This is a genomic window from Paucibacter sp. M5-1 (genome assembly GCF_027498415.2).
Classification (GTDB): Bacteria; Pseudomonadota; Gammaproteobacteria; order Burkholderiales; family Burkholderiaceae_C; genus Roseateles_E.
On record NZ_JAPZLM020000001.1, the window covers coordinates 4,024,771 to 4,081,156 of the forward strand.

Genomic DNA, 56,386 nt, shown 5'->3' on the forward strand with positions numbered 1-56,386 from the left:
TTGGCGTTTGTCGTGGCCTTCAGGCCCTGGCGGGCCGGCGCGACTGACTAGCGAAACCCGATCCCGCGCCGCTGCCTGACCTCCGGCTTGACCCGGTGCTCGGCCTCCAGCTGCGACAGGAACTCGTCGGGCGTGAAGGCCTCGCCAAGGATCTCGACCTGCTGGCGCACGGCGGCGAAATCGCCCGGGGTCAGCTGGTCCAGCGCGGCCAGGCGCTCGCGCTGCTCGGCGTCGAGTTCGGCCACGCCGCCCAAACCCGCTTCATGCGCGAACATGGTCTCGCGCTGCTCGGCGCGCAAGGCCTTGAAGCGGATCTTGAAGGCGAAGCGGCGCAGCGCCGCCTCATCAAGCTCCTCGAACAGATTGGTCGTGCAGATGAAGATGCCGGCAAAGCGCTCCATGCCGGCCAGCATCTCGTTGACCTCGCTGACCTCGTAATTGCGCTCGGCCATGCGCCGGCTGCGCAGAAAGCTGTCGGCCTCGTCGAGCAGCAGCACCGCGTCTTCATTCGTCGCGGCCTCGAACATGCGGGCCATGTTCTGCTCGGTCTCGCCGACGAATTTGCTGGCCAGATCGCTGGCCAGGCGCACCATCAGCGGCCGGCCCAAGGCCTGGGCGATGTGCTCGGCCAGCGCGGTCTTGCCGCTGCCGGGCGGGCCGTAGAAGCACAGATTGCCGCGACCGCGCCGCTGCAAGGCCTCGACGATGCGCGGGATTTCGAAGCGCGATTCAACATTCAGCAGGTCCAGCGCATAGCGGGTCACGACCTCGCGCGGACCCCGCTCATGCGACTGGTGGCCCAGCGCCTTGTCGGCGTTCTGCAACTGGCGCGCGATCAGGCCCTCGGCCTCGTCCGCTGCGCCGGCCAGCTGCGCGAAGCGCACCGCGGTGCGGATCTGCGCCGGGGTCAGGCCGCGCCGCTCGGCCAGCCGGGCCGCGAACTCCGCGCTGACCGCAACATCGGACAGCGCCCGCTGCACCAGGCCCAGGCGGGCGCCGGGCGGCGGCGACTTCAGTTCGAGGTGGTACTGGAAGCGGCGCCTAAAGGCCGGGTCGATCTGCTCGATGCGGTTGGTCACCCAGATCACCGGCACCGGATTGGTCTCGAGAATCTGGTTGACCCAGGCCTTGCCCGACACCGAGCCCGAGGCCGGCGCATCGAGCGCGGCATCGAGCCGGGCCATCAGCTGCACCGTGTCGGTAGACAGCGGCGGGAACACGTCCTCGACCTCGTCGAACAGCAGGGCCACGTTCTGGCTCGCCTTCAGGAACTGCTGGCTGATCTGCAGCGAGCGGTAACGGTCGCGGCCGGACAGCGAGTTGCCGTCGCGGTCGGCATACTCGACCTCATACAGATCGAGGCCGGCGGCCTGGGCCGCGACCTTGGCCAGCTCGGTCTTGCCGGTGCCCGGCGGGCCGTAGAGCAGCACATTGACGCCGGCCTGTTGGCGCGCGACCGCCTGGCGCAGCAGCGTGCCCAGCACGCCCAGATCCTCGGCGACGAACTGGAAGTCGCTCGGCGTCAGCTCGCTCTTGGTGGCCGGGCGGGTGAACACCGCCATCAGATCGCCCGGGGCCGGGTACTCGCGCATCAGCACCGGCGGCAGCTGGTCGCTGACCTTCATCAGATCGGCCAGATCGGTGATGTTGTGCTCCGAGATCAGGTTCTCGACCATGCCGATGCGCTCCAGCCGCGAGCCGGCGCGCAAGGCCTCGGCGACTTCCTGGGCATTGACATCGGCCACCGCCGCAATCGCCGCGAAGGCCTCCTGCGCGGTATTGACCTTGAACTCGACCAGCGCGCCGCGCAGCTCGCGCTGGTAGCGGGCCAGGGTGCCGTAGAGCAGGATGGCGCGCTCGGCCGGATTGAGCTGCAGCAGATTGCCTAAAGCGGCAATGTTCTTCTCGACCAGGGTCGACTCCTGCTTGAGCTGCCGGTCCAGCAGCTCACAGGTGGTGGCCAGCAGGGCCAGCATGTCCTTGGGCGCGTCCTTGATGTACTCGTCGAGGTAGAAGAACAGCGTGGCCTCGGCGAAGGGGCCGTTCCAGACGCCGTGGTGCTCCAGAAACATCTCGTCGCTGAGCGCCTCGTGGCCGGTCCAGAGCTCATTGCCCTGGCAGCGTTTGGCCAGATAGGCGCGCAGCCGGGTCAGCACCCGCACCGGCCAGACCAGATGGCGGCCGGTGAAGGACAGCAGGCCGTTGAAGTCGCGCCGCAGATTGAAGCGGCCGGCATGCTTGACGGTCAGCGTCAGCACGAACTGCGAACACATGCGATCCAGCACCGGGGCCTTGGCCAGTCCGGGGGAGGGCAATACGCGCGTGTCCGACAGACGCTTGACCATGGGGTACTCCTCACCAACCCACGCCAGTCGGCGTGTTGAGCCCCATCTTGGCGCACAGCCGCGCCGAGAACAAGGCCCGGCGGGCGATTGCCGGGCGCTTGGCAGGAATTAGTTAGTGCATCACGACCGGCTGGTGACCCAGGCTGGCATAGGTCTCGATGAAGTCATCGAGGTCCTCTTCGGACGGGTCCTGCCCCATCAGGGTCTCGACCCCTTGCTGGAACTGCTCAGCCAGCGCGCCCTCGATGAAGATCTCCTTGCGGGCGAACTTGTCGACGATCTCGAAACCGCCGCGGCTGAGCTGGAACTCGGGCTCGATCTCATCGGCAGCGCGCAGACCGGCCGCGACCGGCACGTCGAACTGCACGACGATGAAGCTGGGGGAGTTGTAAAGCATGTGCATGAAGTACTCCTGTGCCCGTTAGCTGTGGTCAGACTAAGCCCTTTCAAGCGACTTTCATGCCGACCACGCACAAATAGTCTCAGAAAGTCCCGCGACTCGGGGGATGGGGTCTTCGCGCTTTGTGGTGGAAGCGTCACAAGATCACGGATGGGCGACCCGCTCAAACCCTTGCTCAGAGCACCACAAAGAGCAGCCACACCAGCACCGGCGCCAGCACCGTGACGGCGCCGCCATAGAGCAGCAGCGTGCGGAAGAAGCGTTCCCGGTCCACGCCCTTGGCATTCGCCAGCACCAGCGCCCCATTGGTCGAGAAGGGGCTGACGTCGACGATGGTCGACGAGACCGCCATCGCGGCGATGAAGCCGATCGCCATGCCGCTGTTGTCGCCCTGCAAAAAGGGCACGCCCAGCGGTATCAGCGAGCCCAGCACCGCGGTCGATGACGCGAACGCCGAAATCACTGCGCCGACAAAGCACAGCAGCAGGGCCGCCATCAGCGGCGAGGTCAGCTGGGCCACGCTATTGCCGACGTAGGAGATCGTGCCCATCTTGTCCATCACGCCGATATAGGTGCTGACACCGACGATCAGCATGATCTCGGGCCAGGATACCTGGCCGAGCGCGCTCTTCTGCAGCCGCGGCTGCAGCAGGCTCAGCGCCAGGCCGATGCTGATCGACACAAAGCCGATGTCGAGCTTGTAGACCAGGGTCAGCACGGCCAGCGACAACAGCCCCAGCGCGGTGATGAGCTGGTGGACATTGGTGCTCTGGAAGGTCTGGGTGTTGACCTGGCCGAGCATCGAGGAGCGGCTGCTCGCGACCCGGCGTCCCTCACCGAAGGACTCGGCCTCGGCGCCGCCGAAGACCTGCGGGCCGCCCTGAGCCCGCGCCACCTGGGGAATCGGCGGCAGCTCGCTGTCGGGCCCGTCGGCGTGACGGCGCATCAGCTTCATGCCGCCCAGCATCACGAACAGGCCCAGCGCGACGACGAAGTTGACGCCGAAGCTGGCCAGCATCGTCGTCAGCTCGCTGAGCGGCAGGCCGGCGCGGGCGACGATCTTGTTGGTGATGCCGCCGTAGATGCTGATCGGCGAGAAGCCGCCCGCCTGCGCGCCGTGGATCACCATCAAGCCCATCATCAGCGGGTTGATGCCGTGCTTGGCCGCGAAGCCCAGCGCGATCGGCGCGATGATGGCCACCGCGGCCGGGCTGACGGCGCCGACCGAGGTCAGCACCGCCGCGATGAAGAACATGATCCACGGAATCGCCGCGATCCGGCCGCGCACCGCGCGCACCGCGATCCTGACCAGCCAGTCGATGGTGCCGTTGTTCTGCGCGATCGCGAACAGATAGGTGATGCCGGCCAGCGTCAGAAAGAGGTCGGCGGGGAAGCCGGCGATGATGGCCTTGGCGTCCATGCCCACCACCAAGGTGCCGACGAGAAAGGCGCCGACAAAGGCCAGCACCCCCATATTGATCGGCAGCACGGTGGCGATGACGAACATGGCCGCGAGCGGAAGAATCGACATCCAGTGGATGCTCATGGTTTGTCTCCTGTGGCTGCGGCTGGGCCGCTTTGGTATCGCACGGTATCGGGGGCGCCCGACCGCTTCAATCAAGCCGGGCGACGGACCGTTACGGCTTCAGGAAAGGTCGGGAGCCAAGCTGCAGACGCGCGCGTGCCCCGCTCAGGCGCAGCAGCACTGCGCGACCCAGCGGCTCAGGCCCTGCCGGGTCCTGAACTCGTCGGCGGATCGGGCCGGGATGTCCGGATACCGCTGATTCCACAGGCCGGCCAGCGCCTGGCCGCCGCCGATCTCCAGCACGCAGCGCGGTGCGCGCATCGCCAGCTGGTCCATGCAGTCGTCCCAATGCACCGTGCTGGCGATCTGCCGGGCCAGCGCCTCGCGCGCCGCATCGGCGCGCCAGATCCGCTCTGCCGTGTTGCTGAACAGCGGCCAGCGCGGCGCCTCGAAGCGCACCGGGCGGAGCCGCTCGGCGAAGCCGTCGGCGGCCGGCTGCATCGCTGCGGTGTGCGAGGCCACATCGACCGCCAGCCGGGTGCAGCGGGCGCCATGGCGACCGGCCAGCGGCTCGAAATCATCGAGCGCGCGCTGCGGCCCGCCCAGCACGACGCGGTCCGCGCCATTCGAGATCGCGATGGCTAGCGGTGTATCGCGCAGCAGCGACAAAAGGGCATCGCGCGCGAGGCCGGTCACGCCCATCAGCCCGCCGGGTGTGGCACGGCTGGCCTCATCCATCAGCTCGGCCCGCCGGGCGGCCAGCGCGAGGGCATCGGTGGGAGCCAGCACGCCGGCGGCGCCGAAGGCCGCCAGCTCGCCGACGCTGTAGCCGGCGATGCCCAGCGGCTCGGGCAGCTCGTCCGCCAGCTGCTGCCAGGCGGCCAGCGCCGTTGCGGTGATCAGCTGCTGGGCGTTGCGGTTGCGGCGTGCCCAGGCCGGGTCGGCCAGCGCCGCGCGCCAGTCGGCGACGCCCAGGCGCTCGCACAGTGCCTGGGTCAGCGCGTCGGGCGCCAGCCAGGGCAGCATGCCGGCATGCTGATGCCCCTGGCCGCTGAAGATCAGGGCCAGGCTCATTCAGGCCGCGCCCAGGCGCATCAGCCAGCAGCAGCTCGCCAGCATATCGGCCGCGCCACCGGGCGAGAGCCGTCGTGCGACGAAGGCCGCGCCGATCCGCTGCGCCCGCACCAGCCCGTCGGGCGCTGCGGCGCCGCCCTGCGCGAGGAAGTCGCGCGCCGCGCGCTGCGCGAACGCGAGCCCCTCGGCGCCGCCACGGTGGGCCAGATTGCTGTCGTCCAGCACCGCGATGATGTGGAACAGAGCATCGAGCTGGGCCAGCGGCGGCCTCAGGCCGCGCGCCAGCGCCGTGCGCAGGGCCGGCAGCGCCAGCTCGAAGACCACCGGGAAACCCGCGGCCGCTTCCTCCGAGGCGCTGCGCAGCCCGAGCCGGCGCGCCGCGATGCCGCCAGGCAGGGTCGAAGGCCGCGCTGCGCGCGCGCGCAGCGCGGCACCCCAGTGTTCGATCAGCGTGGCGCGAATCCGCGCGGCGCTCACAGGCGCTCCGGACTGCGAGGCGGCCCCAGCGGCCGCGCACAGCAGGCCGAGCTGGAAGACCGCGCCACGATGGGTGTTGATGCCGCCGGTCGCCGCCAGCATCTGCGCCTCGGCCGCGATGCCGCAGCGCTCCAGCACGGCAAAGGGCGCGAGTTCGCTACCCAGCTGCGCGATCTCGACGAAGTAGCCGCGCAGCGCCAGCAGGCTGCGCATAAAGGTCCGGGCGTCCATATCGCTGTGGCTGCCCGTGCTGCTCAGCGTGACCAGGCCCGGCTTGGGCGACAGCAGCAGCTCATCGCGCAGCGCCAGCGTCGCGGCCCGGCCGATCTGCGCGGGCGAGAGCAGCGGCTCTACATCGAGGCAGGGGCGCGCCAAGGGGCTCACAGCGCGGCCTCCACCGGCGCCTGGCCCAGCAGCTCGTCGAGCGTTCGCAGCAGCCGGCTGCCGCCCAGGGTCTTCACCAGGATGGCGCTGCTGCGCCCGGACCGCCAGGCCGCCCATTCGCGCCAGGAGACCGCGCTGTCGCCCTTGAACAGCAGCTCGCCGTCCAGGCGCAGGCCCTCGGCCGCGAAGTCGTTCAGCAGCGCGGCGATCTCGTCGGCCTGCTGCGGCTCGGCCGCCGGCAGCCACAGGTCGAGGTCGGAGCGGCTGTGCAGATGGCCGGCGCCGCTCAGAAACTGCCAGCCGTAGCTGCCGTAGGCACGCGGGGTCGCGCCCGCCGTGCGCAGCGCGGCGCAGAGCCGCTCCCAGGCGGCGCGTGCGCGGGCCGGCAGCAGGGGCGTGATCTGCGCGCCGGTCGGGAACTCGTCGAAGTACAGCACCTCGGCGCGCGGCACCTGCAGACCGATCCGGCGCCGCTCCCAGCGCAGCGGCGCCGACAGGCCCATCGCGATCACTGGCGCGTTTGTCTCGCTGCCGCAGCGCTGCTGCGTGATCACCAGCGGCAGGCCGGCGTCGGCCCAATGGGCCAGGCAGGCCTGTTCCAGCGCGTCGCGGGCCTGGGCGCGCACGGCCGCCCAACCACCCGGCGTCAGGCGCGCGAGCTGATGTCGATGCAGACGCAGCATCGGTCGCTCCCGCTCAGGCCGCGTCCAGCACGCGCTGGATCACCGCGGCCGCCATCCGCCGTCCGCCGCGTGCGGCGCCGTCTGCGGCCCGCTGGTCCTCGGTCGGCGCGTCCCGCAGCGACTGGCGCAGCGCCTCGGCGAGATCGCCGGTCCAGAGCCGGCGCACGCCGCCCATCGCGACATAGTTCTCGACGCCCGGCGCGAACACCGGGTTGGCGACCGACAGCCGCTCCAGCAGCGCCTCCGGCAGCTTGGTGACGCGCGCCATCGCCGGGATGCGCATCACGCGAATCTCGGCCTCGGGCAGCGCATCGCAGGCATCGGCGATCAGGCCCGAGGTGATGAAGCCGCCGGACAGCGCCTGGTCGTAGACCAGGCCCAGCACCCGGTGGCCACGGCGGCGCGCGAAGTCGATGGCCGTGCCCAGATGGGCCATCGCCCGGTTGATGCCCAGCAGCTCGTCGCGCCGGCGCAGCTGCTGGCCCTGCGTGTCGATCAGCAGCAGGATGCTGCGGCCGGGGTGGCGGGTGAGCGTGTCGAGGATCACGCGCGCCTGGGCCAGGGCCAGGCGCACGCCGATCGGGGCATGGGCCGTGGTGCCGACGATGGTGAGCGGTTCGCCGTCAAAGCTCACCGTGCCGTGCAGGAAGTCGCCCTCCCGTTCGATGCCGTGCTCGGTGCCGAACAGCTGGCCGGCCAAGAGTTGCCAATCCATCGCGATTCCTCAGAGGGTGCGCAGGCCGCGCACGGCGGCCACGTCGAGATCGGGCACCTGGGCCGCCGCAGCGACGCCCAGACGGGTCCATAGCGTGGTGGCTTCGTCAGCGTCAGCGTCCCTGTCTTCGAGCAGGGTCAGGCGCGCGGCCAGCAGTGCATGTTCGGCCTCCAGGCTGGCCAGGCTCACCGGGCTGGGCGTGTCGAGCGCGGCCATCATGGCAATAGCGGCGGCGCGGAATTCGGCGACATCGTCGTCGACCAGCACGTCGCAATCGTCGCTCAGCCAGCGGTGCTTGCCGCCGGTGGTGCGCCAGACCAGCGCGCGGTCGCGGGCATCGAATTCCTCGACCCCGTGCGAAGCCTCGATGACCTCGGGCCCCGACATCGCGAGCCGTCCCCGGTCGCTCATCACCACGCGGTCGGCGCAGCGGGCCACGATGCCCATGCCGCCGAAGCAGCCGTTGGCGCCGCCGATCAGCATGATGACGGGGATGCCGGCCGCCCGCACATCGAGCACCGCGCGCATCAGCTCCGACACCGCGATCAGGCCGGCATTGGCCTCATGCAGGCGCACGCCGCCGGACTCGGCCAGCATCAGCACCGCGTCCGGCCGGTCCCGCAGCGCGCGCTGCAGCAGGCCGACCAGCTTGGCGCCATGCACCTCGCCGACGCCACCGCCCATGAAGCCGCCTTCCTGGGCCGCGACGAAGACCGTCCGCCCGGCCAGCAGTGCCCGGCCGATGGCCACGCCATCGTCGAAGGCCGAGGGCACCCCCAGCTGCGCCAGATGCGGGCTGCTGAGCCGCTCGGTCGGCGGCAGCCATTCATGGAAGCTGCCGGGGTCGAGCAGCTGGGCCAGGCGCTCGCGCGCCGAGCACTCGGCATAGGACAGCGTCGGGCTCATGGCAGCAGCTCCTGCACGGCCTGGTCGAGCCGCAGGCCGACCACGGCGGGCGTCGCGCCCATATCGTTGATCGAGACCCGCAGGCCGGCGAGCTGATGGCGGCGCTGGAAGTCGTCCAGCACCGCCGCCCAGATCGTGCCGAAGCCGCGTGCCGAGGTCTGCACCTGGATCACGCAGTCCGGCCCTGCGACCGGTTCCAGCATCACCTCGAGATTGCCCGAGCCGACCACGCCGACCAGCACCGAGGCGAAGGCCGGCACGCTGCGGCTGCCGCTGAAGCGGAAGTCCAAGGTCTCCAGACCGGGTGGGATGGGGCTCATCGCTGTCTCTCCTGAATGGCTTGGCCGTGCTGCCCGCTCACCAGTTGCGGAAGCGCTTGGGCGGGTTGTAGAGCCCGCCCGAGGCCGTGACGATCTCGCGCATGCTGCGGGCGGCCAGCAGATTGCGGCTGGCCTGGCGCGTGTCGATGCCGAGGTCTTGCGGGCGGCGGATCACGCCGCGGTCGCGCAGGTTCTCGACGGCGCGATGGTCGCGCCCCAGGCCGACCGCGGTATAGCCGGCCACGCCACGGATGGCCTGCTCGCGCTCCTCGTCATTGCGGCACAGCAGCAGGTTGGCGATGCCTTCCTCGGTCAGGATGTGGCTGACATCCTCGCCGTAGATCATGATGGGCGGCAGCGCCATGCCGGCCTGTTGCTGAAGTTCCCAGGCGTCGAGCCGGTCGACGAAGGCGGGCTGCATATGCTCGCGGAAGGTCTCGACCATCTGCACCACCAGCTTCTGGCCACGTGGCGTGGCCGCGGCGCCGCTGAGGTGGCCGCGCGCCTCGCGCCCGGCCTTCAGCCAGGCCGGGCTGGCATGGCGCCGGCCGCGGGCATCGGCGCCCATATTGGGCGCGCCGCCGAAGCCGGCGATCCGGCCCAGCGTCGCGGTCGAGCTATTGCCCTGCAGGTCGATCTGCAAGGTGGAGCCGATGAAGAGGTCGCAGGCGTAGTGGCCGGCGGCCTGGCAGAAGGCGCGGTTGCTGCGCAGGCTGCCGTCGGCGCCGGTGAAGAAGACATCGGAGCGGGCGCGGATGTAGTTCTCCATGCCCAGCTCGGAGCCGAAGGAATGGATGGACTCGACCCAGCCGGCCTCGATGGCCGGGATCAGCGCCGGATGCGGGTTGAGCGCCCAGTGCTGGCAGATTTTGCCCTTGAGCCCCAGCGATTCGCCATAGGTCGGCAGCAGCAGCTCGATGGCCGCGGTGTCGAAGCCGATGCCGTGGTTGAGCCGTTGCACGCCGTACTCGGCGTAGATGCCCTTGATCGCCATCATGGCCATCAGCACCTGGATCTCGCTGATCTGGGCCGGGTCGCGGGTGAACAGCGGCTCGATGAAATTGGGCGTCGGGGCCAGCACGACGAAATCCACCCAGTCGGCCGGCACATCGACGCGCGGCAGCGGCTGGCCGGCGGGCATGATCTCGTTGACCTGGGCGATCACGAGGCCGCCTGAGAAGGCCGTGGCCTCGACGATGGCCGGCGTGTCCTCGGTGTTGGGGCCGGTGTAGAGATTGCCCTGGGCGTCGGCGGCCTGCGCGGCGATCAGCGAGACCTTGGGGGTCAGGTCGATGAAGTAGCGCGCGAACAGCTCCAGATAGGTGTGGATCGCGCCGATATTGATGCGCCCGGCGCTGACCAGCTTGGCCAGCCGCGCGCCCTGCGGGCCGGAGAAACTGAAGTCCAGCGTGCTGGCGATGCCGTTCTCGAAGATGTCCAGATGCTCGGGCAGGGCCAGCACCGACTGCACCATGTGCAGATCGTGCACCCGCTGCGGGTCCAGTTGGACCAGGGCCTTGGCCAGGAAGTCGGCCTGCTTCTGGTTATTGCCCTCCAGGCAGACGCGATCGCCCGCTTCGAGCACCGCTTCCAGCAGCCTGCCGATGGCCGCGCTCGCCACCCGCTTGCCGGTCAGCTCGGTCCCCAGCGCCTCGCCGGCGCGCGCGAGGCGGGCGCTGCGGTTGCGGGCTTTGGTGTCTCGGTTGATGCGGTCCATGGTCACGGACGGTACGGGCTGCGCCGCCGGCGGTCAATCAACCCGGGTGGCGAACGCTTACGGCCAGCGGAATGGTCGGCCGGCGGGTTCAGCTTGCCGGGATGCGCAAGGTGCGGCTGGCGGCCAGCAGGGCCAGCAGGGTCGGATCGCGCTCGCGGCTGCGCAGAAAGCACAGCGCGATGGACTGGCGCATCGCATAGCGCGGGTCCAGCGGGATCAGCCGGACATTGGGCGGCAGCACGCTGCGCACGCGACCGGGCAGCAGCGTGCAGCCGATACCGCCCCCGACCAGGTTCATCAGCGAGAAGATGTCATTGGTCTTCATCACCACCTGCGGCTCGAAACCGGCCAGCCGGAAGGCGTCCATGAAGCGGCTGTAGGTGACGAAGCCCTCCTGCAGGCTGACGAAGCGCTCGTCCGCGCAGTCCTCCAGCGCGATGCTGGCGCGGCCGGCGTAGGCCGAGCCCTCCGGGGCCGCGAAATAGATGTTGTCGTCGAACAGGGCCTGGCTTTCGAGGTCCGTGCAGCCCTCGGGATGGCCGATCACGGCGGCGTCGATGCTGCCCTCGCGCAACTTCTGCAGCAGATCGTTGTTGGAGCCCAGGATCAGCTCCGCCTGCACATCGGGCTTGCGCAGCTTCAGCGCCATGATCAGGGCCGGCACGGTGCCGCTGGTCAGCGAGTACAGCGAGCCGATACGGATGCGCTCCGAGCCATAGCCGGCCAGCGCCCGGGTGGCGCGCACGCCCTCGTCCATGCGCTGCAGGATGTCGCGCGCCACCTCGGCCAGCGCGTGGGCCGCTTCGGTCGGCTGCAGATTGCGGCCTTCGAGCCGGAACAGCGCGCAGCGGGTGCCGGACTCCAGCGAATGCAGCGCGCGATGGACGCTGACCGCGCTGATGCCCAGCCGCTCGGCGGCCCGCGCAAGGCTGCCGCTTTCAAGAAAGCTGATCAGGATCTCGAGCTTGCGAAACGTGATGTCTTCATGGATGCGAGGCAGCATGAGGGCGATGATCGCATGGGCCGCAGCGGCGCCGCTTCAGCAGGCCTGCGCCTCGGAACACAGCCTCAGCAGCCAGGTCCGGCCGTCCGCGCCGGCCTGGCGCAGCTGCACCGGCAGGTGCTGGCGGGCGGGGTCGAGCCAGACATCGAGCGCGGCGTCGTAAGGTCCCAGTGCCTCGCGCTGCAGATGCAGCGCGTTCTCGACCGGGCCGACCGGCAGCTCCAGGTCCTCGCTGCGCTGCACGACAAAGCGCCAGTTCGCGAGATCGCCGCGCAGGCCGGCCACCGGCAGGCTCAGCTCGGTGCCGGGCCGGCGCAGCGCGGGGTTGGCGGCGGTCAGCGCGGCCAGCTGGATCATCCAGGTCAGCCGGTCCTGCACACCGGCCGGCAGCGGCAGCAGCGCGGGGCTGGCCGAGAAGCTGATCAGCCCCTGCGCGCGGCGGAAGTTGGTGGCCTGGCTGTCGCGGCCGCGGCGCTGTTGGGCGAAGCGCTCGGGGGCCAGGCCTTGCGCGTCGAAGCCGCCCTCGCTGCGCCAGCCGGGCAGGGTGCGGTCCGGCAGCTCGCGCTCCAGCCGGGCCTGGTAGTGCAGGCCATCGGGCTGCCAGCTCAGGCGGGCGATCCCGCCGGCCTCGCCCTGGCGCAGCTCATAGTGCCAGAGGAAGGCGGCAGCCGGCGTCGCGGCGATGAGCGGCGCGGCCGGGGCGCTCGGCACGGCGGCTTGTTGTGGCTGTGGCGCTGGCCGCAGTCGTTGGCGTGGCGCAGGAGCTTTAGTCTCAGCCGGCATGACGATCTCGGGCCGCGGTGTCGCGATGACGATCTGCCGCGTCAGCATCGCGGCACTAGCGCCGACTTGGCTGGCCTGGCGGGGCTGCGGGCGCCCGTCGCCGAGCCCGTTCAGCAGCGCCCAGTGCAGGGCCAGAGCGCCGGCGGCGGCCCACAGCAGCGATGGCGGGAGGGCAGGGCGAGACATCGGACAATGCTGCTTCTTGCCTTGCAGCCGACCTATCCCATGAAACTTGCCAGCTATAACGACGGTTCCCGCGACGGCCAGCTGATCGTGGTCTCGCGTGACCTCAGCTCCGCCCACTATGCCAATGGCATTGCCACGCGGCTGCAGCAGGTGCTCGACGACTGGAACTTCCTGTCGCCCCAGCTCGACGAGCTCTACACCCAGCTCAACCACGGCAAGCTGCGCCATGCCTTTGCCTTCGATCCCAAGCTTTGCATGGCGCCGCTGCCGCGCGCCTACCAGTGCATCGAGGCCCTGAGCCCTGACGAGGAGGCGGCCGAGCCGCTGATGCAGCAGGTCGGCAGCGACGACTTCATCGGCGCTTGCGAGACGCTGCGCTTCGGCGCCGAGGCCATGGGCCTGGGCTGCGAGCCGCGGCTGGCGGCGGTCTGCGGCGATGTGGCCCAGGGCGCCGGCCCCGAGCAGGCGCTGGAGGGGGTGCGCCTGCTGGCGCTGGCCGGCAGCTGGCTGTTGCGGCAGCTGGAGCCGGCCGAGCGTGCGCGCGGGGCCGGCCTGCTGCAGAGCCGGCCCGCCACCGCCTTCGCGCCGGTGGCGCTGACGCCCGACGAGCTCGGCGAGGCCTGGCAGGGCGGGCGCGCCCGGCTGACGCTGCAGGTCATGGTGAACGGACGCAAAAGTGGCGGCGCCGGCGGCGAGACGGGGGGGCGCTGGCATCTGGGGCAGCTGATCGCCCATGCGGCCCGGACGCGCCGGCTGCGGGCCGGCAGCCTCGTCGGCAGCGCTCCGCTGGACCTGCAGGCCTTGCCAGCACTGAAATTCGGCGACTCGCTGCGCCTCGAACTCAAGAGCCCGGACGGGCAGAGCCCCTTCGGCGCGATCGACCAGGATGTGGAGGCCTTGGCATGACGACGAACCCGCGCAAGAAGATCATCATCGACACCGACCCGGGTCAGGACGATGCGGTCGCGATCCTGCTGGCGCTGGCCAGCCCGGAGCTGGAGGTGCTGGGCCTGACGACGGTGGCCGGCAATGTGCCGCTGGCCTTGACCAGCCGCAATGCGCTGATGGTCTGCGAGCTGGCCGGACGACGCGACATCCCGGTCTACGCCGGTGCCGACCGGCCGCTGCTCAAACCGCTGGTGACCGCCGAGTTTGTCCATGGCAAGACCGGGCTCGACGGGCCCACGCTGCCGGAGCCGACGCTGGCGCTGGCCGATGGCCATGCGGTGGACTTCCTGATCGACACCTTGATGCGCGAGGACCGCGTCACCCTGTGCCCGCTGGGTCCGCTGACCAATATCGCGCTGGCGCTGGCGCGCGAGCCGCGCATCGCGGCCCGCATCGAGCGCATCGTGCTGATGGGCGGCGGCGGCTTCGAGGGCGGCAACATCACGCCGGCGGCCGAGTTCAATATCTATGTGGACCCGCAGGCCGCCGATCTGGTGTTCCGCTCCGGCGTGCCGATCACGATGGCGCCGCTGGATGTCACGCACCAGGCGCTGACCACGCGAGCGCGCGTCGCCGCGATCCGGGCGCTGGGCACGCCGCTGGGCGAGGCGGTCGCGCTATGGCTGGAGTTCTTCGAGCGCTTCGACGAGCAGAAGTACGGCCAGGAGGGCGGGCCGCTGCACGACCCCTGCGTGATCGCCTGGCTGCTGCGCCCCGAGCTGTTCACCGGCCGCGACTGCCATGTCGCGATCGAGACCGCCAGCCCGCTGACCCAGGGCATGACCGTGATCGACTGGTGGGGCGTGACCGGCAAGCCGGCCAACGCCCATGTGCTGGGCGGACTGGATGCCGATGGCTTCTATGCGCTGATCACCGAGCGGCTGGCCCGGCTCGGCTGATGGCAAGATAGGCCCTCGATTCAAGGGAGCCTCGCGTCATGCTGCATCGTCGTCACTTTGTCTGTTCCGCTGGCCTGCTGCTGCCGGCCTTTGGCGCGCGGGCCGCGCTCAACGAGACCGATGCCGCATCCGGTATCCGCACGGCGCTGGAGCGCGGCGCGGTGGCGGCGGTTGGGCTGCTCGGCAAGCCCGATGGCTTCCTGGGCAACCCGCTGGTGCGCATCGAGCTGCCGGGTTATCTGAAGGATGGCGCCAAGCTGCTGAAAGCCACCGGCCAGGGCAAGCGCGTCGACGAGCTGCTGACCGCGATGAACCGCGCCGCCGAGGCGGCGGTGCCGGAAGCCAAAAGCCTGCTGGTGGCGGCGGTGAAGAGCATGAGCGTCGAGGACGGCCTGAAGATTCTGCGCGGCGGCGACGACGCCGCCACCCAGTTCTTTGCCGGCAAGACCCGCGAGCCGCTGGGCCAGAAGTTCCTACCCATCGTCAGCCGGGCGACCCAGAAGGTGAAGCTGGCCGACAAGTACAACGCGGTGGCCGGCAAGGCGGCCGGCATGGGCCTGATCCGCAGCGAGGACGCCAATATCCAGCAATATGTGACGGGCAAGGCGCTGGACGGCCTGTTCCTGATGATCGGCGAGGAGGAAAAGAAGATCCGCAAGGACCCGGTCGGCACCGGCAGCGCGATCCTGAAGAAGGTCTTCGGAGCGCTGTGATGAGTTCAGCCTGGCAGGACCGCAGCCACGACCTCGACAGCCTGGACCAGCTGCGAAGCCTCTATCCGCCGCCCGAGGCGCCGGCCACGCTGGACAAGGAGTGCGACCACATCCATCCGCTGTACCGGCCCTTCATCGAGGCCGCGCCCTTCGCGGTGCTGGCCACGCGCAGCCCGCGCGGGCTGGATACCTCGCCGCGCGGCGATGCGCCGGGTTTCGTCACGGTGGCCGACGAGAAGACCCTGCTGCTGCCCGACCGGCGCGGCAACAACCGCATCGACAGCCTGCGCAATGTGCTGCACGACCCCGAGGTCGCGCTGCTCTTCCTGATCCCCGGCATCGGCGAGGCCTTGCGCGTCAACGGCAGGGCCCGCATCAGCGCGGCGCCGGCCCTGCTGCAGCGCTTCGAGTTCGAGGGCAAGCTGCCCCGCTCGGTGCTGGTCATCGAGGTGAAGCTGGTGTTCTTCCAGTGCGCCCGGGCGATCAAGCGCTCGGGGCTGTGGGAGCCGGCCGCCCAGATCGAGCGCAGCGCCTTGCCGTCGACCGGCAGCATCCTGCAGGCCCTGAGCGCGCGGGTCGATGGCGCCGCCTATGACGTGGCGCTGGAGGAGCGGCAGCGGCTGACGATGTATTGAGTGGAGCAGGCCGGCCGCCTCGATATACTGATTTTCTATACAGTTTCTCAAGGCCGTGTCTATGCTCCATCACCTCTCGTTCGGCGTCCGAAACCTGCGGCGGGCCGCCGATTTCTACGACGCGGTCCTGCAGCCCCTGGGCTATGTGCGTGTGTGGACGGATTTCGAGGGCGATGAAGACACGCAAGCGGTGGGCTACGGGGAGCCCGGCGGCGGCGACAAGCTGGCGCTGAAGCAGTGTCCGAGCGGGGCCGTCGCCCCTGGCCCGGGGTTTCATCTCGCCTTCTCGGCGCCAAGCCGGGAGGCGGTCGACAGCTTCCACGAGGCCGCCATGCGCAGCGGTGGGCAAGACAATGGCGCCCCCGGTCTTCGGCCCGACTACGGCCCCGACTACTACGCCGCCTATGTTGTCGATCCGGACGGTTGGCGTATCGAGGCCGTCATCAACACGGTGGCCTAGCCCTCGCCGCAGCCATACTGCGAACCCATGAACCCCCGCGCCCCCACCATCGTCGATGTCGCCGCACAGGCCGGCGTCTCCATCAAGACCGTTTCGCGGGTCTTGAACCATGAGGCTGGCGTCCACGAAGAGACGCGCGAGCAGGTGCTGAAGGTGGTGGCCGAGCTGAAGTACCGGCCCAAGCTGTCGGCGCGCAGCCTGGCCGGTGCGCGCTCCTTCCTGATCGGGCTGCTGTACTACGACCCCAGCGCGGCCTTTGTCGGCGGGGTGCAGCAGGGCGCGACCCTGCGCTGCCGCGAGGCGGGCTATCACCTGGTGGTGGAGTCGCTGGACAACGATGCGCCGGACATCGAGAGCCAGGTCGAGCGCATGCTGTCGGCGCTGCGGCCGGACGGCATGATTCTGGCGCCGCCGATCTGCGACAACCCCAAGGTGCTGAAGGCTCTGCGCGACAGCAACACGCCCTGCGTGCAGATGTCGCCCGGGCTGCCCGACGAGCGCAGCGCGGTCGTGCGCATGGACGATGTGCAGGCGGCCGAGGAGGTGACGAATCTGCTGCTGAGCCTGGGTCATCGCCATATCGGCTTCATCCGTGGCGCCACCGACCAGGCCGCCTCGGCGCTGCGCTACCAGGGCTTTGCCCAGGCGATGCAGGCCCATGGGCTGGCGGTCGAGCCCGAGCTGGTTTACCAGGGCGACTTCACCTACCCGTCCGGCGTCGAAGGCGCGCACGCCTTGCTGAGCCGGCGCCAGCGGCCCACGGCGGTGTTTGCCAGCAATGACGATATGGCGCTGGGCGTGCTGGCGGCGGCGCAGCGTCTGGGCCTGGCGGTGCCGGCCGATCTGTCGATCGCCGGCTTCGACGATTCGCCGGCGGCCAGCCTGGTCTGGCCGCCGCTGACCACGGTGCGCCAGCCGGTCGCGGCGATGGCGCGGGCGGCGGTGGACCTGCTGATCGCGCCCGATGGCGAGCCCGGCCCCCGGGTGATTGCGCATGAGTTGGTGGTGCGCGATTCGACCTCGGCCCTGCCGCATGCGCCGTCCGGGCGTCGCCGTGGGGCGGTCCAGAAAGCCTGAAGCAAAACTACGGGAAGACCCTTTGTTGACCGGGAATGACAACGTTGTCAGAATCCGCTCAAGCAATAAAGACAACGTTGTCAATTGCGTAGGAAGACAACAGGCGCGGCATCAGACCGGGCCGGATTCCACCGCGTCGCCGGGCCCACCCGACGGCGTTCCGACCACACCGATGGATGGAGACAAAGATGATCGCAAACAAGACCGCATGCCTGCGGCTGGCCCTGGTGCCCGCCGCGATCCTGGCCGGATTCGGCGCTTCGGGCCCAGCCATGGCCCAGTCCAGCAGCGAGGCGCCGACCGCGCTGGAGCGCGTCACGGTGTCGGCCACCAAGCGCCTGACCTTTGTGCAGGACACACCGCTGGCCGTGACCGCGCTGACGCAGAAGGAGCTGGATCGCGCCGGCGTCAAGGATCTGTCGACGATGCAGGCCCTGGTGCCGAACCTGAGCATCGAGCAGCACGGTGACTCGGGTGGCGTCCACGTCTTCCTGCGCGGCATCGGCTCGACCAACCATACCGAGTTGGGTGACCCGGCCGTGGCCTTCCATGTGGACGGCGTCTACTCACCGCGGCCGCAGGGCGCGACGGTGCTGATGTATGACCTGGAGAGCGTCGAGGTGGCGCGCGGCCCGCAGGGCACGCTGTTCGGCCGCAATGCGACGGCCGGCTCGGTCAATCTGAACACCGCCAAGCCCAAGCTGGGCCAGTTCGGCGGCTCGGGCAGCATGCTGCTGGGCGACCGCAACCGCACGACGCTGCAGGGCGCGCTCAATGTGCCGCTGGGCGAGACGCTAGCGCTGCGGGTCGCCGCGATCCAGGAAAAGCAGGACGGCTGGGTGGACTTCCAGGCCCGCTCCAATGTGCAGCCCGGTGCGCGCAAATACGGCGCCTCGGACCAGGCCGGCGTGCGCAGCACGCTGCTGTGGGAGCCCAGCCCCGCGCTGACCGCCACCGTCGCGGCCGAGTACTACCGCGACCAGGGCACCGGCCAGGTCTCGCTGATGCAGCAGCCGCGCCCCGGCCAGAAACTGCGCTCGGCGCTGATCGACACGCCCGGACATCTGGACCAGGACATCATCACCTACCGCGGCCGCGTCGACTGGCGGCCCAGCGATGCGATCGAGGTCAGCTATATCGGCAGCTGGAGCCGACTCAAGCGCCAGAACGCCAGCGACAACGATGCCGGCACCCAGCCGGGCTTCAAGCAGGAGCACCGCACCGAGTGGTCGCAGTTCGACAACTACACCCATGAAGTCAATCTGAAGAGCACCGGCAGCGGGCCCTTCCAGTGGATCGCCGGCGCCTTCATGATCAAGGAAGACAACAAGATCCGCTTCGACATCGACATCTCGAAGACGGCGGTCGCGGCCGGCGCCGGCCCCATCGTGATCAATCCGGTGCTGCCGACCGATGTGGCCTGGGCCATGTCCTTCATCCAGCCCAAGCGCACCCTGGATTCCAAGGCAGTGTTCGGTCAGGGCACCTTCGCCTTCACCAAGGACCTGAAGCTGACCGCCGGCGCCCGCTACACCGACGAGAAGAAGCAGGACGTCGGCGGCCGCAACTGGGTCTGCCCCGACTTCGGCGCCACCATCGCCAACGGCGGCCGCCTGATCGGCCCCGGCGGGCCGGTCGATGTGGCCAGCTGCGGCAGCGTCCATGCGCCCGGCACCTGGCCCGGCGGCGGTGCCAATGATGGCCGCACCAGCGACGACGCCTCCACCTATCTGCTGCGCGGCGAGTTCAAGGCCAGCCCCGATCTGCTGACCTATGCGACCCTGTCCACCGGCTTCAAGTCCGGCGGCCTGTCGGACGGCGGCCGGCGCCACCTGCCGGAAAAGCTGACCAATGTGGAGCTGGGTGCCAAGGCCGAGTTCTTCCAGCGCAGCCTGGCGCTGAACCTCGCGGCCTTCTGGATGAAGTACAAGGACATGCAGGTCTCGGCCATCGAGTACCAGCCCAATGGCCAGCAGCAGCTCGTCACCAGCAATGCCGCGAAGGCGACGATCAAGGGCGTCGAGGCCGAGCTGAGCTGGCGACTGACGCGCGATGCGCGGCTGATGGGCAATGCCTCGGTGCTGAACGCGCAGTATGACGACTTCCTGACCTGCGATTCGGCCCTCCTGGACTGCAACAACACCGCCAACTTCGTCAATCTGAAGGGCTCGAAGCTGCCGCATGCGCCCAAGTTCAGCACCACGCTGGCCTTCGAGCATGACTTCGCGCTGGGCAGCGGCCGGCTGACGCCGCGCATCGGCGTGCACTACCAGGCCCGCAGCTATCTGAGCAACTTCAACACCGCGCCCACCGCCGCGGTGAAGCCCGGCTCCTTCGCCGAGGCGCGCACGCAAAAGGCCTACAGCAAGGTGGACCTGAGCCTGCGCTACGAGGACGGCAAGGGCCGCTGGGAGCTGGAGGCCTTTGTCAACAACGCCACCGACAAGATGGTCAAGACCGATGCCTCCTGGATCGGCGACACCAGCACCTGGGTGAGTTTCTACAACCCGCCGCGCACCTACGGCGTCAAGGCGGCTTACCGCTTCTGAGGCGGCCGAGCGAGGGCAGCGTGATGGCGGCAAGTCTGCATTCCGGTGAGTCGGCAAAGCCCTTAGGCTGAACCACCGCACAAGCAGCTCACGGAGATACCGGTGACACTCAAGACCAGCCTCATCGCGCTGACCCTGCTGATGCTCGGCAGCCTCGCCCTGGCCCAACCGGCCAGGCCGCAGCTCCGGGTCGCCACCTTCCCCGATCTCGACCGTGCCGCCAAGGCCGCGGCCGCGATCTGGGCCCAGCGCCACCCCGGCATCGAGCTGAAGATCGTCTCGATGCAGTACGCCGACCATCATATGGCGATGACCACGGCCCTGGCCACTGGCTCCGGCCTGCCCGATGTGATGGCCATCGATCTGCGCTTCATCGGCAAGTTCGCGGCTTCGGGCGGCTTCGTCGATCTGAACCAGGCGCCCTACAACGCCGGCGCGATGGCCGGCGACTATGTGCGCTATGCGCTGATCCAGGGCCAGAGCCGCAAGGGCGCGCAGCTCGCGATGCCGGCCGATATCGGCCCCGGCACCTTGCTCTACCGCAAGGACATCCTCGACAAGGCCGGCGTCAGCGAGGCCGAGATCACCAAGGACTGGGCCTCCTACCTGGCCGCCGGCAAGAAGATCAAGGCCGCCACCGGCGCCTTGCTGATGGCCGACGCCGCCGACCTGCGCGATATCGCCTTGCGTCAGGGCTTGAAGGACGGGGAGGGCATTTACTTCGATGCCGACGGCAAGGTGTTGGTCGAGAGCGAACGTTTCCGCCAGGCCTTCGAGCTGGGCCGCGCGGCGCGCGCCGCCGGGCTCGATGCCCATGCCTCGGCCTGGAGCAACGACTGGGCGGCCGGCTTCAAGCAGGGCCGCATCGCGACCCAGATGATGGGGGCCTGGCTGGTCGGCCATCTGAAGAACTGGCTGGCGCCGGACACCGCCGGGCTGTGGCGCTCCGCACCCCTGCCCGGCGGCGTGCAGGCGGCCTATGGCGGCTCCTTCTACGCGATCCCGAAGAAGGCTCAGCACAAGGACGCGGCCTGGGACTTCATCCGCCTGATGACGGCCGACAAGGCGGTGCAGATCAACTCGCTGCGCGTGCTGGACAGCTACCCGGCCTTGCTGGCCGCCCACCAGGACCCGCTGATGGACGAGCCGATCGCCTTTCTCGGCGGCCAGGTGGCGCGTCAGATGTGGCGCGAGACGGCGGCCCGCGTGCCGGCCACGCCGGTCAGCCCCTTCGATGTGCTGGCCACCACCATCATCCGTGACGAGTTCGAGAAGGTCATCACACGCGGCAAGGACATCGCCACCGCGCTGAAGGATGCGCGCGAGCTGATCGAGCGCCGCACACGCCGCCGCCCGGGGAGGGATGCGTGATGGCCCGGCCCCTGCTGTCGCGCCGCTGGGCGCCCTATCTCTTCATCGCGCCCTTCTTCCTGCTGTTCGCGGTGTTCGGTCTGTTCCCGCTGCTGTTCTCGATCTATCTGTCGCTGCACCAGTGGAACCCGGCCGAGGGCCTGCACACCATGCACTGGGTCGGCTTGGAGAACTACTGGTACGCCCTCACCGACCCCTGGTTCCACGACTCGCTCTACAACACCGTCTGGTTCGCGCTGGTCGCCGGCCTCCCGCAGCATCTGGTGGCGCTGCCGCTGGCCTTCTTCATCCACCAGCGCGTCAAGCGCGGCCGCAATCTGCTGGTCGGCGCCTACTTCGTGCCCTACATCACCTCCAGCGTCGCGATCGCGCTGATCTTCACGACCCTGCTCTCCAAGGACTACGGCCTGGTCAATGCGGCGCTGGCCGAGCTGACCCGCATCCCGCTGCTGGGCAGCCCGCTGGAGGCGGTGCTGCAAAGCCGCGGCGGCGCGATCGACTGGCTGGGCGATGCCGACACCACCAAGCCGGCCGTGGCCTTTGTCGTGTTCTGGCGCTATCTGGGCTGGAACCTGGTGCTCTATCTGTCAGCCCTGCAGGTCATCGACAAGGACCTGTACGAGGCCGCGACGCTGGACGGCGCCAAGCCCTGGCAGCAGTTCCGCTACATCACCTTGCCGCTGCTGCGCCCGATGATGTTCTTCGCGGTGAGCCTGACCATCATCGGCAGCCTGCAGCTCTTCGAGGAGCCCTTCATCCTGGTGGACAGCGAGCGCGGCGCCAGCCAGTCGGTGATGACCAGCGCGATCTTCATGTACCGGCTGGCCTTCTCGGACGGCGATTTCGGCACCGCCTCGGCCGTCTCCTGGCTGCTGTTTTTCCTGATCGCCGCGCTGACCTGGCTCAACGCGAAATTGTTCGGCAGCGACGCGCGAGGTGAGCATGCAGCACGCTGATCCCACCCTGCTCGTCAGGCCCATGCGCAACAGCTCTTCGACCTGGAAAGACCGGCCCTGGCTGGCCTGGCTGCTGGTCGGCCTCGGCGCCGTGCTGCTGGTCGCGCCGCTGTACTTCACCTTTGTGTTCGCCAGCCACGGCCGCAGCGAGATCTTCAACTCGCCGCCGCCGCTGTGGTTCGGCCTGTCCTCGCTGTCGAATCTGGAACTGCTGGAGCAGCGCCTGCCCTTCTGGCGCAATCTGGGCATGAGCCTGTATGTGGCCAGCCTGACGACGGCGCTGAACCTCTTGCTGTGCTCGCTGGCCGGCTATGGCTTCGCGGTCTACGAGTTCCGCTTCAAGAAGACGCTGTTCGCCATCGTGCTCGGCTCGATGATGCTGCCCAGCTTCCTCAACATGATCCCCAGCTTCATGGTGATGGACTTCCTGGGCTGGATCGACACGCCGCGCGCCCTCTATGTGCCGGCGGCGGCCAGTGCCCTGGGCATCTTCCTGATGCGCCAGTACATCGGCTCGGCGATCCCAAAGGACCTGCTGGACGCCGCGCGCATGGATGGCTGCGGCGAGCTGCGCATCTTCTGGAGCGTGGTGCTGCCGCTGCTGAAGCCGGCGATGGGCACGCTGGGCCTGATCACCTTCATCGCCTCGTGGAACAACTTTGTCGCGCCGCTGGTCGTGATGCGCTCGGCCGAGAACTACACCTTGCCGCTGGCCTTGCGCTCTATGCAGGCGCCCAACAACACCGAGTGGGGCGCTTTGATGATGGGCAGTGCCATCGCGATGCTGCCACTCCTGATCGCCTATTTTTTCAGCGCCCGGCGGTTGGTAGCCGGCCTGACCTCGGGCGCCGTGCGCGGCTGACCCCTGCTGTTTTTTTCTCCTGCATGACTTGAAACCGCCCATGAACGCCATCGATCCCAATCCTTCTGCCCTCAGTGACTTGAGCCGCGTCTTCCGCACGGACTTCCAATGGGGCTCGGCCACCAGCGCCGCACAGATCGAGGGCGCGGCCGCCGAGGACGGCAAGGGCCCGTCGATCTGGGACCGCTTCTGCGCCGAGCCGGGCCGCATCAACGACGGCTCAAACATCGACCTGGCCTGCGACCATTACCACCGCTACAAGGACGATGTCGCGCTGATGAAGTGGATGGGCTTGCAGGCCTACCGCTTCTCGATCGCCTGGCCGCGCGTGCAGCCGCTGGGCCGCGGCGCCTGGAACGAGGCCGGCTTCGCCTTCTACGACCGGCTGATCGACGAACTGCTGGCTGCCGGCATCAAGCCCCATGCGACGCTGTACCACTGGGACCTGCCGGCCGCGCTGCATGACGAGTTCGGCGGCTGGCCCTCGCGCCAGATCGTGCCGCTGTTCGCCGACTACGCGGCCGAGGTGGCGCGCCGCTTCGGCGACCGACTGGAGAGCATCTCCACCTTGAACGAGCCCTGGTGCGTCGCCACCCTGGGCTACGAGACCGCCCAGTTCGCCCCCGGCCAGACCAGCCGCGCGACGGCCGCCCAGGTTTCGCACCACCTGCTGCTGGCCCATGGCGAGGCCATCAAAGCGATGCGTGCGGTGACGAAATGCAAGCTGGGCATCGTGCTGAATCACACGCCCGCCTTCCCGGCCGACAATCTGCGCGAGGCCGACCGCCGCGCCGCCCGCATCGACGATGGCCTGAACGTGCGCTGGTATATGGACCCGGTGTTCCGCGGCCAGTACCCGGCCGACATCATCGAGCACCTGGGCGAGGATGCGCCGGTGATCGAGGAGGGCGACCTGGCCGCGATCCAGCAGCCGCTGGACTTCCTGGGCGTCAACTTCTACACCCGCAGCTTCATCTCGACGCAAAGCCCGGCCCTGCCGGCACCCGGCAAGCAGGGCTTTACCGATATGGGCTGGGAGATCTACCCGAAGGCGCTGACCCAGCACCTGGTGCGCATCACCCGCGAATACTCGCCGCCGCCCATCTTCATCACCGAGAACGGCATGGCCAATGCCGACACGGTGGTCGACGGCAAGGTGCCCGATGTCGAGCGCATCGCCTATCTGCGCAGCCATCTGCAGGCCTTGGCCAGCGCGGTGGAACTGGGGGTCGATGTGCGCGGCTATTTCTACTGGAGCCTGCTCGACAACTTCGAGTGGAACTCCGGCTACACCAAGCGCTTCGGCCTCTTCCATGTGGACTATGCGACGCAAGAGCGCCTGGCCAAGGACAGCGCGCACTGGTATCGCGGCTTCATTGCGACGGCCAAGGCGGGCGGCTGAGATGGCCGGCCTCAGCTTCAAGGGTGTGGCCAAACGCTACGGCGACAAGGCCCCGGTCGTGCGCGCGCTGGACCTGGAGGTGCAGGACGGTGAGTTCATGGTGCTGGTCGGCCCCTCGGGCTGCGGCAAGAGCACCTCGCTGCGCATGCTCGCCGGGCTGGAGGAGGTCAGCGCCGGCCAGATTTTCATCGGCGCCCGCGAGGTCACGACGGTGCCGCCGGCCGAACGCGGCGTCGCGATGGTGTTCCAGAGCTATGCGCTGTATCCGCATATGAGCGTGGCCGAGAACATGGGCTTTGCCTTGAAGATGGCCGGCCGGCCCAAGGCCGAGGTGGCGGCTGCGGTGCTGAAGGCCGCGCGCAGCCTGCAGCTGGAGGCGCTGCTGGAGCGCAAGCCGCGTGAGCTCTCGGGCGGCCAGCGCCAGCGCGTGGCCATCGGCCGCGCCATCGTGCGCCAGCCCCAGGTCTTTCTGTTCGACGAGCCGCTGTCCAATCTGGACGCCGCGCTGCGCCACGAGACCCGGCTGGAGCTGGCCCGCCTGCACGAGGAACTGGGCGCCACCATCGTCTATGTGACCCACGACCAGGTCGAGGCGATGACCTTGGGCGACCGCATCGCGGTCTTCAACGAGGGCCGCATCGAGCAGGTCGGCGCGCCGATGGAGGTTTATGAGCGGCCGGTGAACCGTTTCGTCGCCGCTTTCCTCGGCTCGCCGCGCATCAATTTTCTGCCGGCTGGCCTGATCCACACGGCCTTGCCGGCTGGTACCGAAACGGTCGGCCTGCGGCCCGAGCACCTGAACCTTGTTGCGGCCGGGACCGGTCTGGGTGGCGAGCTGGCGTTGATCGAGCATCTGGGCGACACCAGCATTGCCTATGTGCGCATCGCCGGTGTCGAGCAGGCGCTGGCCGTCAAGCTGGCGGCCGGTCAGGATTGGCAGCGCCATCAGTGCGTCGGCCTGCAATGGCGACCCGAGCATCTGCTGGCCTTCGATGCCCAGGGGCTGCGCCTGGAGCCGCGCGCATGAGCGCGGCATCGTTCCCGCGCCTGGTAGCCGATGTCGGCGGCACCAATGTGCGCTTCGCCAGCCAGTACCTGCCGCAGGGCCCGCTGCTGGGCATGGCCAGCTATGCCTGCGCCGATCACGCCAGCCTGTGGGATGCGATGCAGCACCATCTGCGCATCCAGGGCCTGGAGCGGCCGCGCTGCTGCGCCATCGGCATCGCCACCGCGATCACCGGCGACCAGGTGCAGATGACCAACCACCACTGGTCCTTCTCGATCGAGGCGCTGCGCCAGGCGCTGGGCGCCGAGCGCCTCGTCGTCATCAACGACTTCACCGCGCTGGCCCTGGCCCTGCCGGCGCTGGCGCCCGGGTCACGCCGCCAGGTCGGCGGCGGCGCGGCGGTGGATGGCGCGCCTATCGGCCTGGTCGGCCCCGGCACCGGCCTGGGCGTCTCGGGCCTGCTGCCTGGCGTTGGCGGCGCCGGCCTGGCCCCGATCGGCGGCGAGGGCGGCCATGTGACCCTGTCCTCTTTCGAGCCCGAGGAGGACGCGGTGCTGCGCGTGCTGCAGCGCCGTTTCGGCCATGCCTCGGCCGAGCGCGCGCTGTCCGGGCCTGGGCTGGAGAATCTGTACCAGGCCCTGGCCGGCGTGCGGGGTCAGGTCGTGCCCGAGCGGGCGGCCCAGTCCATCACCGCCGGCGAAGACCAGCTGGCGCGCGACACGGTGGAGCTGTTCTGCAGCCTGCTTGGCAATGTGGCGGGCAATGTGGCGCTGACGCTGGGCGCCCGCGGCGGCCTCTATATCGGCGGCGGCATCGTGCCGCGCCTGGGCGCGCGCTTCGACCGCTCGCGCTTTCGTGAGCGCTTCGAGGCCAAGGGCCGCTTTCGCGACTATCTGGCTGCGATCCCGGCCTATGTCGTCAGCGCCAGCGACGAAGCGGCCCTGCTCGGCGCCTGCCGTGCGCTGGATGCGGCGATGCATTGAGCGGGCCGCGCTGCAGCGCTGGGCTCAGCGCCCCGCCGGCGGCGCCAGCTGCACAAACGGCGTCCCCGCCCCGGTGTACTGCGGCAGCTTGCCGTCCCACTTCCTGATGGCTTCGCTCTCGTTCTCCAGCTGTTTCAGACGCAGCAGGTCGGGCGTGATTTCCAGGCGTTTGGCCTTCAGTGACTCGGCCTCGCCGCGTGCCTTGGCCAGGGCCTGTTCGGCCTCGACCCGGATACGCTCCAGATCGCGCTCGGCCGTCAGCTTCTTCTGCTCGGCCTCGACCTTGGCCTCGATGGCCTTGTCGAAGACGGCCGAGAAGTCGTAGTTGACCGCAGCCAGCGAGTCGACGATGACGCCGTGACGCTTCAGCCGCGCCTCCAGCGCGTCACGGATCTTGCCGCTGACCTCGGTGCGCTTGGTCACCAGTTCCTCGGCCGTGTACTGTGCCGCGATGGCCTTGGTGGCCTCCTGCGCTGCCGGCTCGATGACGCGCGCCGCCACCGCATGCTCGTTGCCTATGGCCTGGTAGGTCTGGGCCACCAGGGCCGGATCGAGCCGCCAGTTCAGCGCCGCCGAGACCGAGACCTGCTGCAGATCGCGCGAGGCGGCCACGCCTTTGCCCTCGCTCTTCTGCAAGCGCACATCGATCATGTGGACACGGTTCACCAGCGGCACGACGAAGTGGATGCCTTCGCCCAGCGGTTCGGGGTCGACCTTGCCGAAGGTCGTGATCACGCCGCGCGTGCCCGACTGCACGATGCGTATCGGGTTGATCAACGTGAAGACAAGATAGACACCGACCAGGATGGCGGCGATCTTGGCGACCCAGGAGACGAGGCTTCGGTTCATGGCAGTCCTTGAACGGCCAAGTCGGCCGCGCCGCGCAGGCTAACAGCGGGGTCGGGTCTTGCCTATGCCACCAAAGGGTGTGCGGGCGAACCGGGCGTCGAGATCTCCGCGCTCAGCGCCCGGTTGCGACCGGAGTTCTTGGCTGCATACAAGGCATGGTCGGCACGCTCCAGCACCGACTTTAGCGACTCCGGCAAGGCCGCCGTATCACGCCTGCGGCAGGCGTATCCGATCGACAGCGTAAAAACGGCACGTCCTTGCTCACCGACCCGCACGGTGCTGGCGCTGGCTGCCTGGACCAAGGCCTCGGCGCGCTGGGCCGCCTCGACAGAAGTGGCACAGCCCCGGAGCAAGAGGCAGAATTCTTCGCCGCCGTAGCGGCCGGCGATATCGCTCAGCCGCACGGCGCCGGCCATCATGCGCGCGGCGTGGGCGAGCACCAAGTCCCCGCCGCCATGGCCGTAGCGGTCATTGATCTGCTTGAAGTGGTCGAGGTCGACCATCAGCACGGCAAAAGCTTCGGCCGGCCGGGCCTGCTCAATGGCGGCTGCCAGCTCGAAGAAGGCCCTGCGGTTGTACAGCCCGGTCAGGCCGTCACGGCGACTGAGCTCCTGCAGCTCGCGACGCTGGCGTTCATGGGCCATGCTGAAAAAGCCGATCGAGGCCGCGACAACGAACAGCGTGGCCATCGCCAGTGCGAACAGTTGCGGGGTGGAACTGGCGGCCGGGGCTACCTGGGTGCTGGCGCCGCCGGCGCTGAAGAGGGCGCGCATTGCGAATGCGGTCGCCATTACGGCCGCCACCGCTGCGGTCAGATAGGCGACCGGCAAACCGGTCCGACGGGCGTAGCGCAGCACCAGCCAGGCCATCCTGGCCAGCATCAGCGCCAGCGCGCAGGACATGGTGAAAACGGTGACGGCCCACGGCGCCAACTCCAGATAGGTCAGCAAGGTGCCGCCGATGCCGAAACTGCTCAGCAAGACCAGATGATGCCGCGTCACCGGCTGCTCGGTCAGTCGCGCCAGGGCCAGCACACCGAACACGGTGACCGCCATGATCAGCACGTTAGCGAACAGAAAGGTCAGCAGCCAGGGCGCATGGCCGCGCAGGAAGAACAGCAGGCAGGCGCCTCCGGTGGCCGCCATCGACACGCCCCACTCCCGCAGACCCATCGGTTGCTCGGGTATTGCGCGTGCGGTGCTGAAGGCCATCACCGCCATCATGAAGCCGACCATGCTGATTGCTGCCAGCATGGTCCTGGCATCGAGTGCCAGCGCCTGACTGCTCGCGTCCATGCTCACCACCCCCTGGGTTGGCCGCTTGATGTCCAAAGCGGAGCATCTGCACGGCTCGTTGTGGAAGTGACTTTAACGGGAATTGGAATATAGGCCGACCTACATCTGCTCCCAGGGCAGGCCATCATGGCGCCAGCCATTGAGCCGGCCGCGCTGGAAGTTCTGGTCCGGGTCGCCCTCGAAGCCATGGACGATGTTGACGACCTCGGCAAAGCCGGCCGCCTCCAGCGCCTGACCGGCCGCGACCGTGCGAGTGCCGGAGCGGCACAGGAGCACCAGCGGCTTGTTCAGGTCGCCGCCGGCCTCGCGCTTGACCTGGGCCACGAAGCGCTCCACATCGGGTTGCATCTCCGGATACTCGTACCAGGCCACATGGACGATGCCGGGCGGATGGCCGACATAGAGGTACTCCAGCTCCATGCGCACATCGAGGAACAGGGACTCGGGGTGTTCTTGCAGATAGGCCTGGGCCTCGACGGGGAGCAGATGTTTCATGGGGGTATTGACGCGCTCTCTAAAATGGCCGGATGAACGCTTCCACCCGACCCTACACGCGCGGCGCGCAGCTGCCCGAGATTCTGCAACAACGCATCGTCATCCTCGACGGCGCGATGGGCACGATGATCCAGCGCTACAAGCTGAACGAGGCCGATTATCGGGGCGAGCGCTTTGCCGGCCATGGCAAGGACCTGAAGGGCAATAACGACCTGCTGGTGCTGACCAAGCCGGAGGTCATCAGCGAGATCCACGAGCAGTACCTGGCCGCCGGCGCCGACATCATCGAGACCAATACCTTCGGCACCACCTCGGTGGCGCAGGAGGACTACGAGCTGGGCGAGCATGCCTTCGAGATGAATGTGGCCGCCGCCCGGCTGGCCCGCGCCGCCTGCGCCAAGTACAGCACGCCGGACAAGCCGCGTTTCGCTGCCGGCGCGCTAGGCCCGACGCCGCGCACCGCCAGCATCAGCCCCGATGTCAATGACCCCGGCGCCCGCAATGTCGACTTCGACACCCTGAAGACCGCCTACTACGAGCAGGCCAAGGGCTTGCTGGACGGCGGGGTGGACCTGTTCCTGGTCGAGACCATCTTCGACACGCTGAACGCCAAGGCGGCGATCTTCGCGCTCGACGAGCTGATGGAAGACACCGGCGAGCGCCTGCCGGTCATCATCTCCGGCACCGTCACCGATGCCTCGGGCCGCATTCTCTCGGGCCAGACCGTCACCGCCTTCTGGCATTCGGTGCGCCATGCCAAGCCGCTGGCCATAGGCCTGAACTGCGCGCTCGGCGCGACGCTGATGCGGCCCTATATCGAGGAACTGGCCAAGGCGGCCGGCGACACCGCGATCAGCTGCTACCCGAACGCCGGCCTGCCCAACCCGATGAGCGACACCGGCTTCGACGAGACGCCCGATGTGACCGGCCGCCTGGTCGGCGAGTTTGCCGCCGCCGGTTTCCTGAACATCGCCGGCGGCTGCTGCGGCACGACCCCGGCCCATATCGCGGCGATCGCGCAAAAGGTCTCGGCCTACAAGCCGCGCGCCTGTGGCCAGCGATTCTTCAGCGAGCTGGTGGCCGAGCAGGCGTGAATCAGTAGAGCTTCAGCAGCCGCTCCATATTGACCAGCAGCTTGAGCTCATGCGGCGCCAGGCTGGCAGCAATGGCCTGGCTGGCCAGGCGGGTGTCGCGCGGCACCGGCTCGCTCAGCGGCGCGCCGCTCTTGCCCAGCAGCGCGGCGACCAGGGGTTCGTTGGCGCTGTGGCCGCGCTTCGCGACGACGCCGACCTCGCCATTGGCCAGGCGCACCAGTGAGCCGGGCGGGTAGAGGCCGACGGCCTTGATCAGCGCGGCGCCGGCCTCGTCGGGCTGCTGCAGCTCATCCAGATAGACGGCACGCGCCGCCTGGGCGCCCGACAGGGCCTTGCGCGAGCGCCGCGGGCTCAGCCGCGCGCCGTAGAGATCGACGCGGCGCAGCACCCGCGCCATCTGCTCCGGCACCGAGCGCGCGGCCAGGGGCCCGGGGCCGGCCTCATGATGCAGGCGCACGATCTGCAGCCATAGCGAGTCGTGCACGCCCAGCGTGCGCAGCAGCTCGGCGCTGCGGTCGCCATGGCCGACCAGCGTGGCTCGATGGGCCTCGCTGGGGCGTTCGTCCTGGCCGGCCAGCCGGTCCTGCAGGGCGCTGATGCTGATATTCATCGACAGCGCCGCCTGCCCCAGCACCAGGCGCAGATCCTCGGCCCAGCCGAGCTGGCGCGCGCACAGTTCGCACAGCAGCAGGCTCAGCAACGCGTGACGGGCGCTGTAGTGCTGGAAATCCTGGCTGGACTCGAAGATCAGCAGCATCAGGGCCGCATCGGTCTGCTGCTGGACCCGCGACAGCATCTCCTGCTGCAACGCCTGAAAGCGCGGCAGAAAGTCCTCGGCCCGAGGCTCGCGCAGCAGCGCATGGCCGCGCAGCTGCAGATCGGCCCAGGCGGACTGATCGCTGACCTGGGGCACGGCGGCGCCGCCCCGCTCGGGCCGGTAGCTGGTCTGGGCGCGGGCGATGGCGCCCAGCGTGGCGCCCTGGTGCATCATCGTGTCGACCTTGTGGGCCAGCGCGCGCTGGTAGTCCTTGGTCTCATGGGCCTGCACCCAGGCACCGCGCTGTATCAGCGCCTGGACCAGGGGGCTGTCGCTGAGCACCTGGCCGCGCGCGATCAGCAGCTTGCCCTCGGCGTCGCGCAAGGAAAAGTCCAAGACCTGGCCGATGCGCAGGCTGTGAGGGGGCAGGGGTATCAGATCCACGGTGGTTCGCTAGAGCTCTGTACGGATTGTCGGCGCGCCGGCAGCCGGCTTGAGTCGGCGGCCGGGACGCAGCGTAAAATGCGCCACGGTCCGAGGAGCGTTGCGACGGGTGCAGGGTCAATCGACCGCCCGCCAGGCTTGGATCTGCAAGGGCACCAGCCTTTTCAACGACGCTCACCGATCCATGATTTCGTCGTGGCCGCGGTGAGCCTGCGGTCCGATCCTTTGCCGAGGCCGCCATGAACACCGCTACCCCCCAGACCACGCCGCCACCGATGAAGCTCTCGGGGCTGGAGCCGGTGCAGATCGGCGCCGGCACGCTCTTCGTCAATATCGGCGAGCGCACCAATGTCACCGGCTCCAAGGCCTTCGCCCGCATGATCTTGGCCGGCGAGTTCGAGCAGGCGCTGGCGGTGGCGCGCCAGCAGGTCGAGAACGGCGCCCAGGTCATCGACATCAATATGGACGAGGCCATGCTGGACAGCAAGGCGGCGATGGTGCGCTTCCTGAACCTGATCGCCTCCGAGCCCGAAATCGCCCGCGTGCCCATCATGATCGACAGCTCCAAATGGGAGGTGATCGAGGCCGGCCTGAAATGCATCCAGGGCAAGGGCATCGTCAACTCGATCTCGATGAAGGAGGGCGAGGCCGAGTTCCGCCGCCAGGCCAATCTGGTGCGCCGCTATGGCGCGGCCGCCGTCGTGATGGCCTTCGACGAGAAGGGCCAGGCCGACACCTTCGAGCGCAAGATCGAGATCTGCGAGCGGGCCTACAAGATCCTGGTCGACGAGGTCGGCTTCCCGGCCGAGGACATCATCTTCGACCCCAATATCTTCGCGATCGCCACCGGCATCGAGGAGCACGACAACTACGCGGTCGACTTCATCAACGCGACCCGCTGGATCAAACAAAACCTGCCTGGCGCCAAGGTCAGCGGCGGGGTCTCGAACGTCAGCTTCAGCTTCCGCGGCAATGACCCGGTGCGCGAGGCCATCCACACCGTGTTCCTGTACCACGCGATCCAGGCCGGCATGGACATGGGCATCGTCAACGCCGGCATGGTGGGGGTCTATGACGACCTGGAAGCCACCCTTCGAGAACGAGTCGAGGACGTGGTGCTGAACCGTCGCCCCGATGCCGGTGAGCGCCTGATCGAGGTGGCCGAGAGCGCCAAGGGTCTGGCCAAGGACGACACGGCCCGGCTGGCCTGGCGCGCCGGCGATGTCAACGCGCGGCTCTCGCACGCGCTGGTGCACGGCATCACCGACTTCATCGTCGAGGATACCGAGGAGGCCTGGGTCGCGATCCAGGCTGGCGGCGGCCGCCCGCTGCATGTCATCGAAGGCCCGCTGATGGCCGGCATGAATATCGTCGGCGACCTGTTCGGCCAGGGCAAGATGTTCCTGCCCCAGGTGGTCAAGAGCGCGCGGGTGATGAAGTCGGCCGTGGCCCATCTGATCCCCTATATCGAGGAAGAAAAGCGCCAGCTGGAGGCGGCCGGCGGCGATGTGAAGCCCAAGGGCAAGATCGTCATCGCGACCGTGAAGGGCGATGTGCACGACATCGGCAAGAACATCGTCACCGTGGTCCTGCAGTGCAATAACTACGAGGTCGTCAATATGGGCGTGATGGTGCCCTGCCAGGACATCCTGGCCCGCGCCAAGGTCGAGGGGGCCGACATCATCGGCCTCTCGGGCCTGATCACGCCCAGCCTGGAAGAGATGCAGCATGTGGCCGCCGAGATGCAGCGCGACGACTACTTCCGCATCAAGAAGATTCCGCTGCTGATCGGCGGCGCCACCTGCAGCCGCGTCCACACCGCGGTCAAGATTTCGCCGCATTACGAGGGCCCGGTCGTCTATGTGCCCGATGCCTCGCGCTCGGTGGGCGTCTGCACCGAGCTGCTCAGCGACGACCGCGCGGCCGCCTATATCGACGAGCTGAAGGCCGACTACGACAAGGTGCGCCAGCAGCACGCCAACAAGAAGAAGACGCCGCTGGTGACGCTGGCTCAGGCGCGTGCCAACAAGGTCAAGCTGGACTGGGCCGGCTACCGGCCGCCGGTGCCGAAGTTCATCGGCCGCCGCGTCTTCAAGAACTACGACTTGGCCGAACTGGCGCAGCACATCGACTGGGCGCCCTTCTTCCAGACCTGGGACCTGGCCGGCCCCTTCCCAGCCATCCTGAAGGACGAGATCGTCGGTCACGAGGCGCAGCGCGTCTTCAGCGATGGCAAGCGCATGCTGCAGCGTCTGATCGATGGCCGCTGGCTGACCGCCAACGGCGTGTTCGGCCTCTACCCCGCCGCCCAGGTCAACGACGACGATATCGAGATCTACAGCGACGAAAGCCGCAGCGAGGTCTTGATGACCTGGCGCGGCCTGCGCATGCAGTCGGAGCGCCCGGTGGTCGACGGCGTGATGCGACCGAATCGCTGCCTGGCCGACTACATCGCCGCCAAGGGATCGGTGCCTGACTACATCGGCCTTTTTGCGGTCACCGCCGGCCTGGGCGTGGACAAGAAGGAAGCGCAGTTCCTGGCCGACCACGACGACTACTCGGCCATCATGCTGAAGGCCCTGGCCGACCGCCTGGCCGAGGCCTTTGCCGAGCGCCTGCACCAGCGCGTGCGCCAGGAGTTCTGGGCCTATGCGGCTGATGAGGCTCTGAGCAACGAGCAGATGATTGCCGAGCAGTACCGCGGCATCCGCCCGGCGCCCGGCTACCCGGCCTGCCCGGACCATCTGTCCAAGCGCGATCTGTTCAAGGTGTTGGCGCCCGAGGACATCCAGATGGGCCTGACCGACAGCATGGCGATGACGCCGGCCGCCAGTGTCAGCGGCTTCTACTTCTCGCACCCGGAGGCCAGCTACTTCAATGTCGGCACCATCGGCGACGATCAGATGCAGGATTGGGCCGCGCGCATGGCGCTGGACGAGCTCGATGCGAAACGCGCGCTGGCGCCGTTGCTGGGCTGACATGCGCTTACATCTGCCGGTCGGCGCCGGCCCGGCGGTCTGCGTTAAGGTGTCATCCCTGTTTCCGGAGTTGACCCTATGAGCATGCCCTTGAATTCCAGCCAGACCATTGCCATCGTGGCGGTAGCGGCCGCTCTGGTGGCCGGCGCCTATGCGCTGGGCCGCTCCTCGCAAGACCCAGCCGCCGCGCCAGCGCCGGTGGCCGCCGTGGTCGAAGACAGCAAGCCCGCACCGGCCAAGCTGGCCCAGGCCGAGGTGCCGAAGCCGGCGCCCAAGCCCACCGCCGAGCCCAAGCCTGCGGCCGAAGCCCGGCTTTGCAATGACTGTTCACGCGTCGTCTCGGTGCGCAGCGAGGAGCGCGAGGGCGAGGGCAGCGGCCTCGGTGCGATCGGCGGCGCGGTGATCGGCGGCATCCTGGGCAACCAGGTTGGCGGCGGCAGCGGCAAGAAGATCGCCACGGTCGGCGGCGCGGTGGCCGGTGGCTATGCCGGCAACGAGATCGAGAAGCGCCAGAAGAGCAAGCGTGTCTGGATCGTCCGCCTCGAGCACAAGGACGGCAGCAGCCGCACCCTGGAACGCGCCAGCGATCCGGGCCTGAAGGCCGGCGACATCGTCGAACTGCGCGACGGCGAGCTGCGCCGTCACTGAGGGATCAATGAGCCCCGGCCTGCCGGTAGCGTGCCGGCGGCAGCCCGACCCGGCGGGTGAACTCGCGGGTGAAGTGGGCCTGGTCGGCAAAGCCGCACAGAAAGCCGATCTCGGCGATGCCATGCGCGCTGCTGCCCAGGCACCAGGCCGCCAACCTTGAGCGGGTCTCGGCGATCACGCCGCTGAGGCTCAGGCCATGGGCGGCCAGCTGGCGCTGCAGGCTGCGGCCCGACAGGCCCAGACCATCGGCGACCTCGGCCAGCCGCAGCGCGGCGGCCGGGTCGGCCAGCTGGCGCTGCGCCAGTGCCAGCGCCAGCGGTGGCCAGCGCAGCGGCGCCAGCAGATCGGCCGGTGCGCAAGGTCTGCCCGGCAATGGGCTGAGCGCCTGCCAGCGGAACTGCCAGGCCCGCATCGCATCATCGGCGGCCAGCTGGCGCAGCGTGGCCTCGTCGGCCTGTGGATGCACCGGCTGACCGGCGATCCACACCTGCAGCGCTTGCGTGCCCAGAGCCTCGAAGCCGCCGATCAGCACGCCCAGCACCGCCAGGCTCTCGGCCGGCTGCGGTGCGGGGCCGCTGTGCCTGAGCCTGATCCGGCCCTCGTCCGGTTCGTCCTCGATCAGCACGCGGTGCTCGGCGTGGATATAGCGCTCCAGCCGCTGCCAGCGCCGCATGAAGTCCAGCGGCGCGCGCGCCGCCACCAGCACCTGGTGCAGCGGCTCGCCCTCGATATGACTGACCTCGCGCGCCAGCGCCAGCAGCGTGGCCAGGCCGCCCTGCTCGACGATCGCCGCGACGACACGCCGCTTGTCTTGATGCGCCACCCGTGCGCCCTCGGGCAGCGGCAACGGCGGGTTCAGGCCTTGCGCGGCCATGCCGCGCAGCAGCAGGCGCAGCATCGTGGCGCTGGCGAAGTCGGCGGTGTTCATCGCGCCAGTGTGCCCGCTGCTGCTCTCAAATCGTCGGCACGCACCGGCAGCCGCGTGAAGCGCCGGCCGGTGGCCGCCCGCAGCGCGTTGGCGATGGCGCCGGCGCCGGCCACCATCGCGGTCTCGCCGGCGCCGCCGCTGGGCTCGCCGGTATCGATCAGCTCGATATGCAGGACCGGCAGATCGTGGATGCGCGGGATCGGCGCCTCGGCGAAGCCGCTGGCCGCGATGCCCGCCTGCTTGTCCACCGGCAGCGCCTCGATCAGCACCATGCCCAGACACCAGACCAGATTGCCTTCGATCTGGGCGCGCACGCCGTCGGGCTGGATGATGCGGCCGCAGTCGTGGGCGCAGTGCATCGCACTCACCCGGGCGGCGCCACTGGCCCGTTCGACCTCGACTTCGGCGATCACCGCCGCATACGCGCTGCCCTTGTAGATGCCGCAGGCCAGGCCGCGGCCGCGCAGGATTTGTGCGTCGCTGAGCGCTGGGCGCGGCCAGTCGGCGGCCTGCGCCACGCGCTGCAGCACGCGGCGCAGGCGCGCGTTGTCCAGGTGGGCGAGCCGGAAGGCCAGCGGATCAATGCCGGCCAGATGGGCGCATTCGTCGATCGCGCTCTCGATCACCCAGCAGTTCGGCCCCGCGCCCAGGCCACGCCAGGGGCCGGTGTGCACCGGCAGCCTGCGGGCGTCGAACTCGATGCGCTGGCGCGGCAGCGCATAGGGCGGCAGCGCGCCGCGCGAGACCCCGCCGTCGCCGGCGAAGTCTGCCAGGCCCTGCATCCAGCGCGGCATCGCCGCCGGTGTGAACAGGATGTGGCTGCTGATCAGCCGGTGCCACCAGTCGCTCACCCGGCCATGCTGCAGCCGTGCCCGCAACTGGTGGCGCGAGGGCGGGCGGTGGAAGCCCTGCTGCAGCTCCTGGGCGCGGGTCCACTGCACCTTGACCGGCGCGCCGGCCGCGCGCGACAGCAGGGCCGCCTCCGGCTCCACCAGCACCAAAGTGCGGGCGCCGAAAGCCCCGCCGGCGCGGCAGGCATGCACCTGGACCTTGGCCTCATCCAGCGCCAGCCGCCGCACCAGCGTGTCGCGCACATAAAACAGGTCCTGCGTGCCGGTCCACAGCCGCAGGCTCTGGTCGGCCGCCCGGTAGTCGGCGACGGCGCAGCGCGGCTCGATGCCGTTGTGCGCCGCCAGCGGGGTCTCGAAGACCAGGTCCACATCCCAGGCCCCGGTCTCGGCCACCTCGTCCGCGCGCAGCTGGTGGCGCAGTCGGCCCTGCGCGGGCAGCTGCAGCAGGCGCTCGATGTCGGCGGCGTTGCCATCCTCGACCTGCCACTGCAGGGCCAGCGCCGCCTCGATGCGGTCCAGCGCGCCCGGCGTGCGGGCCAGCAGGCCCAGGCCCTGGCTGTTGGCGCGTGTCAGCCCCGGGTGCTCGACCAGGGCCACGAAGCCGGGCAGCGCGCGGGCCGCTGCGGCGTTGAAACCGGCGGGCCGCGAGGCCAGCTCGGGCGACACGGGCGCCCGCAGCACGCGGCCGTAAAGCAGGCCCGGCAGCCGCACATCGGCCGCAAACAGCGGCGCGCCGCTCACGATCTCGCGGCCGAAGCCCAGGGCGTCGGACTGTTGGCGTGGCGCTCCGTTCAGGCTGCGCAGCGCGCTGGCCGGCCACTCGCGCGGCGGGCGACCGGCCAGGGCCTCGCGCAGTGCGGCGCAGGCCTGGGCCAGCGGCAGCGCGAAGTCCTTGACCGAGTCGCTGCCGACGGTGGCGCGCACCGGTGACATGCTCCGGCTGTCGGGCAGCGCCAGGCTGATCGCGCCGAGGGCCACGCCCAGCTCGTCGGCGGCGATGCGGCGCAGCGCGGTGCCGATGTGCTGGCCGATCTCGGCGCGCGGCAGCCGCAGCTCGAAACGGCCCGCGCCCAGATGGCTGATCCAGCCCATCGCGTCGGCCCGTGTCGGCTCGGGGCGACGCGGGATCACGGGCAGCATCGAGCAGCCGGCCAGGAGGGGCACGCTCAGCAGCGCGCCCAGCAGCTCGCGGCGCTTCATGATGAACGGGTGGCGCGCTGGATCGCGCGGCACATGCGGGTCTGGCTGCCGCAGCGGCACAGATGGCCGGCCAGCGCGGTCTTGATCTGGGTCTCGCTGGGCTGTGGTGTCTGCCGCAGCAGGGCCGCAGCGGCGAGCAGGTGGCCGCTCTGGCAATAGCCGCATTGCGGCACGGCCTCGTCCAGCCAGGCCTGTTGCAGCGGGTGCAGCCGCTCGCCATCGTTCAGGCCCTCGACCGTGGTCACCGTGCGGCCCTGCACCGCCGCCACCGGCAGCAGGCAGCTGCGCTGCGGCGCTCCATCCAGCAGCACGGTGCAGGCGCCGCACTGGCCGAGGCCGCAACCGAATTTGGCGCCGACCAGTCCCCAGGCCTCGCGCAGCACCCACAGCAGCTGCTCGTCCCGCCAGCCCTCGGGCACGACCCGGGTCCGGCCATTGACCATCACTTCCATCATCGCCACTCCCTGCTTGAGATGAGCAGCGATCTTGGGCGCGCGGGCACTCCCGGTCTTGAACAATCGCGCCAGATTCAGCGCCTCGCGCTCATCGCCAGCTGCATCGCCAGCACGCTGCCGAGCACGACCAGCAGGCCCAGCAGCGACAAGCCGCCCATGGCCTGGTCCAGCAGCAGCCAGCCCAGCAGCACGGCGGTCAGCGGGCTCAGCAGACCCAGCGAGGACACGGCCACCGGCGACAGCCGGGCGATGCCGCGGAACCACAGCGCATAGGCGAGCAGGGCGCCGGCCAGGGACAGATAGGCGTAGCCGAGGACTTGGCCCATGCCCAGCGCGGGCAGCGGCGCATCGACGCTCCAGGCCAGCGGTAGCAGCATCAGCCCGGCGATCAGCAGCTGCCAGCCGGTCAGGGCCAGCACCGGCATGCCGGTCTGCCAGCGCCGGGCCAGATAGGTGCCGGCGGCCATGCTGATAGCGCCGGCCAGCGCCGCCGCGACGCCGACCGGGTCCCAGACGGCGCCCGGCGACAGCAGCAGCGCGGCCATGCCCAGCACGCCGGTGACGCCGGCGCCTATCGCCAGCGAGGGCGGCCGGCGCCGGTCCACCGCCCAGCTCATGGCTATCACCAGCAGGGGCTGGATGGCGCCGACCACGGCAGCCAGGCCGCCGGGCAGGCGGTAGGCGGCGATGAAGAGCATGGCCTGGAAAAAGCCCAGGTTCAGCGCCGCCAGCACCAGCAGGCGACCCCAGTCGCCGCGCGCCGGCAGGCGCCGGGCATAGAGCACCAGCAGCAGCCCGGCCGGCAGCGAGCGTATCAGCGCCGCCGTGAAGGGCCGGTCGGGCGGCAGCAGCTCGGTCGTGACGATATAGGTGCTGCCCCAGATGACGGGCGCCAGCGCCGTCAGCCAGGCGTCGGCTCCGGAGGAGTGTTGCGATTCAGTGCCCATTTATTGCCTCTACTTCAAGATAAATAACTGTAGCATTAATCTTGATGTAGAGATAAATACCCCAGGCCGAGCACGGCCTACACTGGGCGCCGTGAACACCAAATTCCTTGAAACCCTGGTGGTGCTGGCCCGGGTCGGCAGCTTCCGCGAGACCGCCCAGGTGATGAACACCACGCAGGCGGCGATCTCGCAGCGCATCGCCGCGCTGGAGGACGAGCTGGGAGCCGAGCTGGTGGACCGCAGCGCGCGCCGGCTGGGCCTGACCCAGGTCGGCGAGCAGGTGCTGCGCCAGGCCGAGCGCATGCTGGCGCTGGAGCGCGAGCTCAAGCTCTCGACCCGGCCCGATGCGCCGGCGGCCGGCCGGGTGCGCATCGGCGCGATCGAGTCGGTGGTGCACACCTGGCTGTCGCCGCTGATACGCCAGCTGGCCGAGCGCTATCCGCAGATCAACCCGGACATCACGGTCGACACCGCGCGCCATCTGCAGGACCAGTTCCGCTTGCGCAAGCTGGACCTGATGATCCAGAACGACCCCTTTGCCGAGGCCATAGGCACGCTGGACTACCGGGTCACGCCGCTGTGCGAGTTTCCGCTGCGCTGGGTCGCCAGGCCCGAGCTGCTACCGGCCAGCGGGCGGCTGACGATGGAGGATCTGGAGCGGGTGCCGCTGCTCACCTTCTCGAAGACATCAAGCCCGCAAGCCCATGTGCGCGCGCTCTTCGTCGACCGCGACATTGAGCCGCGCGTCTGCAGCTTCCCCTCGGTCGAGTCCATCATCCAATTGGCCAGCGACGGCTACGGCATCGCGGCGATCCCGCCGGTGTTTGTGCGCGCGCAGCTGGAGCGGGGCTCGCTATGGCAGTGCGAAGGGCCGCCGCTGCCCTCGATGGCGATCAGCGTGATCACCGAAGGCCGGGTCAGCACGGCGGTGCGTGAGACGGTCGGCCTGGTGCGCGAGGTGGTGGCGGGGTTTTGCGAGCGGGTCGGGGCCGACTGGGTGCGGCCACTGGGCCCGGATCAGGGCTGAACGGGGGCTCCCGGCGCTTGCAGTGCGACACCATCGGTCGTCAGCGCGGCGCGGATATGGCGCGCGAACTCCAACGCGCCGGGTTGGTCGCCGTGCAGGCACAAGGTGTCGGCCTGGACCGGCACGACGTTTCCGCTCAAGGCGGTGACGCTGCCGGCGAGCATTTGCCTGACTTGGGCCAGCGATTGCTCAGGGTCTTCGATCATCGCGCCGGGCAGGCCACGCGGCGATAGCGAGCCGTCGTCCTGGTAGCTGCGGTCGGCGAAGACCTCGTTGGCCGCGCGCAGGCCCAGGGCCTCGGCGGCCCTGATCATCTCGCTGCCGGCCAGGCCGAAGAAGACCAGGCCGGGATCGAAGTCGCGCACCGCCTGGGCAATCGCGTCGGAGAGCTTGCGATCCTTGACCGCCATGTTGTAGAGCGCGCCATGCGGCTTCACATGGTTCAGGCGGCCGCCGGCGGCGCGGGCAAAGCCTGCCAGCGCGCCGATCTGGTAGAGCACCATCGCATAGGCCTCGGCCGGCGAGATCTTCATCTCGCGGCGGCCGAAGCCCTGCAGGTCCGGCAGGCCCGGATGGGCACCGACCGCGACGCCCTTGGCGATGGCCGCACCGACGATGCGGCGCATCGTGCCCGGGTCGCCGGCATGGAAGCCGCAAGCGATATTGGCCGATGACACATGGTCGAGGATGGCGATGTCGTTGCCCATGGTGTAGGCACCAAAGCCTTCGCCCATATCGCAGTTGAGATCCAGGGTCTTGCTCATCATGAGGCGGCTCCCAGCGCAGCGGCGAACTGCTGCTCACGTTGCAGATACAGGGTCTGCGCGGTCTCCAGCGAGACCGGCACGAAGCGCAGCGCCTGCTGTGGCGCCAGCTGCGCCAGCAGCGGCAGGTCCACGCTGATCACATGGCCTATCTTCGGATAACCGCCGGTGCTCTGGCGCTCGGCCATCAGCACGATGGGTTTCCCATCGGGCGGCACCTGGATGCTGCCGAAGTTGACCGCTTCCGAGATCAGCTCGCCGGGCTGGCTGCGCGAGAGCGCCGGGCCTTCGAGCCGGTAACCCATGCGGTCGGACTGCGGGCTGATGCGGTAGCTGGCCTCGCTGAACAGTGCCTGGGCCTCGGCCGTGAAGCCGGCCCAGTGCTCGCCGAGCACGACGCGCAGCGGCGTGAACTCGGCGCTGGGCAGCGTGCTTTCTACGGGCAAGTCCGGCGGCGCGCCGGCCGGCTTGAAGTCGGCCGCCTGCAGCTGATCGCCCTTGCGCAGCGCCCGGCCCAGATGGCCGCCGAAGCCGCCGCGCACAAAGGTGCTGCGGCTGCCCATCAGCGGTGCCACGGAGAAGCCGCCGCGCACTGCCAGATAGCTGCGCAGCCCCTTGATGCGCTGGCCGAAGGCCAGCACGGCGCCGGCCGTCACGTCGATGCGCTCGTTCAGCGTCACGGGTTCTCCGTCCAGCGTGGCCGACAGATCGGCGCCGCAGACCGCGATATGGGTGGCCGCCGCGAAGCGCAGGCTGGGCCCCATCAGCACGATTTCCAGCGTGGCCTCGTCGCGCACATTGCCCACCAGCAGATTGGCCAGGCGGTGCGCAACCTCGTCCATCGCGCCGCAGACCGGCACGCCCAGATGCTGATAGCCGTAGCGGCCCAGGTCCTGCAGCTGCGATTGCGCGCCGGGTTTGATGACCTCGATAGCGATGCTCATTGCCGTGCCTCCAGCATGGCCTCATAGGTGTTGGCGTCGATGCGCACAAAGCGGATCGCGTCGCCCGGGCCCAGCAGGCAGGGCGGCTCGGCGCCGGCCTCGAACAGGCGCACCGGCGTGCGGCCCAGGATGTTCCAGCCGCCGGGGGTTTCCAGTGGGTAGATGCAGGTCTGCTCGCGTGCGATGGCCACCGAACCGGGCGGGATATGGGTGCGCGGCGTCGTGCGGCGCGGCATCGCGAGCTGCGGGTTCAGGCCGCCGATGAAGGGAAAGCCCGGCGCAAAGCCCAGCATATAGACACGGTGGGCCGACTCCAGATGCAGCGCGATCACGCGCTCGGTACTCAGGCCGCAGCGCTGCGCCACATCCTCCAGATCGGGGCCGTAGTCCCCGCCATAGCAGACCGGGATCTCGATCACGCGCGGGGCGGCCTGCTGAGCGTCCAGCGGCTGGGCCAGCAGTTCCAGCAGCCGGGCCTTCAGCGTTGCGAACGGGGTCGGGCCGAAGCATTCGGGCCGGTAGTGCAGGGCCACGGTCGTGAAGGCCGGCACGATGTCGCGCAGGCCGGCGATCGGCTGGGCGCGCAGGCGCTGCACGAAGGCATGCACCCGGGCGCTGGTCTCGGGGTCGACGGTGTTGCCGAGGCCCACCAGCAGGCAGCGGTCGCCGACCGCGTCGATTCGAAAAGCTTCGTTCATGACCGATTCAGCCCATCGCTCGCGGCAGCACCATCACGATGTCCGGGAACACCGTGATCAGCACCGTCGCCAGCACCAGCAGCAGGAAGAAGGGGAAGGCCATGCGCGCCAGCGTGAACAGGCCCTTGTCGGTGATGCCCTGGATCACGAACAGATTGAAGCCCACCGGCGGCGTGATCTGGGCCATCTCGACCACCAGGATCAGGTAGATGCCGAACCACAGCGGGTCGATGCCAGCAGCCTGCACCGCGGGCAGCAGCACGGCCGTGGTCAGCACGACGATGGAGATGCCGTCGAGGAAGCAGCCCAGCAGCACGAAGAACACCGTCAGCACCGCCAGCAGACCATAGGCCGACAGATTCATCGAAGCGATCCACTGCGCGACATTGGCCGGCAGCCCGGTGAAACTCATCGCGCTAGTCAGATAGGCTGCGCCCAGCAGGATGAAGGTGATCATGCAGGAGGTGCGCGCCGCGCCCATCAGGCTGGCGACGAAGGAGGCTCGGCTCAGCGAGCCGCCCAGGCCGGCAATGATCAGCGAGCCGATCACGCCGATGGTGGCGGCCTCGGTGGCGGTGGCGATGCCGGCGTAGATGGAGCCGATCACGCCGACGATCAAGAGCACCACCGGGGCCAGCAGGCGCAGGCGCTTGAAGCGCTCGGCCCAGCCGACCTGCTCGGCGTCGCGCGGCACCTTGGCCGGATTGCGCAGCGCCCAGATCGCGATATAGCCCGAGAACAGCAGCATCATCATCAGGCCCGGCAGGATGCCGGCGGTGAACAGCTTGACGATGGAGACCTGGGCCGCGACGCCATAGACGATCATCACGATGGACGGCGGGATCAAGAGGCCCAGCGTGCCGGCGCCGGCCAGCGAGCCGATGCTGATGCTCTCGTCATAGCCGCGCGCCTTCAACTCGGGCAGCGAGATCTTGCCGATGGTCGCGGCCGTCGCGGCCGAGCTGCCGCTGACCGCCGCGAAGATGCCGCAGCCCAGCACGTTGACGTGAACCAGCCGGCCCGGCAGGCCGTTGACCCAGGGCCCCAGGCCCGAGAACATGTCCTCGGCCAGACGGGTGCGGTAGAGGATCTCGCCCATCCAGATGAACAGCGGCAGTGCGGTCAGCGACCAGCTGGCGGTCGAGCCCCAGGCGGTGGTCGCGAAGATCACGCCGGCCGGCGCGTCGGTGAACAGCAGCAGGCCCAGCAGGCCGCAGCCGATCAGGGCCAGGGCCACCCAGACGCCCAGGCCCAGCAAGAGGAAGAGCAGGGCCATCAGGACGCCCGCTTGTGCAAGATCGCTCATGAGGTGTCCTTTTCTATTCGGTGCGGGCGGTCTCGCCGTCCGGCGCATCGCTCAGCGGCCGGCCGCGCAGGCCACGCCAGAGGCGGTCGATCAGCATCAGGGCCAGCAGCAGCATGCCGATGGCCATGGCCAGCTGCGGAATCCACAGCGGCACCCGCAACATGCCCTGCGCGACCTCCTCGTACTGCCAGGAGCCGTAGACGAACTGCAGCGTGTGCCAGGCGGCCCAGACCGCCAGCGCCACGCCCAGCGCCGAGGCCAGCAGCTCGTAGCCGCGCTCCCAGCGCTTGGGCAGGAACTGCAGCACCAGCGTCACGCGGATGTGGTCGCCATGGCGCATCGCATAGGGCAGGGCCAGAAAGGCCGAGGCCGCCATGGCCCAGGCGGCGAAGTCATCGGCGGCCGGTATCTGATGGCCCAGCAGGCGCGCGACGATCTGCGCCGCGATCACCAGGCCGATGGCGGCCAGCGCGACGGCCGAGGCCGCCCCGGAGGCCTTGGAGAGACGGTCGAGGACGGCCATGGCGTTCGTTTACTTCTTGTTGAAGGCGTCGAGGACCTTGGCGCCGTCCGGGCCGGCCTTCTTGATCCATTCCTCGGCCATCGTCGCGCCGACCTTGTTCAGCTCGGCGGCGATCGCTGCCGGCACCGGCTGCACCGTGATGCCCTTGGCGGCCAGGGTCTGGGTCAGCTTGGCGGTCAGCTCGCGGGCCTGGGCCCAGCCGCGCGCCTCGGCCTTGGCACCGGCGGCCATCACGGCCTGGCGCTGCGCCTCGGGCAGGGCCATCAGCGAGCGCTTGTTGGCAATGACGATGGCCTGCGGGATGAAGGCCTGGGCATCGTAGTAGTGCTTCACATAGTCCCAGGCCTGGGTGTCCACGCCGGTGGCCGGCGAGGTGATCATCATGTCGATCACGCCGGTCGAGAAGGCCTGCGGCACCTCGGCGGTCTGGATCGTCGTCGGCACCGCGCCCATCAGCGTGACCATGCGGCTGGTCGAGGCGCTGTAGGCGCGAAAGCGCGCGCCCTTGAAGTCGCCGATCGCGGCCACCGGTTTCTTGGTGTAGATGCCTTGCGGCGGCCACGGCGAGCCATAGACCAGCACCAGGCCCTGCTTGTCCAGGCGGGCGGCGATCTGCTCGCGGGCGGCCTTCCAGAGCTTCTCGGAGGCGTCGAAGGAGCTGGCCAGGAAGGGCACGCTGTCGATCTCGAACATCGCATCCTCGTTGCCCAGCGCCGACATCAGCACCTCGCCGATCGGCACGATGCCTTGCTGCACGCCGCGCTTCACCTCGGGGCGCTTCAGCAGCACGCTATTGCTCTGCACCTTGAACTCCAGCTGGCCGGCGGTGGCGGCCTTCACGTCCTCGGCGAACTGGCGCACATTGACGGTCAGGTAGTTGGCGTCGGGCTGTTCGGCCGACATATTCCAGGTGGCGGCCTGGGCGGTGCTGGAGAGCAGGACGGCGGCGGTGGCGTTGAGCAACAGGCGTTTCATCTCGGGCTTCCTTGTATGGAATGGGGTAGTGGCGCGAATGTCTACCAATCCGGCACCGAGGTCGACCGAGAAATCTTTATGGACCGTGGCTAGATTTGCTGATGCCTGGTGTTAACCCTTGGTCTGCAGACCGCGCCGCAGCTGCACGGCCTCGGCCATATGCGCCGGTGCAATCAAGGGGCTGGCGGCCAGATCGGCAATCGTGCGCGCGACACGCAGCACCCGGTGGTAGCCGCGCCCCGACCAGCCCAGCCGGGTGGCGGTTTTCTGCAACAGCGCGGCAGCGGCCGGCTCGGCCTGGGCATGCTGCTCCAATTGGGCGGGGCTCAGCAGCGCATTGCAGCAGCCCTGGCGGGCCAGGGCCAGTTCGCGGGCGGCCGCCACCCGGGCGGCGACCACGGCCGAGGGCTCGCCGTCCGGCGCGGCCGCCAGCACCTGGGGCGGCAGCACCGGCACCTCGACCAGCAGATCCAGCCGGTCCAGAAAAGGGCCGCTGAGCCGGCGCTGGTAGCGCGAGACCTGGTCCGGCGAGCAGCGGCATTCGCCCAGCGGATTGCCCAGCTGGCCGCAAGGGCAGGGGTTCATGGCCGCGACGAGCTGAAAGCGGGCCGGGAACTCGGCATGCCGGGCGGCACGGGCGATCAGGATGCGGCCGTTCTCCATCGGCTCGCGCAAGGCCTCCAGCGCGGCACGGGGGTACTCGGGCAGCTCATCAAGAAAGAGCACGCCGTGCTGGGCCAAGGTGATCTCGCCGGGCCGGGGTGGTGAGCCGCCGCCGACGAGGGCCACGCTGGAGGCGCTGTGGTGCGGCGCCCGCAGCACCCGCCGCCCCCACAGCGCCGGCTCGAACTGGCCGGCCAGGCTCAGCACCGCCGCCGACTCCAGTGCCTGCTCCTCGTCCAGCGGTGGCAAGAGCCTCAGCAGGCGCTGGGCCAGCATCGATTTGCCGGTGCCCGGCGGGCCGATCAGCAAGAGGTTCAGCGCGCCGGCGGCGGCGATCTCCAGCGCCCGCTTCGGGCCGGCCTGGCCCTTGATATCGCGCAGATCTGGGGCGGCATCCGGGGCCAGCGAGACGGTGGCGGGGCGGGCGCGCTGCAGCGCCGGCCCATCGCCGCCCGGGCTCAGCGCGGCCACCAGGTCCAGCAGATGGGCGGCGCCGAACACCGCCACGCCGCCGACCAGGGCCGCCTCGGCGGCATTCGCCTCGGGCAGCACCAGATCGCGGGCCAGGCCCGACTGGCGCAGCGCCAGGCTCATCGCCAGCGCGCCGCGCACCGGCCGCAGCTCGCCGGCCAGCGACAGCTCGCCCGCGCATTCCATGTCTTGCAGCCGCTCGGGGTCGATCTGCTCGCTGGCCGCCAGGATGCCCAGTGCAATCGGCAGATCGAAGCGGCCGCCCTCCTTGGGCAGGTCGGCCGGGGCCAGGTTGACCGTGATGCGGCGGTTGTGGGGGAAGCTCAGGCCGCTGTTCAGCAGGGCCGCGCGCACCCGCTCGCGCGACTCCTTGACCTCGGTCTCGGCCAGGCCCACCAGCGTGAACATCGGCAGCCCATTGGCCAGATGCACCTCGACGCTGACCGGCGCGGCGGCCAGCCCGTCCAGCGCCCGGCTGTGTACGACGGCCAGAGACATAGCCTCCTCCCCGGGACCGGTGCGTACCGATCCTGTGTCGGATTCTGCACGTTTGCCGCGCCCGGCGGGCCGTCGTTGGCGCACCAATGAAGTGCCTGCACCAAGTGCGGGCATCGAGCGTGGCCATCCTCTTTTGGTGCATCGCTGCGCGATCCGGGCCTCTTTCCCGGTCTCGCCTGGGGCGCCGAGCCTGGCACGGAAGCTGCAATCCCCGGATCGAACCTGCTTCCTCCCCATCCAAACAGCTAGGAGTCCCGCATGAAGTTGATTCTTGCCACGCTTGCCGCCGCCATGACCCTCGGTGCGCTGCCGGCCCAGGCCCAGGACGCATCGGTCGCCTTCAACGCGAGCCTGACCAGCGACTACCGCTACCGCGGCATCTCGCAGACCCGGCTGAAGCCGGCGCTGCAAGGCGGGCTGGACTATGCGCATCCGAGTGGCTTCTATGTGGGCGCCTGGGCTTCGACGATCAAGTGGATCAAGGACGTTGGCGGCGACGCCAAGGTCGAGGTCGACCTCTACGGCGGCTACAAGACCGAGATCAGCAAGGGTGTCAATCTCGACATCGGCGTGTTGACCTATATCTACCCGAGCAACAAGCTGCCGACCAGCGCCAACACCACCGAGATCTATGGCGCGCTGAGCTATGGCCCGTTCACGGCCAAGTACTCGCACGCGGTCACCGACACCTTCGGCAACGCCGACAGCAAGAACAGCTGGTATGCCGATCTGTCGGCCAGCTTCGAAGTGATGGACGGCTGGATGCTGGCGCCCCATATCGGCTACCAGCGCATTGACGGCCCCTCGCGCGGTGTGGGCTCCTACACCGACTATTCGCTGGCGCTGTCCAAGGACTTCAGCGGCCTGGTGCCCAGCATCGCGCTGGTCGGCACCGACGCTGACAAGGGCTTCTACACCGTCAAGGACAAGTTCCTGGGCAAGAACGCGGTCGTGGTCAGCGTCAAGTACAACTTCTGAAACCGTGTGAGGAGAACGCAATGAAACTGATCACCGCCATCATCAAGCCCTTCAAGCTTGACGAAGTGCGCGAGGCGCTGAGCGCCATCGGCGTGCAGGGGCTGACCGTCACCGAGGTCAAGGGCTTTGGCCGCCAGAAGGGCCACACCGAGCTGTATCGCGGCGCCGAGTACGTCGTCGACTTCCTGCCCAAGGTCAAGGTCGAGGCGGCGGTCGACGATGCGGTGGTCGAGCAGGTTATCGAGGCCATCGAGGCCTCGGCCCGCACCGGCAAGATCGGCGACGGCAAGATCTTCGTCTCGCCGCTGGACCAGGTGGTGCGCATCCGCACCGGCGAGACCGGGGCCGACGCGCTCTGAGCTTCACCGATCACAAGACTAAACAGACAAATCCCCGGAGATTCTTCATGAAGAAACTACTTGCCAGCCTGGCACTGGCTGCGGCGGTGTTCGCCCCTGCAGCCTGGGCCCAAGACGCGGCTGCTTCCGCGCCCGCCCTCGCCGAGGCCGCCTCGGCGGTCGTCGCAGCGGCTTCCGAAGCGGTGGCCGCCGTGGCTGCCCCGGCGGCCGAGGCCGCCTCCGCAGCCGCCGCTGCTCCCGCCCCCGTGCCCAACAAGGGCGACACCGCCTGGATGATGGTCTGCACCCTGCTCGTCATCATGATGACGGTGCCGGGCCTGGCGCTGTTCTACGGCGGCCTGGTGCGCAGCAAGAACATGCTGTCGGTGCTGATGCAGGTGATGGTCACCTTCTCGATGATCGTCGTGCTGTGGGTCATCTACGGCTACAGCCTGGCCTTCACCGAGGGCAATGCCTTCATCGGCGGCTTTGATCGCCTCTTCATGAAGGGCATCTGGGACAACGCGGCCGGCACCTTTGCCAACGCGGCCACCTTCAGCAAGGGCGTCTACATCCCCGAGATCGTGTTCGCCGCCTTCCAGGCCACCTTTGCCGGCATCACCGCCTGCCTGATCGTCGGCGCCTTCGCCGAGCGCATCAAGTTCGGCGCCGTGCTGCTGTTCATGGCGATCTGGTTCACCTTCAGCTATCTGCCGATGGCGCATATGGTCTGGTTCTGGATGGGCCCGGATGCCTATGCCTCGGCCGAGGTGGCTGCCGAGATGACCGGCAAGGCCGGCCTGATCTGGCAATGGGGCGCGCTGGACTTCGCCGGTGGCACCGTGGTGCACATCAACGCGGCCGTGGCCGGCCTGGTCGGTGCCTATATGGTCGGCAAGCGCGTCGGCTATGGCAAGGAATCGTTCACCCCGCACAGCCTGACTCTGACCATGGTCGGCGCCTCGCTGCTGTGGGTGGGCTGGTTCGGCTTCAACGCCGGTTCCGCACTGGAAGCCAATGGCTTCGCCGCGCTGGGCTTCATCAACACGCTGGCCGCCACCGCTGCCGCCGTGCTGGCCTGGTGCATCGGTGAGGCGCTGCTGAAGGGCAAGGCCTCGATGCTGGGCGCTGCGTCCGGCGCGGTGGCCGGCCTGGTGGCCATCACCCCGGCGGCCGGCAATGTCGGCATCGGCGGCGGCATCGTGATCGGCTTCATCGCCGGCTTTGCCTGCCTGTGGGGCGTGTCGGGCCTGAAGAAGATGCTGGGTGCCGATGACTCGCTCGATGTGTTCGGCGTGCACGGCGTCGGCGGTATCGTCGGCGCGCTGTTGACCGGCGTGTTCAACTCGCCCAACCTGGGCGGCCCCAGCGCCGTCGGCGACTGGGTCACGGTGGCCATGGTGGCACCGGACGCCTACTCGATCGCCAGCCAGGTCTGGATCCAGTTCAAGGGCGTGCTGCTGACCATCGTCTGGTCGGGTGTGGTCTCGGTGATCGCCTTCAAGATCGTCGACCTGGTGATCGGTCTGCGCGTGCCGGAAGAAGCCGAACGCGAAGGCCTGGACATCACCTCGCACGGCGAGACGGCGTACCACAAGTAAGGCGCAGGACGGGCTTCCCGTCCGTGCAAGAAGCCGCCCTCGGGCGGCTTCTTTGCTTGGGGCTGTGCCCCGCTCAGCCGTGCAGCAACTCGTCGATCAGCTCGCAGAGCTGGGCCGGGCTGAAGGGCTTGGCCAGAAAAGCGTCGGCGCCGGCGGCCAGGGCCTGCTCGCGCTCGTGGGGCGCGGCGCTGGCGCTCAGCACCACCAGCCGGATCTCGGCCAGGGTCGGGTCTTGCCTGATCTGCTGGCAAAGATCGAGGCCGCTGATCTCGCCGGGCATCACCACATCGATCAGCATCAGGTCGGGGCGCATCGCCTGCACGATCTGCAGCGCCAGCGCCCCGTTGGCAGCCTCGTGCAGGCGGTGGCCGCTGTCTTCCAGCGCCCAGCGGATCAGGCGGCGGATGTCGGCCTGGTCCTCAACGATCAGGATTCTCGCGTTCATGGCTTCAGTTCCACTCGTTCGACCCGGTAGCCGCGCTGTGCCAGCAGGGCCGGCAGGCCTCGCGGGCCGGCCATGTGCAGCGCACCGACGGCGGCAAGCACCTGGCGGCCCTCGGCATGCAGCGCGGCTATGCGCGCGGCCAGCGCCGGATTGCGGCCCTCGATCAGGCGCCGCAGAAAGGCGCGGTCGGCCGGTGTGTCGGCGCAGTCGCACCAGCGTTCATAGTCGGCCAGGGTCTGCAGATCGCCCTGTTCCCAGGCCTGCACCAGGCGCCTGAGCATGGGCCGGACCTTGCCCTGCTCCAGCTGTTCCAGCGTATCGGCGGTCAGGCGGCGCGCCTCCCGGGCATCGGCGGGCAGCAGCGCGTCGAGCTGCTGGCGCACGGTTTCCAGCGAGACGATGGCCAGGCCGCGCGAGCGCGCCTCGCCCGACAGCACCATCTCCTGCCCATAGCCCGCCTCCAGTCCTTCCCAGCGGGCCTCCAGCATGGTCAGCGTGACGGCCTGCATCAGCGGGTGCAGCGCGGCCAGCGCGCCCTCGGGCAGGCAGGCCGCCGCAACCCGCCCGGCCAGGCGCTGGCGCAGCGCGGCGTCCAGGCTCAGCGGGCGGCTCAGGCCGGCGGCCAGCTGGCGCTGGATGGCCGGGTCGGCGGGGTCGAGTTCGAGCGCCAGCGTGTCGCTGTCCTGCAGCGCGGCGCGCAGCTGCGGGCCGGGCCGGGCCCAGTCCGGCCGGCCAAGATGGATGCTGCCGAACAGCCAGGCGCTGCGCCCGTCCTTGCTGATGCGCCACAGCAGGCCGCGGTCGCGCTCGGGGCTCGGCTGTGTCTGGGCGACCGGGGGCGGCGGGCAGGCTGGGTCGGCCAGCGCGGCCAAGGCCGGGACCAGCAGGAGGCTGAGCAGCAGAAGACGCATCATGGTCCGCACTCTACCCTTGAGCCTGGCCGAATCGTCCCCATGTCTTGCTCCTAGAATTGCTTCGCCCCCTCTTCCCCAGACCCCTTGCGGGTCACCGACAGGCACGACCCATGGTCCCCCATCTGATCACCGCACTGAACGGCCCCATCAACGAGCTGGAGCAGCGCATCCTGGAGTCGATGCCGGCCATCGAACGCTGGTTCCGGCTCGAATGGATGGAGCACACGCCGCCGTTCTACAGCTCGGTCGATGTGCGCAATGCCGGCTTCAAGCTGGCCCCGGTCGACACCAATCTCTTCCCCGGCGGCTTCAACAACCTGACCCCCGAAATGCTGCCGCTGGCGGTGCAGGCGGCGATGGCGGCGATCGAGAAGATCTGCCCCGAGGCCAAGAACCTGCTGCTGGTGCCCGAGGCCAATATCCGCAACACCTTCTACCTGGCCAACGTCGCGACCCTGGTGCGCATCTTCACCCAGGCCGGCCTGAATGTGCGCCTGGGCAGCCTGGACGAGGACATCAAGCAGCCCACCGAGCTGAACCTGGCCGACGGCAGCAGCCTGACCCTGGAGCCGCTGCTGCGCACCCGGGGCCGCCTCGGCCTGAAGGACTTCGATCCCTGCACCATCCTGCTGAACAACGATCTGTCGGCCGGTGTGCCCGGCGTGCTCGAAGGCCTGCACGAGCAGTATCTGCTGCCGCCGCTGCATGCCGGCTGGGCGCTGCGCCGCAAGCACAACCACCTGCGTGCCTATGAGGAGGTGGCGAAAAAGTTCGCCAAGCTGCTGGGCATGGATCCCTGGCTGATCAATCCGATGTTCGCCCGCTTTGATGCGTCCGCCGCCAGCCCGGCCCAGGACCTGGAGGCCTTGCAGACCCAGGCCGATGCGCTGCTGGGCAAGGTGCGCCGCAAGTACAAGGAATACGGCATCCCGGAAAAGCCCTTCGTGATCATCAAGCCCGATGCCAGCACCTATGGTGCCGGGCTGCTGACGGTGCGCGACGCCAAGGACCTGGCGGCGCTGGAGCGTCTGCCCGGCAGCGTCATCAAGGATGGCCAGGAAGTCAGCGCGCTGATCATCCAGGAGGGCGTGCCCACCCACGAGCGTGTCAATGAGGCGGTGGCCGAGCCGGTGGTCTATATGATGGACCGCTATGTGGTTGGCGGCTTCTACCGCGTCCATGCCGAGCGCGGCTTCGACGAGAACCTGAACGCGCCGGGCTCGCGCTTCGTGCCGCTGGCCTTCGCCGAGTCCTCGCAGCTGCCGCGCCCCGGTGCCAAACCCGGCGCCAGCGCGCCGAACCGCTTCTATATGTACGGCGTGATCGCCCGCCTGGCGATGCTGGCGGCCAGCTACGAGCTGGAGGTCACCGATCCGGACGCCGAGGTCTACGAGTAAGCGCCGGACGGCGGCGGCGTCAAGCTCGGTGTCCCCCCGATATCCGGATTGACGCACCGCACAATGGCGGGCGCACAATAGCGCTTTTGGCAATCTGCGGCCTGCCGCAGCCCCCTTGTGAGTGCATCCACCGCGACCCGTAGCCCCTTGGCCCAAGCGGGCCTGACCCTCGGCGCCCTGGGCGTCGTCTATGGCGACATCGGCACCAGCCCGCTGTATGCGCTCAAAGAGGTGTTCCACGGCGGCCATGTGCCGCTGACCCACGACAACATCCTGGGCGTGCTCTCGCTGCTGTTCTGGACCATGACGGTCGTGGTCTCGCTGAAATACGTGCTGCTGATACTGCGCGCCGACAACAACGGCGAGGGCGGCCTGATCGCGATGCTGGCGCTGGCCACCAATGCGGTCAATGACAAGCCCAAGCTGCGCCGCCGCCTGATGCTGGTGGGCCTGTTCGGCACCGCGATCTTCTATGGCGATGCGGTGATCACGCCGGCGATGACGGTGCTCGGCGCGGTCGAGGGCATCGATGTCTATGCGCCGCAGTTCCACGACGCCATCGTGCCGGTGGCCCTGCTGGTGCTGGCCGGCCTGTTCGCGGTGCAGCGCTTCGGCACCGGTGGCATCGGCCGTGCCTTCGGGCCGGTGATGCTGTGCTGGTTTGTCAGCCTGGCGCTGCTGGGCCTGCCCAAGGTGCTGGACAACCCCCATGTGCTGCAGGCGCTGAACCCGGCCTGGGCCCTGGCTTTCTGCCTGGAATACCGCTGGGTGGCCTTCGTCGCGCTTGGTGCGGTGGTGCTGGTGGTGACCGGCGGCGAGGCGCTCTATGCCGACCTCGGCCATTTCGGCAAGAAGCCGATCCGCTATGCCTGGTATGGCGTCGTGATGCCGGCACTGGTGATCAATTACTTCGGCCAGGGCGCGCTGCTGCTGCAGCAGCCCGAGGCGATCAAGAACCCCTTCTTCCTGCTGGCCCCGGTGTGGGCCGAGATCCCGTTGTTTCTGCTGTCCGCGGTGGCGGCCAGCGTGGCCTCGCAGGCGCTGATCACGGCCGCCTTCTCGGTCACCAAGCAGGCGGTGCAGCTGGGCATCTTGCCGCGCATGCGCATCCTGCACACCTCGGTGCGCGACACCGGCCAGATCTATGTGCCCTTCGTCAACTGGGGGCTGTTCGTCTTCGTCGTGCTGGCGGTGGTGCTGTTCGGCTCCAGCAGCAAGCTGGCCGGCGCCTACGGCGTGGCGGTGACGATAGACATGACCATCACCACGGTGATGACCTTCTTCGTGATCCGCTATGGCTGGCGCTATCCGCTGGCGCTGTGCGTGGCCGCCACCGGTGTGTTCTTCCTGATCGACATCACCTTCCTGGCCTCCAATCTGCTGAAACTGGCCCATGGCGGCTGGTTCCCGCTGCTGATCGGCATCGGCATGTTCACCCTGATGCTGACCTGGAAGCAGGGCCGGCGCCAGCTCAGCCACAAGCTGCGCGAGGACGCGATCGACCTGAAGAGTTTTCTGGAAGCCGTCTTCATCAACCCGCCGACCCGGGTGTCCGGCACTGCGGTGTTCCTGGCCGCCGAGCAGGGCGTGACGCCCAACGCCCTCTTGCACAACCTCAAGCACAACAAGGTGCTGCACGAGCAGAACCTGTTTGTCAGCGTCAAGCACCATGAGGTGCCCTGGGTCAGCTTCGACAAGCGGGTCCAGGTCGAGAGCCTGGGCAAGGACTGCTGGGCCGTCAGCCTGAACTTCGGTTTCAAGAACGAGCCCGATGTGCCCGAGGCGCTGAAGCTGCTGGAGCAGCGCGGCGTGCATCTGGAAGAGATGGAGACCAGCTACTTCCTGTCGCGCGACATCGTGATCCCGACCACCGGCGGCGGCATGGCCCTGTGGCGCGAGAAGCTGTTCGCCAGCATGCACCGCAATGCCGCCGCAGCGGCCGACTTCCTGCACCTGCCGACCAACCGCATCGTCGAGCTGGGCTCCAAGGTCGAGATCTGAGCGCTGCACGCCAGCCGCACGGACGGCTGTGGCGTGTTTGCATCAATCTGTTAATGAGAATCGTTATTAAGTAGAATCTGCGCATCGCGAGTTCTGCGGCCATCGGCTGCGAACTCGCCGACAGAGCCAGCCAGCCGACTTTCTTTCTTTAGCCCGCCGCTCGACCAGCACAAAGTCCCCAACCCAGCCGCAGGCCCGACGCTTCTTGCCTGCCGCTTCGGGCCAGGCTTTGCCAGCGGCGACGGCCTCCGGGGCCTCAAGCGATGGCGGGCCGCGCCCGGGCGGCGGCCGCGCCTGCAGCGAACGAATCCAAGGTCCGTCCATGGCACGCTGCTCTACTTCTACTTCGTCCGTTCTCGCCCGCGCTCTGCCGCGACTGCATCCGCTGGCGCTGGCCGCCGCCTCGCTGGCGGGCCTTGCCCAGGCCCAGCCGCTGTCGGCGCCCGATCTGCCCAAGGTGGTGACTTCGGCCACGCGGCTCGAAACCCCGGAGGACGAGGTCGCGGCCAGCGTCACCACGCTGACGGACAAGGACATCGCGCGCAAGCAGGCCGGCGACATCAAGGACATGCTGCGCCAGGAGGTGGGCATTTCGGTGCGTTCGCAGCCGAATCGGAGCTCGGCGGCGTTCTCCCCCACGGGGCGGGGCGGCAACGAGGGCATCAATATTCGGGGTCTTGAGGGCAACCAGGTGCTGTTGCAGACCGATGGCGTGCGCCTGCCGATGATTTACGCCAGCGGGCCGGTGGTGGCAGGGCGCGGCGACTACATCGATGTCGAGGCCTTCAAGCAGGTGGAAATCCTGCGCGGCTCGGCCTCCACCTCCTACGGCAGCGACGGCCTGGCCGGCGCGGTCAGCTTCCAGACCAAGGATCCAAGCGATCTGGTGCCCGCAGGCAAGACCTCGCAGGCCGCGCTGAAGCTGGGTTACTCCTCGGTCGACAAGTCCACCACCGTCGTGCCCAGCTATGCCTTCCGTGCCGAGCAGTTTGAAGGCCTGCTGCTGGCCAGCCTGCGGCGCGGCCATGAGACCGACACGCGCGGCGACAACCACGCCAAGGATCGCAGCCGCACCGTCGGCAACCCGCAGGACATCATGTCCAACTACCTGCTGGGCAAGCTGGTTTACAAGCTTGACGCCCGTCAGCGCTTCAAGCTCTCGCTGGAGCATATGGACCGCGACGTCGACACCGATGTCTACACTCTGTTCGGCGACCCGATGTACCTGACCACCACCCGGGTCGACGCGGCCGAGCGCATCAATCGGACGCTGGCCAAGCTGGACTATGAGTTTGTGGACAGCAGCAACCCCTTGTTCCAGCGCGCGCAGGCCAATGTGTACTGGCAGGACGCGAAGAACCGCCAGCTGGGCTACGAGGCGCGCAGCAACACCAGCGCCTGGAACAGCCGCTCGCGCGATGCCTTCTACGCCGAACGCATGGTCGGCGGCTCGGTCCAGTTCGAAACCTATCTGACGAACCAGCGCCTTGTCTATGGCGTCGACGCCTCTAGCTCCCTGGTGC

52 protein-coding genes, 1 pseudogene and 1 riboswitch (2 of these 54 running past the window's edge) are annotated in these 56,386 nt (G+C 68.9%); of the genes and pseudogenes, 24 read left to right on the top strand and 29 right to left on the bottom strand.

Features of this window, described 5'->3' with window-relative positions:
* Nucleotides 1-47 carry the 3' portion of a hypothetical protein gene (locus O5M90_RS19010; RefSeq protein WP_269839971.1) on the top strand. 508 nt of this gene lie to the left of the window's left edge, so the window shows 47 of its 555 coding nt (coding positions 509-555); its start codon lies off the left edge, out of view; the stop codon is at nt 45-47.
* On the opposite strand, the gene O5M90_RS19015 is transcribed toward O5M90_RS19010, so the two are convergent.
* From O5M90_RS19015 to O5M90_RS19070, 12 genes are all read right to left on the bottom strand, one after another.
* Nucleotides 48-2,345, bottom strand: a complete 2,298-nt coding sequence (locus tag O5M90_RS19015) for an ATP-binding protein (protein ID WP_137942702.1) — start codon at nt 2,343-2,345, stop codon at nt 48-50. It abuts the gene before it with no gap.
* A gap of 112 nt (nt 2,346-2,457) precedes the next feature.
* Nucleotides 2,458-2,748, bottom strand: coding sequence for a BTH_I0359 family protein (locus tag O5M90_RS19020; protein WP_137942703.1), 291 nt, complete (start codon nt 2,746-2,748; stop codon nt 2,458-2,460).
* A 172-nt stretch (nt 2,749-2,920) separates the two neighbouring features.
* A complete protein-coding gene (locus O5M90_RS19025) occupies nt 2,921-4,291 on the bottom strand; it encodes an SLC13 family permease (protein WP_269839972.1) in 1,371 nt (456 codons plus the stop codon).
* A gap of 144 nt (nt 4,292-4,435) precedes the next feature.
* Nucleotides 4,436-5,344, bottom strand: coding sequence for an ACP S-malonyltransferase (locus O5M90_RS19030; protein ID WP_269839973.1), 909 nt, complete (start codon nt 5,342-5,344; stop codon nt 4,436-4,438).
* Nucleotides 5,345-6,205 (bottom strand): triphosphoribosyl-dephospho-CoA synthase MdcB, encoded by an 861-nt coding sequence (gene mdcB / locus O5M90_RS19035; protein ID WP_269839974.1) that lies wholly within the window; start codon nt 6,203-6,205, stop codon nt 5,345-5,347.
* The gene (mdcG, locus tag O5M90_RS19040) at nt 6,202-6,888 is read right to left on the bottom strand and encodes a malonate decarboxylase holo-[acyl-carrier-protein] synthase (protein WP_269839975.1); all 687 of its coding nucleotides are present in this window, start codon (nt 6,886-6,888) and stop codon (nt 6,202-6,204) included. The genes mdcB and mdcG overlap by 4 nt, the downstream gene beginning before the upstream one ends.
* A 13-nt stretch (nt 6,889-6,901) precedes the next feature.
* On the bottom strand, nt 6,902-7,603 hold the full coding sequence (locus O5M90_RS19045; RefSeq protein WP_269839976.1) for a biotin-independent malonate decarboxylase subunit gamma: 702 nt from the start codon (nt 7,601-7,603) through the stop codon (nt 6,902-6,904).
* Between the two features lie 9 nt (nt 7,604-7,612).
* A complete protein-coding gene (locus tag O5M90_RS19050; RefSeq protein WP_269839977.1) occupies nt 7,613-8,509 on the bottom strand; it encodes a biotin-independent malonate decarboxylase subunit beta in 897 nt (298 codons plus the stop codon).
* Entirely contained in the window at nt 8,506-8,829 is a 324-nt protein-coding gene (gene mdcC, locus O5M90_RS19055; RefSeq protein WP_269839978.1) for a malonate decarboxylase acyl carrier protein, read from the bottom strand. Before mdcC ends, O5M90_RS19050 begins: the two co-directional genes overlap by 4 nt.
* Before the next feature lie 37 nt (nt 8,830-8,866).
* Nucleotides 8,867-10,546, bottom strand: a complete 1,680-nt coding sequence (gene mdcA, locus O5M90_RS19060; RefSeq protein WP_269839979.1) for a malonate decarboxylase subunit alpha — start codon at nt 10,544-10,546, stop codon at nt 8,867-8,869.
* An 88-nt stretch (nt 10,547-10,634) separates the two neighbouring features.
* Nucleotides 10,635-11,549: a LysR family transcriptional regulator gene (locus O5M90_RS19065; RefSeq protein ID WP_269839980.1), complete on the bottom strand. Its 915-nt coding sequence runs from the start codon at nt 11,547-11,549 to the stop codon at nt 10,635-10,637.
* 36 nt (nt 11,550-11,585) lie between these two features.
* Nucleotides 11,586-12,518, bottom strand: a complete 933-nt coding sequence (locus O5M90_RS19070; RefSeq protein WP_269839981.1) for a DUF3108 domain-containing protein — start codon at nt 12,516-12,518, stop codon at nt 11,586-11,588.
* A gap of 39 nt (nt 12,519-12,557) precedes the next feature.
* Between O5M90_RS19070 and O5M90_RS19075 the strand changes: the two genes are divergently transcribed.
* The 13 genes from O5M90_RS19075 (at nt 12,558) to glk (ending at nt 26,379) form a co-directional block, all read left to right on the top strand.
* The gene (locus tag O5M90_RS19075; protein ID WP_440402262.1) at nt 12,558-13,424 is read left to right on the top strand and encodes a fumarylacetoacetate hydrolase family protein; all 867 of its coding nucleotides are present in this window, start codon (nt 12,558-12,560) and stop codon (nt 13,422-13,424) included.
* A complete protein-coding gene (locus tag O5M90_RS19080) occupies nt 13,421-14,365 on the top strand; it encodes a nucleoside hydrolase (protein ID WP_269839982.1) in 945 nt (314 codons plus the stop codon). The genes O5M90_RS19075 and O5M90_RS19080 overlap by 4 nt, the downstream gene beginning before the upstream one ends.
* A 41-nt stretch (nt 14,366-14,406) precedes the next feature.
* A complete protein-coding gene (locus tag O5M90_RS19085; protein ID WP_432767380.1) occupies nt 14,407-15,078 on the top strand; it encodes a DUF4197 domain-containing protein in 672 nt (223 codons plus the stop codon).
* Nucleotides 15,078-15,713 carry a pyridoxamine 5'-phosphate oxidase family protein gene (locus O5M90_RS19090; protein WP_137942716.1) on the top strand — a complete coding sequence of 212 codons (636 nt, stop codon included), beginning with the start codon at nt 15,078-15,080 and terminating at the stop codon, nt 15,711-15,713. The genes O5M90_RS19085 and O5M90_RS19090 overlap by 1 nt, the downstream gene beginning before the upstream one ends.
* 61 nt (nt 15,714-15,774) lie before the next feature.
* Nucleotides 15,775-16,173 (top strand): VOC family protein, encoded by a 399-nt coding sequence (locus O5M90_RS19095; protein WP_269839984.1) that lies wholly within the window; start codon nt 15,775-15,777, stop codon nt 16,171-16,173.
* Nucleotides 16,174-16,200: 27 nt separating this feature from the next.
* Nucleotides 16,201-17,250 carry a LacI family DNA-binding transcriptional regulator gene (locus O5M90_RS19100; protein ID WP_262971797.1) on the top strand — a complete coding sequence of 350 codons (1,050 nt, stop codon included), beginning with the start codon at nt 16,201-16,203 and terminating at the stop codon, nt 17,248-17,250.
* Nucleotides 17,251-17,438: 188 nt separating this feature from the next.
* Nucleotides 17,439-19,799: a TonB-dependent receptor gene (locus O5M90_RS19105; RefSeq protein WP_269839985.1), complete on the top strand. Its 2,361-nt coding sequence runs from the start codon at nt 17,439-17,441 to the stop codon at nt 19,797-19,799.
* A 102-nt stretch (nt 19,800-19,901) separates the two neighbouring features.
* Complete coding sequence (locus O5M90_RS19110; RefSeq protein ID WP_440402263.1) at nt 19,902-21,170, top strand: ABC transporter substrate-binding protein; 1,269 nt, start codon at nt 19,902-19,904, stop codon at nt 21,168-21,170.
* On the top strand, nt 21,170-22,126 hold the full coding sequence (locus tag O5M90_RS19115) for a carbohydrate ABC transporter permease (protein ID WP_269839988.1): 957 nt from the start codon (nt 21,170-21,172) through the stop codon (nt 22,124-22,126). Before O5M90_RS19110 ends, O5M90_RS19115 begins: the two co-directional genes overlap by 1 nt.
* A 22-nt stretch (nt 22,127-22,148) precedes the next feature.
* Entirely contained in the window at nt 22,149-22,988 is an 840-nt protein-coding gene (locus O5M90_RS19120; protein ID WP_137942721.1) for a carbohydrate ABC transporter permease, read from the top strand.
* A gap of 40 nt (nt 22,989-23,028) precedes the next feature.
* Nucleotides 23,029-24,390, top strand: a complete 1,362-nt coding sequence (locus O5M90_RS19125; protein ID WP_269839990.1) for a GH1 family beta-glucosidase — start codon at nt 23,029-23,031, stop codon at nt 24,388-24,390.
* 1 nt (nt 24,391) lies between these two features.
* Complete coding sequence (locus O5M90_RS19130) at nt 24,392-25,417, top strand: ABC transporter ATP-binding protein (RefSeq protein ID WP_269839991.1); 1,026 nt, start codon at nt 24,392-24,394, stop codon at nt 25,415-25,417.
* Nucleotides 25,414-26,379, top strand: coding sequence for a glucokinase (gene glk / locus O5M90_RS19135; RefSeq protein WP_137942724.1), 966 nt, complete (start codon nt 25,414-25,416; stop codon nt 26,377-26,379). Before O5M90_RS19130 ends, glk begins: the two co-directional genes overlap by 4 nt.
* A gap of 24 nt (nt 26,380-26,403) precedes the next feature.
* On the opposite strand, the gene O5M90_RS19140 is transcribed toward glk, so the two are convergent.
* The 3 genes from O5M90_RS19140 to O5M90_RS19150 all read right to left on the bottom strand — a co-directional run bounded on the left by O5M90_RS19140 (nt 26,404) and on the right by O5M90_RS19150 (nt 29,018).
* Complete coding sequence (locus O5M90_RS19140) at nt 26,404-27,228, bottom strand: prohibitin family protein (protein ID WP_269839992.1); 825 nt, start codon at nt 27,226-27,228, stop codon at nt 26,404-26,406.
* Nucleotides 27,229-27,290: 62 nt separating this feature from the next.
* Nucleotides 27,291-28,523 carry a GGDEF domain-containing protein gene (locus O5M90_RS19145; protein ID WP_269839993.1) on the bottom strand — a complete coding sequence of 411 codons (1,233 nt, stop codon included), beginning with the start codon at nt 28,521-28,523 and terminating at the stop codon, nt 27,291-27,293.
* 99 nt (nt 28,524-28,622) lie between these two features.
* Complete coding sequence (locus O5M90_RS19150; RefSeq protein ID WP_137942725.1) at nt 28,623-29,018, bottom strand: rhodanese-like domain-containing protein; 396 nt, start codon at nt 29,016-29,018, stop codon at nt 28,623-28,625.
* A gap of 32 nt (nt 29,019-29,050) precedes the next feature.
* On the opposite strand from O5M90_RS19150, the gene O5M90_RS19155 reads away from it, so the two are divergent.
* Nucleotides 29,051-30,112, top strand: coding sequence for a homocysteine S-methyltransferase family protein (locus O5M90_RS19155; protein ID WP_269839994.1), 1,062 nt, complete (start codon nt 29,051-29,053; stop codon nt 30,110-30,112).
* 1 nt (nt 30,113) lies between these two features.
* Here the strand turns inward: O5M90_RS19155 and O5M90_RS19160 are convergent, their stop codons facing one another.
* A complete protein-coding gene (locus O5M90_RS19160; protein WP_269839995.1) occupies nt 30,114-31,313 on the bottom strand; it encodes an HD-GYP domain-containing protein in 1,200 nt (399 codons plus the stop codon).
* An 86-nt stretch (nt 31,314-31,399) separates the two neighbouring features.
* Nucleotides 31,400-31,496, top strand: a riboswitch (S-adenosyl-L-homocysteine riboswitch).
* A gap of 47 nt (nt 31,497-31,543) precedes the next feature.
* Between O5M90_RS19160 and metH the strand changes: the two are divergent.
* Nucleotides 31,544-34,291: pseudogene (metH, locus tag O5M90_RS19165) on the top strand (methionine synthase); the annotation flags it as partial.
* A 78-nt stretch (nt 34,292-34,369) separates the two neighbouring features.
* Complete coding sequence (locus tag O5M90_RS19170) at nt 34,370-34,939, top strand: glycine zipper 2TM domain-containing protein (RefSeq protein WP_262971786.1); 570 nt, start codon at nt 34,370-34,372, stop codon at nt 34,937-34,939.
* A 4-nt stretch (nt 34,940-34,943) separates the two neighbouring features.
* On the opposite strand, the gene O5M90_RS19175 is transcribed toward O5M90_RS19170, so the two are convergent.
* The 4 genes from O5M90_RS19175 to O5M90_RS19190 all read right to left on the bottom strand — a co-directional run bounded on the left by O5M90_RS19175 (nt 34,944) and on the right by O5M90_RS19190 (nt 39,320).
* Nucleotides 34,944-35,867 carry a helix-turn-helix transcriptional regulator gene (locus O5M90_RS19175; RefSeq protein WP_269839996.1) on the bottom strand — a complete coding sequence of 308 codons (924 nt, stop codon included), beginning with the start codon at nt 35,865-35,867 and terminating at the stop codon, nt 34,944-34,946.
* On the bottom strand, nt 35,864-37,918 hold the full coding sequence (locus tag O5M90_RS19180; RefSeq protein ID WP_269839997.1) for a xanthine dehydrogenase family protein molybdopterin-binding subunit: 2,055 nt from the start codon (nt 37,916-37,918) through the stop codon (nt 35,864-35,866). Before O5M90_RS19180 ends, O5M90_RS19175 begins: the two co-directional genes overlap by 4 nt.
* The gene (locus O5M90_RS19185) at nt 37,915-38,370 is read right to left on the bottom strand and encodes a (2Fe-2S)-binding protein (protein WP_269840100.1); all 456 of its coding nucleotides are present in this window, start codon (nt 38,368-38,370) and stop codon (nt 37,915-37,917) included. The genes O5M90_RS19180 and O5M90_RS19185 overlap by 4 nt, the downstream gene beginning before the upstream one ends.
* Nucleotides 38,371-38,447: 77 nt before the next feature.
* A complete protein-coding gene (locus tag O5M90_RS19190) occupies nt 38,448-39,320 on the bottom strand; it encodes an EamA family transporter (protein ID WP_269839998.1) in 873 nt (290 codons plus the stop codon).
* 91 nt (nt 39,321-39,411) lie between these two features.
* Between O5M90_RS19190 and O5M90_RS19195 the strand changes: the two genes are divergently transcribed.
* A complete protein-coding gene (locus O5M90_RS19195; RefSeq protein WP_269839999.1) occupies nt 39,412-40,347 on the top strand; it encodes a LysR family transcriptional regulator in 936 nt (311 codons plus the stop codon).
* On the opposite strand, the gene O5M90_RS19200 is transcribed toward O5M90_RS19195, so the two are convergent.
* The 7 genes from O5M90_RS19200 to O5M90_RS19230 all read right to left on the bottom strand — a co-directional run bounded on the left by O5M90_RS19200 (nt 40,338) and on the right by O5M90_RS19230 (nt 47,189).
* Entirely contained in the window at nt 40,338-41,111 is a 774-nt protein-coding gene (locus O5M90_RS19200; RefSeq protein WP_440402518.1) for a LamB/YcsF family protein, read from the bottom strand. The two genes, O5M90_RS19195 and O5M90_RS19200, sit on opposite strands and share 10 nt — an antisense overlap.
* Nucleotides 41,111-42,055 (bottom strand): biotin-dependent carboxyltransferase family protein, encoded by a 945-nt coding sequence (locus O5M90_RS19205; protein ID WP_332909475.1) that lies wholly within the window; start codon nt 42,053-42,055, stop codon nt 41,111-41,113. Before O5M90_RS19205 ends, O5M90_RS19200 begins: the two co-directional genes overlap by 1 nt.
* On the bottom strand, nt 42,052-42,753 hold the full coding sequence (gene pxpB, locus O5M90_RS19210) for a 5-oxoprolinase subunit PxpB (protein WP_269840000.1): 702 nt from the start codon (nt 42,751-42,753) through the stop codon (nt 42,052-42,054). Before pxpB ends, O5M90_RS19205 begins: the two co-directional genes overlap by 4 nt.
* A gap of 7 nt (nt 42,754-42,760) precedes the next feature.
* Nucleotides 42,761-44,059 carry a TRAP transporter large permease gene (locus O5M90_RS19215; RefSeq protein ID WP_269840001.1) on the bottom strand — a complete coding sequence of 433 codons (1,299 nt, stop codon included), beginning with the start codon at nt 44,057-44,059 and terminating at the stop codon, nt 42,761-42,763.
* Nucleotides 44,060-44,072: 13 nt separating this feature from the next.
* Entirely contained in the window at nt 44,073-44,582 is a 510-nt protein-coding gene (locus O5M90_RS19220) for a TRAP transporter small permease (protein WP_137942738.1), read from the bottom strand.
* Between the two features lie 9 nt (nt 44,583-44,591).
* Entirely contained in the window at nt 44,592-45,557 is a 966-nt protein-coding gene (locus tag O5M90_RS19225) for a TRAP transporter substrate-binding protein (protein WP_269840002.1), read from the bottom strand.
* Between the two features lie 111 nt (nt 45,558-45,668).
* Nucleotides 45,669-47,189: a YifB family Mg chelatase-like AAA ATPase gene (locus tag O5M90_RS19230; protein WP_269840003.1), complete on the bottom strand. Its 1,521-nt coding sequence runs from the start codon at nt 47,187-47,189 to the stop codon at nt 45,669-45,671.
* Nucleotides 47,190-47,447: 258 nt separating this feature from the next.
* On the opposite strand from O5M90_RS19230, the gene O5M90_RS19235 reads away from it, so the two are divergent.
* The 3 genes from O5M90_RS19235 to amt are packed head-to-tail and all read left to right on the top strand — an operon-like array spanning nt 47,448 to nt 50,106.
* The gene (locus tag O5M90_RS19235) at nt 47,448-48,167 is read left to right on the top strand and encodes a TorF family putative porin (RefSeq protein WP_137942741.1); all 720 of its coding nucleotides are present in this window, start codon (nt 47,448-47,450) and stop codon (nt 48,165-48,167) included.
* Between the two features lie 20 nt (nt 48,168-48,187).
* Complete coding sequence (locus O5M90_RS19240; RefSeq protein WP_137942742.1) at nt 48,188-48,526, top strand: P-II family nitrogen regulator; 339 nt, start codon at nt 48,188-48,190, stop codon at nt 48,524-48,526.
* 47 nt (nt 48,527-48,573) lie between these two features.
* Nucleotides 48,574-50,106 carry an ammonium transporter gene (gene amt, locus O5M90_RS19245; RefSeq protein ID WP_137942743.1) on the top strand — a complete coding sequence of 511 codons (1,533 nt, stop codon included), beginning with the start codon at nt 48,574-48,576 and terminating at the stop codon, nt 50,104-50,106.
* Nucleotides 50,107-50,179: 73 nt separating this feature from the next.
* Here amt and O5M90_RS19250 read toward each other — a convergent pair whose 3' ends face one another.
* Both O5M90_RS19250 and O5M90_RS19255 read right to left on the bottom strand, forming a co-directional pair.
* Nucleotides 50,180-50,551, bottom strand: coding sequence for a response regulator (locus O5M90_RS19250; RefSeq protein ID WP_269840004.1), 372 nt, complete (start codon nt 50,549-50,551; stop codon nt 50,180-50,182).
* The gene (locus O5M90_RS19255) at nt 50,548-51,465 is read right to left on the bottom strand and encodes a TraB/GumN family protein (protein ID WP_269840005.1); all 918 of its coding nucleotides are present in this window, start codon (nt 51,463-51,465) and stop codon (nt 50,548-50,550) included. Before O5M90_RS19255 ends, O5M90_RS19250 begins: the two co-directional genes overlap by 4 nt.
* Nucleotides 51,466-51,575: 110 nt before the next feature.
* Between O5M90_RS19255 and gshA the strand changes: the two genes are divergently transcribed.
* The 3 genes from gshA to O5M90_RS19270 all read left to right on the top strand — a co-directional run.
* On the top strand, nt 51,576-52,862 hold the full coding sequence (gshA, locus tag O5M90_RS19260; protein WP_137942746.1) for a glutamate--cysteine ligase: 1,287 nt from the start codon (nt 51,576-51,578) through the stop codon (nt 52,860-52,862).
* A 117-nt stretch (nt 52,863-52,979) separates the two neighbouring features.
* Entirely contained in the window at nt 52,980-54,863 is a 1,884-nt protein-coding gene (locus O5M90_RS19265) for a potassium transporter Kup (RefSeq protein WP_269840006.1), read from the top strand.
* A gap of 322 nt (nt 54,864-55,185) precedes the next feature.
* On the top strand, nt 55,186-56,386 hold the 5' portion of the coding sequence (locus O5M90_RS19270; protein WP_269840007.1) for a TonB-dependent hemoglobin/transferrin/lactoferrin family receptor. It continues 1,079 nt past the right edge of the window; 1,201 of the gene's 2,280 nt are visible here — the first part of the coding sequence; its start codon is at nt 55,186-55,188; its stop codon lies beyond the right edge, outside the window.

Coding starts and splice junctions, on each gene's coding strand:
- O5M90_RS19205 (WP_332909475.1), bottom strand. CDS start 42,055: ATGAGCATCGCTATCGAGGTCATCAAACCCGGCGCGCAATCGCAGCTG.
- O5M90_RS19215 (WP_269840001.1), bottom strand. CDS start 44,059: ATGAGCGATCTTGCACAAGCGGGCGTCCTGATGGCCCTGCTCTTCCTC.
- O5M90_RS19145 (WP_269839993.1), bottom strand. CDS start 28,523: ATGGACGCGAGCAGTCAGGCGCTGGCACTCGATGCCAGGACCATGCTG.
- O5M90_RS19225 (WP_269840002.1), bottom strand. CDS start 45,557: ATGAAACGCCTGTTGCTCAACGCCACCGCCGCCGTCCTGCTCTCCAGC.
- O5M90_RS19240 (WP_137942742.1), top strand. CDS start 48,188: ATGAAACTGATCACCGCCATCATCAAGCCCTTCAAGCTTGACGAAGTG.
- O5M90_RS19230 (WP_269840003.1), bottom strand. CDS start 47,189: ATGTCTCTGGCCGTCGTACACAGCCGGGCGCTGGACGGGCTGGCCGCC.
- O5M90_RS19075 (WP_440402262.1), top strand. CDS start 12,558: ATGAAACTTGCCAGCTATAACGACGGTTCCCGCGACGGCCAGCTGATC.
- O5M90_RS19070 (WP_269839981.1), bottom strand. CDS start 12,518: ATGTCTCGCCCTGCCCTCCCGCCATCGCTGCTGTGGGCCGCCGCCGGC.
- O5M90_RS19180 (WP_269839997.1), bottom strand. CDS start 37,918: ATGAAGCGCCGCGAGCTGCTGGGCGCGCTGCTGAGCGTGCCCCTCCTG.
- O5M90_RS19105 (WP_269839985.1), top strand. CDS start 17,439: ATGATCGCAAACAAGACCGCATGCCTGCGGCTGGCCCTGGTGCCCGCC.
- glk (WP_137942724.1), top strand. CDS start 25,414: ATGAGCGCGGCATCGTTCCCGCGCCTGGTAGCCGATGTCGGCGGCACC.
- O5M90_RS19235 (WP_137942741.1), top strand. CDS start 47,448: ATGAAGTTGATTCTTGCCACGCTTGCCGCCGCCATGACCCTCGGTGCG.
- O5M90_RS19140 (WP_269839992.1), bottom strand. CDS start 27,228: ATGAACCGAAGCCTCGTCTCCTGGGTCGCCAAGATCGCCGCCATCCTG.
- O5M90_RS19185 (WP_269840100.1), bottom strand. CDS start 38,370: ATGGAAGTGATGGTCAATGGCCGGACCCGGGTCGTGCCCGAGGGCTGG.
- mdcC (WP_269839978.1), bottom strand. CDS start 8,829: ATGAGCCCCATCCCACCCGGTCTGGAGACCTTGGACTTCCGCTTCAGC.
- O5M90_RS19050 (WP_269839977.1), bottom strand. CDS start 8,509: ATGAGCCCGACGCTGTCCTATGCCGAGTGCTCGGCGCGCGAGCGCCTG.
- O5M90_RS19125 (WP_269839990.1), top strand. CDS start 23,029: ATGAACGCCATCGATCCCAATCCTTCTGCCCTCAGTGACTTGAGCCGC.
- O5M90_RS19045 (WP_269839976.1), bottom strand. CDS start 7,603: ATGGATTGGCAACTCTTGGCCGGCCAGCTGTTCGGCACCGAGCACGGC.
- amt (WP_137942743.1), top strand. CDS start 48,574: ATGAAGAAACTACTTGCCAGCCTGGCACTGGCTGCGGCGGTGTTCGCC.
- O5M90_RS19080 (WP_269839982.1), top strand. CDS start 13,421: ATGACGACGAACCCGCGCAAGAAGATCATCATCGACACCGACCCGGGT.
- mdcA (WP_269839979.1), bottom strand. CDS start 10,546: ATGGACCGCATCAACCGAGACACCAAAGCCCGCAACCGCAGCGCCCGC.
- O5M90_RS19250 (WP_269840004.1), bottom strand. CDS start 50,551: ATGAACGCGAGAATCCTGATCGTTGAGGACCAGGCCGACATCCGCCGC.
- O5M90_RS19065 (WP_269839980.1), bottom strand. CDS start 11,549: ATGCTGCCTCGCATCCATGAAGACATCACGTTTCGCAAGCTCGAGATC.
- O5M90_RS19150 (WP_137942725.1), bottom strand. CDS start 29,018: ATGAAACATCTGCTCCCCGTCGAGGCCCAGGCCTATCTGCAAGAACAC.
- O5M90_RS19090 (WP_137942716.1), top strand. CDS start 15,078: ATGAGTTCAGCCTGGCAGGACCGCAGCCACGACCTCGACAGCCTGGAC.
- O5M90_RS19100 (WP_262971797.1), top strand. CDS start 16,201: ATGAACCCCCGCGCCCCCACCATCGTCGATGTCGCCGCACAGGCCGGC.
- O5M90_RS19255 (WP_269840005.1), bottom strand. CDS start 51,465: ATGATGCGTCTTCTGCTGCTCAGCCTCCTGCTGGTCCCGGCCTTGGCC.
- O5M90_RS19095 (WP_269839984.1), top strand. CDS start 15,775: ATGCTCCATCACCTCTCGTTCGGCGTCCGAAACCTGCGGCGGGCCGCC.
- O5M90_RS19120 (WP_137942721.1), top strand. CDS start 22,149: ATGCGCAACAGCTCTTCGACCTGGAAAGACCGGCCCTGGCTGGCCTGG.
- mdcG (WP_269839975.1), bottom strand. CDS start 6,888: ATGCTGCGTCTGCATCGACATCAGCTCGCGCGCCTGACGCCGGGTGGT.
- O5M90_RS19190 (WP_269839998.1), bottom strand. CDS start 39,320: ATGGGCACTGAATCGCAACACTCCTCCGGAGCCGACGCCTGGCTGACG.
- O5M90_RS19155 (WP_269839994.1), top strand. CDS start 29,051: ATGAACGCTTCCACCCGACCCTACACGCGCGGCGCGCAGCTGCCCGAG.
- gshA (WP_137942746.1), top strand. CDS start 51,576: ATGGTCCCCCATCTGATCACCGCACTGAACGGCCCCATCAACGAGCTG.
- O5M90_RS19220 (WP_137942738.1), bottom strand. CDS start 44,582: ATGGCCGTCCTCGACCGTCTCTCCAAGGCCTCCGGGGCGGCCTCGGCC.
- pxpB (WP_269840000.1), bottom strand. CDS start 42,753: ATGAACGAAGCTTTTCGAATCGACGCGGTCGGCGACCGCTGCCTGCTG.
- O5M90_RS19025 (WP_269839972.1), bottom strand. CDS start 4,291: ATGAGCATCCACTGGATGTCGATTCTTCCGCTCGCGGCCATGTTCGTC.
- O5M90_RS19015 (WP_137942702.1), bottom strand. CDS start 2,345: ATGGTCAAGCGTCTGTCGGACACGCGCGTATTGCCCTCCCCCGGACTG.
- O5M90_RS19030 (WP_269839973.1), bottom strand. CDS start 5,344: ATGAGCCTGGCCCTGATCTTCAGCGGCCAGGGGCATCAGCATGCCGGC.
- O5M90_RS19020 (WP_137942703.1), bottom strand. CDS start 2,748: ATGCACATGCTTTACAACTCCCCCAGCTTCATCGTCGTGCAGTTCGAC.
- O5M90_RS19175 (WP_269839996.1), bottom strand. CDS start 35,867: ATGAACACCGCCGACTTCGCCAGCGCCACGATGCTGCGCCTGCTGCTG.
- O5M90_RS19170 (WP_262971786.1), top strand. CDS start 34,370: ATGAGCATGCCCTTGAATTCCAGCCAGACCATTGCCATCGTGGCGGTA.
- O5M90_RS19130 (WP_269839991.1), top strand. CDS start 24,392: ATGGCCGGCCTCAGCTTCAAGGGTGTGGCCAAACGCTACGGCGACAAG.
- O5M90_RS19200 (WP_440402518.1), bottom strand. CDS start 41,111: ATGAGCAAGACCCTGGATCTCAACTGCGATATGGGCGAAGGCTTTGGT.
- O5M90_RS19115 (WP_269839988.1), top strand. CDS start 21,170: ATGGCCCGGCCCCTGCTGTCGCGCCGCTGGGCGCCCTATCTCTTCATC.